A 56,492-nucleotide genomic window follows, 5' to 3' on the forward strand; every position below is an offset into this window, starting at 1 on the left:
ATCAGAGCCCATGGGTACGCGGGACATGGACTCCACGCCACCGGCCACCACCAGGTCTTCGAAGCCGGAACGCACCTTCATCGCCGCCAGGTTCACCGCCTCCAGGCCCGATGCGCAGAAGCGGTTGATCTGCTGGCCGGCAACGCTTTCGTCCCAGTCGGCCACCAGCGCGGCGGTCTTGGCGATATCGGCGCCCTGGTCGCCCACCGGCGTCACGCAGCCCAGGACGATGTCATCCACCTGGCTGGTGTCCAGGTCATTGCGCTCGGCCAGAGCGCGCAGCAGCCCGGCGATCAGGTTGACCGGCTTGACGCTGTGCAGAGCGCCGTCCTTCTTGCCCTTGCCGCGGGGCGTGCGCACCGCGTCGAAAATGAATGCTTCGGTCATGGCGTCCTCTTGAGGCAGCTGGTGGCAACGACTGTGCCTGTTGTTCTTGTAGGTCGACCGCCGGTGCCCTGGCGGGCTATGGCTACCTTATCGCTATAGGCCATTGGCTCAATGACGGAAATGCTCAGGCCCATTGACCGCTGCGCTCAGACGAACGGTCGGCTGATGGCCAGTTGCTGGCGAACATGAAAGGGATGTGTCTGGCCTCGGGGCTGGTGCATAGCGATCAGCCACTCTCAATAGCCGGGCATTACTAAAGCCAGCGCGCTAGTTACCAACCGATATAAACGCAGTGTGATGCCGGCCCTAGAGTTTGAAGTGCAAGTGGCCGCTGCCGGGTTTTGCCGGGGCGGCTTTTCTATCCAAAGCCACGGGGGAAGGTGAGGTTCCGGGCCGGCCGTAGGGAGCCCAGACCGACGCGCCTCCAACAACAACAAAGGCAGTTGGCCATGTTAAAGCAGCCGAAAATGCGGCAAGCGAGCCTGATCGTCTTTGCCACCACCGTCATTCTTATCCTTCCCAACCTGACCCGCCTGGTCAGCTGAAAGTCGCTCAACCACTGGTCGTCCTGTGCTGCGTACCGCGCCGATGCGGTCAACGCAGCGCGGGTAGCCACCACGCCAGCAGCAGCGGAATCCACACGAAGGACAGCAGCGTCGAGCACAGCACCAGGCTGGCCACCGCTTCCGGCGAACGTCCCGCGCGCACCGCGAACAGATAGTTGAACACCGCTACCGGCATCGCCGATTGCATCACTAGTACGCCCTGGGCGAGCGGCGACAAGTCCAGCATCCAGCCCACCAGCCAGCCCACGGCGGCGCCACAGAAGATCCGCAGTGCGCCTAGCAGCATGCCGTTGCCCAGGTGGTGCACGCGAATGCTGGCCAGGGATACGCCGAGGGTCAGCAGCATCAGCGGAATGGTCATGCCACCCAGCAGGCCGAGGGTGTTGGCCACCCAGCGCGGCAGCTCGATGTCCCAGATCACCAGGGGCAAGGCCAGGGCCAGGCTGATGATGATGGGGTTGGCCAACAGCCGCTTCGGCGACCGTTCACTGCCGGACAGCAGCAGGCCAAGGCTGAAATGCCCCACCGAGAGCACCAGGAAGAAGGCCACCGCCAGCGCCAGCCCCTGCTCGCCGAAGGCATACAAGGCGATGGGCAGGCCCATGTTGCCGGAGTTGGGGAACAGATAGGCCGGTACCAGGATGCGCCAGTCCTGCTTGAACGCCCGGCTGAGCAGGCTGCCGACCAGCCCCATGGCCAGCATCACCAGCAGGCAGGCGATGGCCAGTTGGCCGAAGGCGTGGCGATCGATCTCGGTGCGGCTCAGGGTCGACAGCACCAGGCTCGGGGTGCCGATGTTCAGCACCAGGCGCGCGATGAATTCGGTGGGATAAGGCTGCCCGGAACGGGCCCAGCCATATCCAATGCCGGCGACAATCAGCACCGGCGCCATGACCGCGAACAACTCGGCCAGCATGGGCTCTCCTTAAGCGCTTCCGGTGCCCGAGTGCGGGACTGAAGAAAGCTCTGGTTATGACGGAAAGCCGCGATCCTAACGGCCTGCGCCCCCTTGGAGCAATTGTGCTAGGTTGCCTGAACAGCCGTCATGGGAGCCGCCATCATGCGTACCCTGCTCGCCACAGTCGCCCTTGCACTTGCCCTTGCCCTGAGCCTGCCGGCCACCGCCGGCGATACCGACCAGGCTGCCGCTGTCCAAGCCATGCGCCAGCCGAATGCCGTGCTGATCGATGTGCGCACCCCCGAGGAAGTCGCCGGAGGCGCCATTCCCGGTGCGCGCAATATCGGCTACGAGGAAATCGGCGACCAGATTGCCGAGGTCGCCCCGGACAAGAACACCCCCATAGTGCTCTACTGCCGCAGCGGTCGCCGTTCCGGCATCGCCCAGGACAGCCTGCAGGAGCTGGGCTATACCCGGGTGATCAATGGCGGCGGCTACCTGGACCTGAAAACCGCCCTGGACAAGGATTGATCGATGCGCAAAGCGCTGCTGGCCCTGCTCTTCAGTTTCACCCCGCTCCACGCCGCCGAGCTGACCCTGGAACTGCCCGGCGGCACCCGCACCTGGGACACCGCGGCCCTGCTCGCCCATCCCCAGGCGCAGGAGGTGAGCATTGCCGATGACGTTTCCTACAAAAAAACCATGCGCTATCGCGCCGTGCCCCTGGCAGCGCTGCTGGATGGCGTGACTCCGGCGCAGCACCTGCAGGCGGTGGCCCTGGACGGCTTCGCCGCCGAACTGACTGCCGGGCCTCTGCTCGCCGCGGATGGCGCCCGCGCCTGGCTGGCCATCGAAGACCCGGCACAACCCTGGCCGCCGATCGCCGAGGGCAAGCCCAGCGCTGGGCCCTTCTACCTGGTGTGGACCGATCCCAAGGCCGCCGACATCGGCCCGGAACAATGGCCCTTCCAGGTGGCTCGCATCCGCTACCTGCCATCCGTAGCCGAGCGCTTCCCGGCCCTGCGCCCGGCAAGCAATGCCGCGCCGGAGGTGCAGGCCGGCTTCGCCCAGTTCCAGAAGAACTGCCTGGCCTGCCACCGCCTCAATGGCGCCGGTGACGCCCAGTTCGGCCCGGACCTGAACATTCCCCACAACCCCACCGAGTACCTGGCCGGCGACTTCCTGCCCCGCTACATCCGCGACCCGCAAAGCCTGCGCCGCTGGCCCCAGGGCAAGATGCCGGGATTCTCGAAGGACGCGATCAGTGATGAACAACTGGGGCAGTTGATCGGCTATCTGAAACATATGGCGGGGAGGAAGGTGCAACCCTGAAGGTTTCCTGGGCGGCTGGTCCGTCGCAGGTCTCCCCCTGGGACGCCCTGCCGCGCCCACCTGCCCTCTCCCCAACCATCTCCCTGAAGGGAGAGGGGGCAGCTAGTGCCAATGGTGGATTCCGTAGCCCTCGCACAAACCCTGTAGGGGCGAATTCATTCGCCAAGGAGACCGCAGGTCTCCCCCTGGGGACGCCCTGCCGCGGCCACCTGCCCTCACCCCAACCCTCTCCCTGAAGGGAGAGGGGGCAGTTAGTGCCACTGGTGGATTCCGTAGCCCTCGCACGAACCCTGTGGGGGCGCATTCATTCGCCAAGGAGACCGCAGGTCTCCCCCTGGGACGCCCTGCCACGGCCACCTGCCCTCACCCAACCCTCTCCCTGAAGGGAGAGGGGGCAGTTAGTGCCAATGGTGGATTCCGTAGCCCTCACACGAACCCTGTAGGGGCGAATTCATTCGCCAAGGAGACCGCAGGTCTCCCCCTGGGAACGCCCTGCCGCGGCCACCTGCCCTCACCCCAACCCTCTCCCTGAAGGGAGAGGGGGCAGTTAGTGCCACTGGTGGATTCCGTAGCCCTCACACGAACCCTGTAGGGGCGAATTCATTCGCCAGGGGGACCGCAGGTCTCCCCTTCCCCCGACTCAGACGTTGTACTCCACCGGCGGAGGCGGCAGTTCGCCGATCAGATCCTGCAGTCCGGCCGCCCATTGCTTGCGGATGTCGGCGAAATACTTGTCGTCCTCCGTCACCCGGTAGCCCGCCGGAATGATCAGGCTGTCGCGGTGGTAGACCAGCAGGTCCAGCGGCATGCCCACGGAGAGGTTGCTTCGAATGGTGGAGTCGAAGGACACCAGGGCGCAGCGCAGGGCCTCCTCCAGGTTGGTGTCGAACTCCAGGTTGCGGTCGAGGATGGGCTTGCCGTATTTGCTCTCTCCCAGTTGCAGGAAGGGCGTGTCCTCGGTGGCCTGGATGAAGTTGCCCTGGGGATAGATGCTGTAGAGGTCCTGCGGATTGCCGGCGATCTGCCCGCCCACCAGGAAGGAACAGGTGAGGTCGGTATTGCCGGCCAGCGGCGCGCCGTCGCGGGCGATGACTTCACGGATGGTCTCGGCCACCAGGGCGGTGGCGTCGTAGAGGGTGGGCACGTTGTGGAGATTGGGCGCCGAACCGTCGAGGCGTTGCTTGAGCAGGTTCACCACCGACTGCGAGGTGGCCAGGTTGCCGGCGCTCTGCAGCACGATCAGCCGCTCGCCGCTGACGCCGAAGGTATAGAGCTTGCGAAAGGTGGCGATATGGTCGATGCCCGCGTTGGTCCGCGAGTCTGAAACGAACACCAGGCCATCGGCCAGGTGCATGGCAACGCAGTAGGTCATGCCGTTTCTCCTTGTGGGGATCCCCCGCTGCGTTTCTCCGATCGCCGTGCCCATTCCCGGGCAAGGCAGTAAAAGGCGATCGGCGCTGCGGGGAACCTGGTGCTTACTGCTCCTGGACCAGCAAGAGCGGCGGCGCGTCGACCTTCGCGTGCATCTGCTCGCCACCACCCCCCCGGCGCATGCCGCGCACCGGGCAGGCGTCCAGGTAGTCCAGGCCCACCGCCAGCTTCAGATGGCGCGCAGGAAGAGACAGATTGTTGGTCACGTCGAAGCTGTACCAGGCGTCTCCCAGCCAGGCTTCGGCCCAGGCGTGGCTGGCCAGGTGCTGGTCATTGCCCTGGTACAGGTAGCCGGACACGAAGCGCGCGGGAATCCCCAGGCTGCGGGCGCAGGCGAGGAAGGCGTGGGCGTGGTCCTGGCAGACCCCGGCGCGGCCGGCGAAGGCTTCGGCGGCGGTGCTGTCGATGCGGGTCACTCCCTTCTTGAAGGGCATCTGCTCATGCAGCGCCTCCATCAGATCGATCAGGCCGCTGCGGTCCCGGCGATTGCCGCACTGCAGCGCCGCGAACTCGCGCAGGGCGTCATCGGCCGTGGTCAGGCGGGTGAAGCGCAGGAAGGGCAAGGCCGAATGCGTGTCGTGTTCGGCCTCGCGCTGCTCGTCAATCTCAACCTGGCCACGGGCACTGATGACGATGGCCTCGTGGGGCTCGTCCAGGGTCAGCACGTGGAAGATGTTGCCAAAGGGATCGATCTGCGCCCGCACCGGATGCGGCAGGGTGAGCTCCCAACTGAGTACGTGCTGGCGTTCATTTTCCTGGGGCGTCAGACGCAGGTACTGGATGCTGGCGCGGACCTGGTCGTCGTAGCGGTACGTGGTGTCGTGGCGAATGGACAGTTTCATACAGCCTCCAGATACGAACTGTGGATGGCTCGAGCAAGTTGGCGAACCAGCAGGATGAAATCGGTGAGCCAGGTATGCAGGCCATCGGCGAGGATCTCGTCGATGGCGGAGTAGCGCAGCCGCGCATCCAGTTCGGCGGCCAAGCGCTGGGCCGGGCGGCCGTTGTCGCCCGGCAGCCCGGAGAGGATGAGGTTGAGCTCCTCCATGCAGGCGCGCAGCGAGCGCGGCACGTCGGCACGCAGCAGCAGCAGCTCGGAGACCTGGCGGGCATCGGGGGAGCCCCGGTAAACCTCGGTGTAGGCCTCGAAGGAGGACAGCGCACGGAGCAAGGCGCTCCATTGGTAGTAGCCACGGGCGGAGCTGTCGCTCACTTCCTCGGACTCTTCACCGAACATTTCGTAGCGCGAGTCCAGCAGGCGCAGGGTGTTGTCCGCCCGTTCGATGAAGGTACCCAGGCGTATGAAGCAATAGGCCTCGCCACGCATGATGGTGCCGTAGGTGGCGCCACGGAACAGGTGCGAGCGCTCCTTCACCCACTCGCAGAAACGGCTGATGCCGTAGCGGCCGAGCCCCTCGTTGGAAATGTTCAGCATTTCCAGCCAGGTGGCATTGATGTTTTCCCAGATGTCGGCGGTGATCCGCCCGCGCACGGCATGGGCGTTGATCCGTGCCGCGCGCAGGCAGCTGAAGATGCTGGCCTGGTTATCGGCGTCGAGGGCGTAGAAGTGCAGCATGCGCCCCGCGTTCAGCTCACCATGGCGTTCCTGGTACAGGTCCAGGGTACCGGTGCTGAGCAGGGACATGGCCAGCTCATCCAGGCTGTCGCCGCGACCGTCCTGGGGCATCAGCGACAGGGAGTAGCTGACCTCCAGCATGCGCGCCAGGTTTTCGGCACGCTCCAGGTAACGGGACATCCAGTAGAGTTCGGAGGCTGTTCTGGAAAGCATGGTCAGTCCTCCACTATCCAGGTGTCCTTGGTGCCGCCGCCCTGGGACGAGTTCACCACCAGCGAGCCCTCGCGCAATGCCACGCGGGTCAGGCCACCGGGCACCAGGCGGGTTTCCCGGCCGGAAAGGACGAAGGGCCGCAGGTCGATATGGCGCGGCGCGATACCCTGTTCGACGAAGGTCGGGCAGGTGGACAGGCACAAGGTGGGTTGGGCGATGTAGGCCTCGGGGCGGGCCTTGAGGCGCTCGCGGAACGTCTCGATCTCCTTGGCGCTGGCCGCCGGGCCCACCAGCATGCCGTAGCCGCCGGAGCCCTGGGTTTCCTTGACCACCAGTTCCGGCAGGTGGGCCAGCACGTGGGACAGCTCTTCGGGTTTGCGGCATTGCCAGGTGGGCACGTTCTTCAGGATGGGCTCCTCGTCCAGGTAGAAGCGGATCATTTCGCCAACGTAGGGGTAGATGGACTTGTCGTCCGCCACCCCGGTACCGATGGCATTGGCCAGCACCACATTGCCGGAACGGTAGGCGGCCAGCAGGCCGGGCACGCCCAGCATGGATTCGGGGTTGAAGGCCAGCGGGTCGAGGAAGGCGTCGTCCAGCCGTCGGTAGATCACGTCCACCGGCTGCGGGCCGGACGTGGTGCGCATGAACACACGGTCGTCACGCACGAACAGATCGGCCCCTTCCACCAGTTCCACCCCCATCTCGCGGGCGAGGAAGGCGTGCTCGAAGTAGGCGCTGTTGAAGCGTCCCGGCGTCAGCACCACCACGCTGGGGTTATCCAGCGCACTGGAGCTCTTCAGGGTGTCCAGCAGCAGGTTCGGGTAGTGGTCGATCGGCGCGACGCGCTGGGCGGCGAACAGTTCGGGGAACAGCCGCATCATCATCTTGCGGTCTTCCAGCATGTAGCTGACGCCGCTGGGGGTGCGCAGGTTGTCCTCCAGCACGTAGTAGGTGCCGTCGCCGTCGCGCACCAGGTCCACACCGGCGATATGGGCGTAGATGTCACGGTGCAGGTCCAGGCCCTGCATGGCGATCTGGTAGCCCTCGTTGGCCAGCACCTGCTCGGCGGGAATGATCCCGGCCTTGATGATCCGCTGGTCGTGGTAGAGGTCGGCGAGAAACTGGTTCAGCGCCTTGACGCGCTGGATGCAGCCCTTCTCCACCACTCGCCATTCGCTCATGGGAATCGCGCGGGGGATGGTATCGAAGGGGATCAGGCGCTCGGTGCCCTGCTCGTCTCCATAGAGGGTGAAGGTGATACCGGCGCGATGGAACAGCAGGTCGGCCTCGCGGCGCCGCTGGGCCAGCAGTTCCTGGGGCGTGTCCGCCAGCCAGCGCGCGAATTCCCGGTAATGCGGACGGCATTCGCCACTCGCGTCATACATCTCGTCATAAAAGGTGCGGGACATGCCTAACTCCTTGTCGCCACGGGCATCTACGCATTCGCAAGCCCCGTGCCATCGCAACAACTGTTTTTGTTTTCAACAACTTGCAGCACACACGCAGTCGTCGCGCCCCAGGCTGGTGCAGCCCGCGATGCGGAACTGCCGGCGCCGCCCTATTTGGCGGCGGTACTGGATTGGACGAATTGCGACGGCGAGGTGATCCCCCACGCTCCACCCGGGGGCACCACCATCCCTGGAAGAGACAGTCTAGCCCGGCCGCGTGCGGCCACTAGGTCCTGATTGTTCTATGCATATGTTGCGATTTGGAATTTGCCCTATAACCCGCCGACCTAAAGCCATAGGGGCCGTCATGGGCAGGATAGCCGGGCCGTATTTCAAAGAGCCCGGGAGGCTTCCATACTTGCCCCAATCCCGTGCCTCCACTCTTGCCCCGGAGGAAGCCCGCCATGCTCACCATCGGAGACAAGCTGCCCGCGTTCGACCTTCGGGCGGTGGACCACGACTCGGAATACGCTCCCAACCCGCAAAGCGCCTTCAAGCGGATCAACCAGGACAGCTACCCCGGCAAGTGGAAGGTGCTGTTCTACTGGCCCAAGGATTTCACCTTCGTGTGCCCGACCGAGATCAAGGGCTACGGCGACCTGCTGGAGCAATTCAACGACCGCGACACCCAGCTCATCGGCGCCTCCACCGATAGCGAATTCGCCCATCTCGCCTGGCGCCGCGACCACCAGGACCTCAAGGGGTCGGGCTTCCCCTGGCTGGCCGATATCAAGCACGAACTGGCTGGCGCACTGGGCATCATCGACCGCCGCGAGGGCGTGGCCCTGCGCGCGACCTTCATCATCGATCCGGACAATCAGATCCGCCATGTCTCGGTGAACGACCTCTCCGTGGGGCGCAATCCCCAGGAAACGCTACGCCTGCTCGACGCCCTGCAGACCGATGAGCTCTGCCCCTGCAACTGGCACAAGGGTGAGGCCACCATTCATTTCTGAACTCACCGCAAGGCCCTGCCACCCGTGTCGGGTTATGCCCCCCAATAGCGGCTCGGGTGTCATCCGCCCATAAAAAAACCGCGGCCGGAGCCGCGGTTTTTTTCAGCCAGTCAGCCTCAGTGGGCCAGCAGCGAACCACCGACCTTGCCCGCCAGCTTCTCGGGCTTGATCAGGAAGCGCGCCAGCGCCGGCAGCAGCCACAGGGCGCCGAACATGTTCCAGAGGAGCATGAAGGTCAGCATCAGGCCCATGTCGGCCTGGAACTTGATGGCCGAGAAGATCCAGGTGGCGACACCGATGGCCAGGCAGAGGCCGGTGAAGAGCACCGCCTTACCGGTGGACTTCAGGGTCTGGTAGTAGGCCTCCTGCAGCGGCAGGCCGGCACGCAGGAAGCTTTCCAAACGGCTGTAGATGTAGATGCCGTAGTCGACACCGATACCCACACCGAGCGCGATCACCGGCAGGGTCGCCACCTTCACGCCAATGCCCAGCCAGGCCATCAGCGCGTTGCCCAGCACCGAAGTGAGGATCAGCGGCAGCACGATGCACAGGGTGGCGGCAATGGAGCGGAAGGTGATCAGGCACATCGCGGCAACGCAGATGTACACCAGGATCAGGATGGTCAGCTCGGCCTGGGCGATCACTTCGTTAGTGGCCGCTTCGATACCGGCGTTGCCCGCAGCCAGCAGGAACTGCAGGCCGTCCTTGTCATGCTCCTTGGCGAACGCTTCCACCGCGGTCACGGCGCGATGCAGGGTCTCGGCCTTGTGGTCGTTGAGGAACACCAGCACCGGCGCCAGCGAGCAGTCGGAGTTGTACAGGCCCTCGGCGCGGCTGATGGAGTTGTTCAGCACGTCCTGGTTGCGGGACAGGGTTTCCCACTTCAGGTTGCCCTCGTTCATCCCTTTGATCACCTGCTTGGAGACGGTGACCATGGAGATGGCCGATTGCACGCCCGGGGTGTTCTCCATCTTCCACATCAGCTCGTCCACCGGCGCCAGGGCGTCATGGGTGGAGCAGCCTTCGGGGCCGGTCTTGACCATGACCACCAGGACGTCGGAGCTGGTGGAGTAGTTGTTGATGATGAAGTTGTTGTCCTGGTTGTAGCGCGAGTCCGGACGCAGCTCCGGGGCGCCCTGGTCGAGGTCGCCGATCTTCAGGTTCTGGCTGTACCAGAGGCCGCCACCGAAGGCGATCAGGGCGATGACCACGGAGATCGGCGCCACCACCGGGTGGGCGAAGTTGGACAGCAGGCGCCAGAACGGATGGTCACGCACCGCGTCCTTCTTGCTGCGTTCGATGGCCTTCTTGCTGATGCCGACGTAGGAGATGGCAACCGGCAGCAGGATCAGGTTGGTGAACACGATCACCGCCACACCGATGGACGCGCCGATGGCCAGTTCGCGGATCACACCGATGTCGATGATCAGCAGGGTGATGAAGCCCACGGCGTCGGCGAGGATGGCGATCATGCCCGGCAGGAACAGCTGGCGGAAGGTGCGCCGCGCCGCGGTCAGGGCGTTGTCGGCGTCGCTGGATTGCAGCGCGATACCGTTGATCTTCTGCACGCCATGGGAGATGCCGATGGCGAAGATCAGGAAGGGCACCAGCATCGAGTAGGGATCGAGACCGAAGCCCACGCTGTGCATCAGGCCCAGCTGCCAGATCACCGCCACCAGGGTGGTGGAGAGCACGGCGATGGTGCTGCGGATGCACCAGGTGAACCAGTAGAGCAGCACCAGGGTGATGAGGAAGGCGATGCCGAAGAACATCACCACCATGATCAGGCCATCGATCAGGTCGCCCACCTTCTTCGCAAAACCCACCACGTGGACTTTCACGTTGGGATTCTGGGCCTGGTACTTGTCGCGGATCTTCTGTTCCAGCTCGTGGGAGAACTGGCGGTAGTCGAGCTTGAGCAGCTTGCTCTGGTCGTTCGGGTCCGGATAGGACTCCAGCAGCGGCACGTCGACGATGCTCGACTTGAAGTTGTTGGCCACCAGGCGACCGATCTGACCGGACTTGAGAACGTTGTTGCGCAGGTCCTCAAGGGTGGCCGGGGAACCGTCGTAGGTCTGCGGGATGACCTCACCGCCGGCGAAACCTTCCTCGGTCACCTCGGTCCAGCGCACGCTCGGGCTCCACAGGGACTTCAGGCCGGAACGGTCGACGCCGGAGATATAGAAGACCTCGTCGTGGATCTGCCGGAGGGTCTCCATGTACTCCTTGCTGAAGATATCGCCGTTGACCGCTTCCACCGAGATACGCACGGTGTTGCCGAGGTTGGCCAGGTCATTGCGGTGCTCGATCATCTTCTGGATGAAGGGATGATGCAGCGGGATCATCTTCTCGAAGCTGGTGGACGGCCGCACCTGCAGCGCCTGCCAGAAGAGGAAGATACTGACCAGCAGGCAGATGATGATCACGGCCGGCCGGTTGTTGAAGATCAGGCGCTCCAGGAAGGTCGCCTTGTCCTGGTGATGGGTACTCATCGTAACTCTCCGCCTTTCTTATAGTTGGCCCAGCTCGGCGCCGGTCGGCGACGCAACGCGTACACCGCCCTGTCCCACCAGGATCAGGTTGCCTTTCTCATCGGCGATGACACTGGCCAGCGACATGCGATCGCTGCGGTTCACCACTGCGAAGCTGCGGCCGTTGTCGGTGCTCTTCAGTACGCTGCCGCCATGGCCGACCACCACCAGGCTGCCGTCGGGCAGCAGCGCCCCGCCGGACAGGCCGAACTCCAGTTCGCCATGGGTGGTTTTCAGCGGCACGGTTTCCCAGCTTCCGCCGAAATCGGCAGAGCGGAACAAGTGGCCACGCAGGCCGTACGCGATCACCACGCCAGGCTCGGCAGTGCCGAGCACGCCGAACAGCGAGCCCTCGTAGGGGCCTTCGACGCGCTCCCAGGTCTCGCCCCAGTCGGCGGAGCGGAACATGCTGCCCGCCTCCCCCACCACGAACAGGCCGGAGTCCTTCACCGCGGTGATGGCGTTGAGGTGGTACTGATCTTCGTTTTCCAGGCGGTCGCTGACGTCTTGCCAGTTCTTGCCACCGTCCTGGGTGGTCAGCAGGGCGCCGTAGGCCCCCACGGCGAAGCCAGTGGTGGCGTCCTTGAACCAGACATCGAGGAGCGGCGCTTCACGCTTCAGGTCTTCGAACTGCAGGGTCCAGGTGGCGCCGCCGTCTTCGCTGGCGAGGACCTGGGCGTCATGGCCGACGGCCCAGCCCTTCTTGTCATCGACGAAGTAGACAGCGGTGAGCATCTGGCGGCTCGGCACCTTGGCCTGGCTCCAGGACTTGCCGTTGTCGTCGGAATAGAGGATATGGCCACGGTCGCCGACGGCCACCAGGCGCTTGCCGGCATGGGCGACATCGAGCAGCAGGCTGCTCACGGCCTTGGGCGAATTGATGGAGAGGACGGGGGCGTCTGCGGCCAGCGCGGACGCGGGAATGGGCGCAGCGGCGACGGCCAGGACGGAGAGCACACTGAACAGCGAGAGCGCTTTGGCCAGCGGCGAGTGGAAGCGGAACGTCGGCTTGCGCAGGCGTTCCACGCATAGGCCGGACGGGGTGCGCCGCATGACGGGCTCACTCATACACCTTTCCCCTTTTTGTTATAGGTGGACGCTGCCCAGGGCAGGCAGCGCCCTAATCCTAGCCAGCTTTGGAAAGTGGGCACAATCAGCGGGACGTTATGTTTTGTTAAGCGCAGGTGGCGCTGTGTAACCGTGGGCGGGGTGCTCTGGCATCGCACTCACTCGCCAGGCGGCCCAGCGGGAGTCATTGGAGGCATACCGGATTGGCAAGATTGTGCGAGTGGGCTTTGAGTCTCGAGTCTAGCTCGTCGCCGAGCAGGCTTGAAGTTTCTGTTTCGCCTCCCGGCGAGTCTCTTTTGGCAGTCGTCGGAATGCCGCACCACCCAAAAGAAACCAAAAAGGCTTGCCCCTGCATCCGGCCCCGGCTTCGCCGGGGTGACCAGCCTTCGGCTGTTACTGCGTTTCCCTCGCTCCATCGTTACTCCGGGGGCCCGGCGTGAGGGGCCATCCATGGCCCCGCACGCCTCTCGCGGCATCCATGCCGCTCGTCCCCCTGCGCAACGATTCCGCTCGGCCTCCTGACGGGGCGGAATCGCTGCCCCACCTCTCCTTCTCAGCTTCGGATCAATGTTGGCTTCAGGATTCTTCGTGCCTCGCCGGCGCGAGTCACCCCGCTCCTCTTCAGGGGTGAAGAGGCACGCTTTTGGAAGCACCGCTTCCGGTGCCGATGAACGCCTGAGCGCGAAGCGATCGGGCTGGGGCGCAAAGCGGGGCCGGGGGTGAGGGCGCCTTCCGTTTGCACGATACAAATCAGTGACGATCACACAATCTTCCCAATCCAGTTCCAGCCAAAAGAAAAGGCCGCTACGAGTAGCGGCCTTTCTCATCTAGCTCTGCTGAATCAGCGGGTACCGCGACGACGCAGGGCGGACGGCTTGAAGTAGCCATCGTCCGGCAGGGCCTGGGCGAACTCGATGGTGCTCGGCTCTTCGTTGTCCAGGTTCTGCACGTGGTAGCGGCGGGCCTGCAGGTCGTGGAACACGTCCAGCGCGGACCAGGTGGTGGGCAGGTCGTAGTAGTTCTTCAGGTAGGCCACCGATACGCGCCACAGCTCGCCACGGCCGTCGTACTGGTCGACCACTGCGGCTTGCCAGCTGTCCTCGTCGAGGAACAGGGTGCGCTTGGAGTAGATATGGCGGGCGCCCGGCTTCAGGGTGCCTTCCACGACCCACACACGGTGCAGCTCGTTGCGGGTCAGGGCCGGGTTCAGGTGGCCCGGCTGGAGCAGGTCCTTGTACTTAACCTCGGGGCTGGTGACCTTGTAGTTGTTGTACGGGATGTAGATTTCCTTCTTGCCCACCAGCTTCCAGTCGTAGCGGTCCGGGGCACCGTTGAACATGTCGGTGTCGTCGGCGGTACGCAGGCCGTCGGCGGCCGCGATCGGGGTGTCGTAGGCGAGGTTCGGCGCACGGCGCACGCGACGCTGGCCGGCGTTGTAACCCCAGGCCTGGCGCGGCTCCTGGACCTGGTCCAGGGTCTCGTGGACCAGGGTCGCACCACCAGCCAGGCGAGCCGGGCTCTTGGTGAAGGACAGGTAATAGAAGAGGACGTTGTTCAGGTCGGCGTACGAACCTTTCGGGTTGTAGTACTTGAACAGGGCTTCCTGCTGCGAGGTCACCAGGGAGTAGTCGCCGTTGCGCTGCACCGCCACTTCCGAGGCACGGCGGATGATGTAGGAGCCGCGGTAGCGGGTGATGTGGTTCCACAGGGCTTCCACGCCGTTCTGCGGAATCGGGAACGGGATGCCGCCATAGGCGTCGGCGAAACCGTTGCCGCCGTCCAGCAGCTTGGCGCTGGTGGCGTTCTTGATGGTGTTGTCATACACCCACTGCGGCGCGGAGCCGGAGCGGCGGGTCTGGTAGACCGGCATCTGGAAGCTGTCCGGATAATTGTTGAACAGGGCGATCTGACCCGGGGTCAGGTTGGCCTTGTACTGGTCCAGGTTGGCCTTGGTGATGGTGAACAGCGGCTTGTCTTGCGGGAACGGATCCAGGTGGTGCATGCCGGGTTTGTAGCCGGCGGGCGCCTGGGTGATGCCGCCGGTCCAGGCGGGGATGGTGCCAGCGGCGTTACCGCTTTTCTCGGCGCCGAAGGGAGTCAGGCTGGCGCCGAGCTTGGCGGCGTCCTGGGCAGGGACTTGCGCCAGTGCGCCGCTGGCGGAAAGCGCCAGGGCGACTGCGGCGCTGATCAGCGAAAGCTTTTTCAGCATGTGGGTTCTCCGTGATGAGTCCGTATCGGGCGCCTGCGGCGCCCGTCTTGTTGTTGTCGTGCTTAGAAGGAGTACTTGACGTTGACGCCGATGTTGTCGCGATCGCGTACCGAGTTGTTCTGGCCGCCGCCGTAGAACTCGGTGTATTGCAGTTCGGCTTCCAGGCTGTTCAGGTAGCTGGCCTTGAGGCCGAGGGTGTAGGCCTTGCGGCCTTCGATGAAGTTGCCGGTCTGGTAGGAGTTGCCCTCGAAGTCGTCCTTGTAGACGACGAAGGGCGAGATGTTCACGCCGGCGTAGACGTCGTTCCAGGTACCGGACAGCAGCAGGGTGTAGCCGTAGGCGTTCTTGTTGACCTGGTCGTCGCGATCGCCGCCAGACACGTAGGAATGGTTGCCGCGACCGGAGAAGTAGCGATTCTGGCCGTTGAACGCGGTGTACTGAAGGTCACTGCCGCGCAGGTGCTCGGAGGCCAGCTCGGCCACACCGATCAGGGAGTCGAAGGACAGCGACGGACCGAAGTTGTAGATGGTGCCCAGGGAGGTGTTGTAGGCCTCGACGCGCTCGGAGTTGTGGATCTCGTCGCCCAGGTGGACGCTCTGGCCACCGATGTTGACGGTGCGGCCGGACGCCAGGGCCGGCGCCTGGAGCAGCAGGTCGCCCAGCAGGTCGTTGGTGGTGGCGATACCGATCGGCAGGTTCGGGCGGTAGGCCAGTTCACCGAAGACCGAGGCATCGCCCAGGGTGGTGTTGAAGCTGAAGCCATACATGCGGATGTCTTCGGCGTATTCGCGACGGGCGTCGACCTGGTTGGCCACGTCGATGGTCGCGATGCCGCCGACCGCCTGGGAAAGCTGGGAGGTCGGATCGGCAAGGCCAGCGCTGACCTGATTCGGAATGTTTCGCAGCGCGCCGCCGATGATGGCGTCAGCACGGGGGCTGCCGGTCGTGCCACCCCCGGCCACCTGGGCGATCTGCGCCGGCGTGAAGCCGCCCTGGACCAGCGCCTGGGTCGTTTGCGCGGTAACGAGGCCCTGCGCGATCTGCTGCAGATTCAAGCCCTGGAAGCTGCCCAGGTCCGCCTCGATGGTGGGCTCCTTGGCGTGGTAATTGACGAAGTAGAAGCCGAACTCGGTGGAGTTCAGCTCTTCGGCGATATAGCGGAAGGCGACGCCGAACTGGCCATCGTTCTTGGCGTTGATGTCCGGCTGGATGGACGCCACCTTGATGTTGCCGTTGGCATCGACGGTGCGGCCGCCCTGCAGGCCACCGACACCCAGGCCGCTCAGGGCGCTGTAGGCCCCTGCCAGCGGAGTCAGGCGCGGCTGGGTGGAATAGGCCGTATTGCCACCTTCGGCGAACAGGTCGGTCTCGGAGTAGTAAGTACCCACCGGGTCGATGGCCGATTCCTTCCAGTTCCACTGGTAGAAGGTTTCCATCGACAGGTTTTCGGTCAGGCCGACGTTGAAGCTCAGGGCTTCCACCGGCACCAGCACTTCCTTCAGCTCGGAGCCCGGCAGGCGGAACTTGGCAGCGTCCACCGGGTTGGTGGTGTTCACGCCACCGCGATAGAAGATCCCCTCGCCCCAGTTGAACACCTGGCGGCCGACGCGGCCGGTGACCGGCATATCGGCCACGTCCCAGTTGCCATAGAGGTAGGCGTCGAGGATCTGCGCGTCACGGCCGGCCTTGTGGCGGGTGTCGTGGGTGAAGCTGTCATCCTTCGGGAAGTTCTGGCTCGGCTGGATCGGGTTGTTGTTGTCCAGGTAGTCGTTGCGCTTGTCCATGATCTGGGTGTCATAGAAAGCGGTGCCACGGACGAACATGCCGTAGTTCTTGTAGGTCGCTTCCAGGTCGGAAGTGATCTTGTAGACCTCGGAGACCAGGCCGGTATCGAAGTTGCGGTTGCCGTCGTTGGTGTTGATGTCGTCGTTGGTCTTGTCCCGCCCCTGCACGCGCCACAGCTGGCCGTAGGAAACGGTGGTGTCGAGGGAACCGGAAATTTCGTCGTTGGCGAAGCTGAATTCCACCGCCTGGGCCTGGGCGGCCACCAGCAACGGCAGGATGCCGGCAAAGGCGAAACCTGCCTTGGCCGGTGCGAAACGCAACGTGGGCTTATGGGACTTGAGCTCCATCGAGTCTTACTCCGTGGACTGATCACTTTGTTATTGGCGGCCCGTCGGGCAGGCCTGTTTGTCCAGTCGCTCTTGGCGACCTTTTTGGCTTCGGCAGGAAATCCCCAGCGCAGAGCGCACCCCGTTGCGGACGCACCGAAACGGGGCCAAATCGGCAGGCGGAGTTGCAACCATGGTGCCAAGTCGGATTTGCGCGTCAGAAAAAATCCGCGGACTGTGCGACAGAAAATTGTCAAACAAGTGACTGATCATCCACTGATCAAAATCAAAAAATCTGTCCGATCTTGTCTGACGATGTGGCTCGATTTGTCACTCAAGATCACACTTGCAGGGCATGTACGCTCATACCAAAAGCTGCCTAGTCAAGCCTTTTCTGGGCTTTTAAGGCGCTCAGCGCATAACGGCGGCTGCAATTATTTCTTTAAGTAACGAAAAAGTGTTACCAGAACAAACCGGTAACACTCGATGAAAGGATGAATTTCGGCGGGATTACAGCCCGCTTTCGCGGGCTGTCGGAGGGGACTCAGGCGAGGCTCTTGCTGACGACTTCGAAGACATCGCTGGACAGCTCGCCAGAGGCGAGGATGCGCTCCAGCTCGGCCTTCATCAGCGCCTGGCGCGCCGCGTCGTACTTGCGCCAGCGGGTGAGCGGCGCCAGCTGGCGCGAGGCGATCTGCGGGTTGAGGGCGTTCAGGGTGATCACGTGGTCGGCCAGAAAGCGATAGCCCGCGCCGTCCGCCCGGTGGAAGTTGATCAGGTTCTGGTTGGCGAAGGCGCCGATCAGCGCGCGCACCTTGTTCGGGTTCTTAAGGGTGAATGCCGAATGCTGCATCAGCGCCTGGACCCGTTCCAGCCCGCCCGGCAGGCCGCAGCCGGCCTGTACGCTGAACCACTGGTCCATCACCAGCGGGTCATCCTGGAAGTACTCGGCGAAACGCACGAGGGCGTCGGCCTTCTCCTTCTCGAAGCCGGAATTCACCAGCACCGCCAGGGCCGAGAGGCGTTCGGTCATGTTGTCGCAGTCGTTGAACTGCTCCAGGCAGGCTTCCAGCACTTCGGCCTTGCCGCTCTGCATCAGGTAGGACAGCGCGATGTTCTGCAGGGTGCGGCGGGCGATGTGCGCGGCCTCGGCCACATAGGCGGTCTCGCGGGAGGCCGTGCGGTTGGCCTGGTAGCGCGCCAGCAGTGGCTGGAACAGGGATTCGCCGATGGTCTGGCGGGCGAATTCGCGAGCGGCGTGGATGGCGTCCACGTCGGCCACTTCGCTGATTTCGGTGAGGTAGGCCTCGCTCGGCAGCGACAGCATCTCGGCGACCATCGCCTGGTCCAGCGACTCGTCCTCCAGCAGGGTGCGGAAGGCCGCGATGAGGCGCGAGTCCAGTACCAGCGGCTCACCGCGCTGGTGCTGGCCGATCAGCTCCTGCAGGACCTGCACCGACAGCTGCTGGCCGGCTTCCCAGCGGTTGAAACCGTCGGAGTCGTGCTGCATGAGGAACATCAACTGGTCGCGGCTGTAGGGGAAGCTCAGCTTCACCGGCGCCGAGAAACCGCGCAGCAGCGAGGGCAGCGGGCGCTCGGGGATGTCGACGAAGGTGAAGGTCTGCTCCGCTTCGGTCAGGGCCAGCACGCGGCTGCCGCCCTGGGCCGCCGCCTCGCCCGAGAGGCGCAGCGGCAGCTCGCGGCCCTGGGCATCCAGCAAGCCCAGTTCCACCGGAATGACGAAGGGCTGCTTGTCCTTCTGGCCCGGGGTGGGTGGGCAGCTCTGGAGGAAGGTCAGGCTGTAGGTCTTGGCCGCGGCGTCATAGCTTTCTTCCACGGCAAGGCGGGGCGTGCCGCCCTGGCTGTACCAGCGCTTGAACTGGCTCAGGTCGACGCCGTTGGCGTCCTCCATGGCCTTGACGAAATCGTCGCAGGTCACGGCCTGGCCGTCATGGCGCTCGAAGTAGAGGTCGGTGCCCTTGCGGAAGCCCTCGGCGCCCAGCAGGGTGTGGATCATGCGCACCACTTCCGAACCCTTCTCGTAGACGGTCAGGGTGTAGAAGTTGGAAATCTCGATGAAGGAGTCCGGGCGCACCGGGTGGGCCATGGGGCCGGCGTCCTCGGCGAACTGGTTGGTGCGCAGGAAGGCCACGTCCTCGACGCGCTTGACGGTGCGCGAGTTCATGTCGGCGGAGAACTCGGAGTCGCGGAATACGGTGAAGCCTTCCTTGAGGGACAGCTGGAACCAGTCGCGGCAGGTCACCCGATTGCCCGACCAGTTGTGGAAGTACTCGTGGGCCACCACCGCCTCGACCCGCTGGTGGGCGGCGTCGGTGGCGGTCTCGGCCTTGGCCAGCACGCAGCTGGAGTTGAAGATGTTGAGCCCCTTGTTCTCCATGGCGCCCATATTGAAGTCGTTCACCGCGACAATCATGAAGATGTCCAGGTCGTACTCGCGGCCGTAGACTTCCTCGTCCCAGCGCATGGACTTCTTCAGGCTGTCCATGGCGTGCTGGACCTTGTCGATGTTCTCCGGCTCCACGTAGATGCGCAGCGCCACATCACGCTGGGTCATGGTGGTGAAACTGTCTTCCACGCACCAGAGGTCACCGGCCACAAGGGCGAACAGGTAGGCGGGTTTCTTGAACGGGTCTTCCCAGGTGGCCCAGTGCCGACCACCCTCCTCCGCTCCGCTGGCCACCGGGTTGCCGTTGGACAGCAGCACCGGGTAGCGATGCTGCTCGGCGCTGACGGTGGTGGTGAACCTGCTCATCACGTCCGGACGGTCGAGGTAATAGGTGATCTTGCGGAAGCCCTCGGCCTCGCACTGGGTGCAGAACATCTTGCCGGACTTGTACAGGCCTTCCAGGGCGGTGTTGGTTTCCGGGTGGATGCGCACGGTGCTGTCGAGGGTGAAGGATTTCGCCAGCGGCTGCAGGGTCAGGTGGCTGTCGTCCAGCTGGTAGTCGGCGGCCGTCAGCGCGCGGTCGTCCATGGACAGCGCCAGCAGCTCCAGCTGTTGGCCGTCCAGCACCAGGGGCGGCAGCCCCTCGCCGTGCTGCGGATTGCGGCGCATGACCAGTTGGGCATGGACCAGGGTGTGATCCTCGTACAGCTCGAAGGTCAGGTTGGTCTCGTCGATCAGGTAGTCGGGGGCCTGATAGTCCTTGAGGTAGATGACTTTCGGTTGCTCGGTGCGCATGGTCGTCTCTTCGATAGCGGGGCGGCCCCGAAACCCTGGGCCGTTCCAGATGAGTGGGTCAAGGTCGGAAGTATGGACTATTCCCCGGCCGACCTGACGGATTGGGCTACGCGGCGCTGATGGCCAACTGGTAGGCAGTGTACTTGCGCAGGTTGATCACGCCGGTGTCGAGGATCAGGTACTGGCCCTTGATGCCCCGCAGCGTACCCTCGACCACCGGCGTCTTGTCCAGATCGAAGCTGACGACCTTGGTCGGATAGGCATCCACCGGGTAGCTGATCTCGATGGGCGCAAGGTCGGTGACCATCTGGATCGCCTGCAGGCCGAAACGGTCCTGCAGGGCGCGCATGCCCTCGGCGCAGGTGTCGAACAGCTCGTCGCGGATGGCTGCCAGGTCCAGGGGCGGCGCCTCGCCTTTCAACATGGCGCGCCAGTTGGTGCGGTCGGCCACCTGGCTGCGCAGCAGGTCTTCGACGAAGCCGGATTGCTGGCGGGTGGCGACCCGCACGATCGGCAGCGCCTGGCTGGCGCCCTGGTCGATCCAGCGGGTCGGTACCTGACTGGCACGGGTGATGCCCACCTTGATGCCGGAGGAATTGGCCAGGTAGACGACGTGGTCGGTCATGCAGAAGCGCTCGCCCCACTCCGGCTCGCGGCAGGTGCCCTGGTCGTAGTGGCATTTTTCCGGGCTGACGATGCAGCTGTCGCACTGCGCCAGCTTGGTGAAGCAGGGATAGCAGTAGCCCTGGCTGAAGCTCTTCTTCGTCTTGCGCCCGCAGTGGATGCAGTGGATGGCGCCGAGGTACTCCAGGCGCAGTTGCCTGCCGATCAGCGGGTTCGCCGCGATGTCCGCCTCGCCGAGGCGCAAGCCATACTGCACGGGAGCTTCAAGGCGCACCGACATCTTCGACAGCGCGCCGCGTCCTAATTCCAGCATCAGTGAACCGAATTCGACTTGAACAGGAGGTTGGGGATGGGCTCGGACTTGGAGCTGCACTCCTGCGGCCCCATGTAGCCGGTGCGCTCTTCCTCGGGCAGGTTCTTCAGCTCCCAGGCGATCACCGCCTGCAACGACAGCTCCTTCTGCTCCTGGGTCAGCTTGCGGCCATCCGGCCACTTGCCGATCTCCACGGCGAGCTTGAGGCTCTCGTAGACATCCTGGGTGATATTGCTGATCAGATGGGCAAAAGACGACATGGGCCACTCACCGGGAATTGAGACAAGCTGCGCATTCTAACGGCGTAGACGAGCAAGGGCACCCCCGATCAGTCCGGTGGCGCAGCCGGCGACCAGCCCGCCGACGTGCGCGCCATTGGCGATGGCGCCGAAGCCCAGGGCGGTGATCAATCCGGACAGGCACACCAGCAGCCAGATCAGCATCATCGCCATCACCCCAGGCGGCAGCCGATAGGCCGGGCACGGCGCCAGGCGCTGGAACACCCAGCAGTGGCCGAGCAGGCCGTAGAGCACGCCGGAAAGCCCGCCGAACAGCGAGGCCCCGCTGCTGAAATACTGGGCGAAATCCGACACCAGGCTGAATCCCAGGGTCAGCACCAGCAGCATGAATCCGCCCTGGCGCGACTCGATGCGCCGCCCCAGCTCCCAGAACCACATGCCATTCATCGCCAGGTGGAGGATGCCGAAGTGGATCAGCATGGGCGTTACCAGCCGCCACCACTGCCCCGCCTCCAGGCCCTCGGCCAATGGCGAGAAATAGATGTAGTCGCCTTCGATCTGGAATTCCTGGAAGCTCAGCCAGCTGATGACCGAAAAGTTGTCCCCGAGATTGGTGAGCGCGGCCACCACCAGGGTCACCAACAGCACCAGGCTGGTGATGCGGCTGGCCTTGAGCTGGGCCAGCAAGCCGGGACGCGGCGCCTCCCTGGGCGCCTCCTGCTGCAGCTGGAAATGTGGATCGCCGTCGGGAAAGCGTTCGTAGAGGCCGCGCACCTGGTCGGCCAATTGCGCACCGGGCACCCAGAGCACCTGCTCACCGGACTCTTCGCTGACCCGATACGGCACTTCGAGCCGCTGCAGCAGGGCGATGAAGCCGGAGAGGTCCACGGTCAGCGGCAGGCGCAGTACTTCAACGGGACTCATCGAGGCTCCTCGGGGCGTTCCACATCGACCCAGACGAACTTGTCCGGATCCAGCCGGCTTTCCTGGTCGAGCCGGTAGGCCACCAGCTTGCCGTACATCACCGCGCTGTAGTCCAGGCAGGCCAGGTTGCCGCGGATCGGCGCCGGGCGACCGCGTCGCCAGTAGTGACCAACGAAAAGAATGGGTTCCTGCGGACCATAGCTGAGCAACCGCGACTTGTGCGCCTTGGACAGGGGCGCGCTGGCCACCTGCTCGGGCAAGGCATCGGGCTGGAACACCACGTCGCCGTAGGTCTTGGGATCTTCGGCCCAGAACTTGGTGCGGAACACCGAACGGGTGAAGCCGTCACTGCCGGTCAGGGTCATGCCCCCCGGCAGCGGCAGGTCGGTGCCGCGCAGCAGGCGGTCGAAAACCCGGCAGGCGAAGCTGGACGGGTCGGCCGCGGCCTTGAGGAACGCCTCGTTGATTCGCCCGTCGGGATGCATGTCGCGCAGGGCTTCGATCAGCTCGCCATCCCAGCAGGCGTGAACCATGCGGAAGCGCCCGCCGTCGAGGAACAGCGGCAACTCGTAGAACCAGCCGAGGAAATCCCGCCAGTCCGCCGGATGGCTCTCGAACTGCTCCAGGGTTTCCTTGATCAGCCGCGTGTGGCGTGGGGTGTGCTCACGGACGAAGTGGCGCCCGCTGCCAGGCGGCGCGGGGGTGCTCCAGCCCAGGGCATTGAACTCGTGGTTACCCATGATGCACAGCGCCTGACCGGCCTCCACCATGGCGTGGACCACATGCAGCGCCTCGCGGATGCGCGGGCCGCGGTCGATGATGTCGCCGAGGAACAGCGCCATGCGCTGGGGGTGCTGCCAGACATCGCCACGCTTGCGGTAGCCCAGGCGATCGAGCAGGCGTTCAAGGGTATGGGCGCAGCCGTGGACGTCGCCGATCAGGTCGTAGCCACGGGCGGGATCGAGGCTCATCAGTCGCCTCCGCCGAGTCGGCTGCCCCAGCCCAGCTTGGTCCGGCAGACCTCGTAGTAATTGTGGTCCAGGGGATGGATCAGGCGCAGCTTCTGCGGCTTCTTGGACACCGTGATGGTGTCGCCGGGGGCGCAGGTGAAGTGGTTCTGTCCGTCGCAGGACACCAGCGGGTAGATCTGCAGGTTGGGCGAGACCACTATCTTCAGCTCGCTGGTGCTGTCGACGACTATGGGCCGGCTGGACAGCGTATGCGGGTACATGGGCACGACGACGATGGCATCGAGCTTGGGGTGCATGATCGGTCCGCCCGCGGACAGGGCGTAGGCGGTGGAACCGGTGGGCGTGGCGATGATCAGGCCGTCGGCCTTCTGGCTGCAGACGAACTGGCCGTCGATATGCAGTTCGAATTCGATCATCCGCGTCGACTTGCCGGGATGCAGGACCACATCGTTGAGCGCATCGCCCTGGCCGATGGCCTCGCCATGGCGACGCACCTCGGCCTCCAGCAGGAAGCGGCTCTCGACGCTGTACTGGCCGTCCAGCACCTCGGCCACTTTCACTTCCAGCTCGTCTGGGCGGATATCGGTGAGAAAGCCCAGGCTGCCACGGTTGATTCCCAGCACAGGCACGTTGTGCCGTGCCAGGGCGCGCGCGGCTCCCAGCATGCTGCCGTCGCCACCTACCACTATCACCAGGTCGCAGACCTCGCCGAGGATCTTCCGCGAGGAGGTCTGCAGGCCGTGGCCGGGCAACACTTCGGCGATGGTGTCCTCGAGGATCACATGCAGATGGCGGTCCAGCAGGAATTTCTTCAGGCGGCGGATGGTATCGAGCACGTGGGAACTGCCCAGGCGACCGATGATGCCGATATTGCGGAATTGCTCCATGGTGCTCCAGGACGGCATGGCAGGGAGAGGAATGGCGGAATTATGGAGGATAGCGACAGAGAGCGGCAAACCGCCGTCGGCTATGCTCGCAAGATGCAAGCCTTCGAATCGCTGACCGACCTGCCTCGCCAGTTGCGCCACCCCGGTGTGCGGGACCTGGCGTGGGCCCTCCTGTCACCGCCGCTGCTCAGCCAGCCGCCGTGGCGCCAGCGCCACCCCCTGAGCGCCAGCGGCTGGGCCAGCCATCCCGAACGCCTGGCGGACTGGATGCGCCATCTCGACCGGCAGCCCGCCCCTCTCGAACAGTGGCTCGCACAGGGTTCCAACCGCCGCCTTGGCCTCTACTACGAGCGCCTCTGGCAATTCGCCCTGGACCAGGCGCCGGATGTGGAACTGCTGGCGGCCAACCTGCCGATCCGCATCGCCGGCCAGACCTTGGGCGAGCTCGACCTGCTGCTGCGCGATGCCGAAGGCGTCCACCACCTGGAACTGGCGATCAAGCTGTACCTGGGACCGCGCCATGGCGATGGCAGCAACCCTTCGGAGTGGCTCGGACCCGGCAGCCACGACCGCCTCGACCGCAAGCTGGAACACCTCAGCCAGCACCAGCTGCCGCTGTCCGCCAGCCCGGAGAGCCGCCAGGTGCTGGACCAGTTGGACGCCCAGCCGGCCAGCGCCGAACTCTGGCTGGGCGGCTATCTGTTCTACCCCTGGCCCGGCAACTGCACGGCACCCCAGGGCGCCAACCCGTCGCACCTGCGGGGCCTCTGGTTGCGGCACAACGAACTGGAGGATTTCCTCGGCCAGACCGCCAACGGCAGCTGGCAACCGCTACCCCGGCAGTCATGGCTCGCCCCGGCGGCCTGCGAGGCCGACGAGCACTGGACCGCTGAACGCTTCGGCCAATGGCGCGAACAGCTGGCGCCGGACAGCCCCGCGCGCCTGCTGGTGCGCCTGGCGCCGGATGGGGATGGGCGTTGGACGGAGGCCGAACGGGCGTTCCTGGTCAGTGATCGTTGGCCTCTGGCGCCCTTATAGGGTGAGTCGTGCGCCACGCCCGTGGCGCCGAGAAGCCCTTACAGGCTGCGCAGGTGCCGGCGCTCAGGGGCGCTCATGGCGTCTTCCCCGGCCTGGCCCGCTCAGCCGGCCAGTTGCGCCAGGCTGGCCTGCAACGCCCGGCGCCCCTGCAAGCCGCCGGTATGCAGCAGCACCAGCCGGCTGCCCGCCGGGATGCGGCCGGCCTGAGCTTCATCGTGGATCGCCAGCAGGGCCTTGGCGGTATAGAGGGGTTCGAGGGCCAGGCCGCCCTGCCGCTCACTGTCCAGGAGAAAGCGCGCAAGTTCGGCGTCCAGCCGGGCGAAGCCGCCACGGCTGGCATCGATCAGCTGGTATCCCTGGTCGGCGCGCCCGGCGCTCGCGAGCATGGCCCTCACCTGTTCGGCAACGCCGTGGTCCGGCGGCACCGCCAGGGCGCCCATCACCGGGTGCCGACCGTCCTCCCCGAGCACCAGGCCCACCAAGGTGGTGCCCGTGCCGACGGCGGTCCAGAGGCTGTGATAGTCGTCCCAGCCGAGACGAGCCAGCTGCCCGCGGACCATCCCCACCAGTTCCGCGCAGCCCTGCGCGCCCGGAAGGCCGCCCGCGCCCTCGGGCACGGGTTGCAAGCGCGGATAGCGTTGCAACCAGGGTTCCCAGAAACCCGGCTGGTGACGGGCGCGATAGCCGCCGTAGCCCAGCCAGTGCAGGGTCATGCCGAAGCGCTGGAGGTCGCGCACCGTAGGGGTATCCAGGGGCTCGCCACGCAGCAGGCCGACAGTGGGGAAGCCGAAGCGCATGCCTGCCGCAGCCAGGGCGTGCAGGTGATTGGAGTGGGCGCCGCCAAGGCTCATGATCCCCTCCGCGCCCTCATCGGCGGCCCGCGCCAGATAGGGGGCCAGCTTGAACCACTTGTTGCCCGATACCAGGGGGTCGAGTGCGTCCAGGCGCAGCACGGCGAGCTCCAGGCCGGCGGCGGTCAGCCAGGGCAGGTGCAAGGGTTCGAGGGTGGCGCAGGGGTTCCAGTCAGGCGGGATCAGCGGCAAGGTCGGGTCCGTTGGCGAGCGGTCGAAGAGGCGCAAGGATAAATCAGGCCCGCGCCAGCATGCCGGTCAACCGGCAGTGCGCAAACGTCCTCCTGCACGATGCCGGGGGCAGCAGTTGGACTCGCCGGCCACGAAGCGGCTGGGCGCCTCGACCCGGTCGATGGGCATGCTGCAGCGCTCACCGTTGGCCAGGCTGGCCTCGCAGGTGGGCTGCTGGTAGTGGGCGAGCCACTGACGGTACTGGACTTCGGACACGAAGCACTTGGCGGCGGCGTAGGCCAGGGGGTTTTCCTGGTAGCGGGCCAGGTCGGCAAGCGGAATGGTCAGGTGGCCGGCACCGGGATGGTAGACCACGAATACCACGCCCAACTGGGCCAGGCGTTCCATCACCAGTTGTCCGGACTGTCCCTCCAGGGCCTCGCACGCCTGGCGCAGCCGGCTGACCTCGTCCTGCAACTGGGCATCCACCTGATCGCGGCAGGCCAGTTCGACGTCTCGAATGGCGAGCTGTTCGCGATATTCGGCCACGGCGGCGGCAACCCGCGTCTGCAATTCGCCTTCGAACTGCGCGCGGAGGATGTCCGCCTCGGTGCGACTGTGGCGCTCAAGCGCACGCAGCTTCTGATTCATTTCCTCGCGGTCGGCCTGGAAGCGTTCCGACACACCGGCCAGCTCATCCTGCAGCGCGGCATTGGCCTCTTCCTGCTGGCGCAGAGCTTGCTGCAGGACACGGATCTGCTCCTGCAATGCCGAATTGCTCTGGTCGGCGGCCTGGCGCACACGCGCCATGGCCTCTTCGTTCTGCTGGCTGAGCGAGCTGAGCCGCAGGCGCTGCTGGCGAACCAGCTGGGCGGTCTTCAGGCGATGCTCCTTCTCCATCTTTTCCGCCAGTTGCTCGGCCATCTCCTTGGTGATTTCCGGCGGCGCGTACCAGCTGTCCTCCGGGGCCACCTGCAGCCGCTCGGCGTCCAGCACCTGGGGCACCTCCTCCTCCACCAGGATGCCGAGGTTGTTGCCCTTGATGGCGTCCCGCAGCTGCGTCAGATCGTTGCAATCGGTGTTGAGGCTCGGGTCCCAGAGGTGCATCTGCTGCCAGGACACCGGGCACTGACTGCGGCAAGCCAGACGAATCGGGCCGGCGCCCAGATCAGGGCCACGCCCCGCACGTTCGGCCAACTGCCGCAGGGGCAGGTTCCAGCCGGTGTCGGCGCGGCCGTCTTCGTCGAAATCGAGGTAAAAGAACACCACCGCACGCACCTGCAGGCGCGGGTTGATCATCACGTAGGCCAGGCGCATCTGACAGTCGGAGAACTCCGGCAGACCCACTACGCCATCGAGAATGGCTTCGAACTCGGAATAGAGCATCTGCTTGCAAATGCCGCGGTCGTTGAAGAACACGACGGCTTCCACCTGTTGCGGCTTCTTCAGCATGCTCATCGCTCTACCTCTGGCTCTGCGCGGCGAATCGCGGCGGCTGTTGTCGGGGGGCTGGCGGTGGGCGGATTTCGACCGCACACACTGATCCGGACTTTAGAAAAGTCTAGGGGATAATAGCCGGCGAGCAATGTGACTGGGTTGGCAGTCGCTCGCCACCGGGGCAAGTCGGACCAGCGGCAAGGCGAAAATGTGACGTGGTTGGAGTCGCAGCGCCGCCGCCCGACAGCTGGCCGGGCGGCGGATTAGATCAGAGTTCCGCAGCCAGGCGCGAGCCCTGGTTGATGGCGCGCTTGGCGTCCAGCTCGGCCGCCACATCGGCGCCGCCGATCAGGTGCACGCTCTGGCCGGCGTCCACCAGGCCCTGCTGCAGCTCACGCAGCGGGTCCTGGCCGGCACAGACGATCACGGTGTCCACCGGCAGCACCTGAGGCTCGCCCTCGGCAATGCGGATATGCAGGCCGGCGTCGTCCACCTTGAGGTATTCCACCGAATTGAGCATCTGCACCTGCTTGTTCTTCAGGCCGGTGCGATGGATCCAGCCGGTGGTCTTGCCCAGGCCGTCGCCCACCTTGGACTTCTTGCGTTGCAGCAGGAACACCTGGCGCGCCGGCGCATGGGGCTGGGCCTGGATGCCGGCGACACCACCACGGGCCTCCAGGGCGCCATCGATGCCCCATTCCTTCCAGAAGGCGTCGCGGCTGAGGCTGGTGGATTCACCTTGGTGGGTGATGAACTCGGACACGTCGAAGCCGATACCGCCGGCGCCGATCACCGCCACGGCCTGCCCGACCGGCTTGCGCTCGAGGATGGCGTCCAGGTAACCGATCACTTTCGGGTGGTCGATGCCGGGGATTTCCGGGGTGCGCGGGGCGATGCCAGTGGCGAGGATGATCTCGTCGAAGCCGCCCTTGGCCAGATCATCGGCGGACACCCGGGTGTTCAGGCGCAGGTCGACGCCGGTGGTCTCCAGTTTGCGCTTGAAGTAGCGCAGGGTTTCATAGAACTCCTCCTTGCCCGGTACGCGCTTGGCCACGTTGAACTGGCCGCCGATTTCGCTGGCGGCGTCGAACAGGGTCACGCTATGGCCACGCTCGGCGGCCACGGTGGCAGCGGCGAGACCCGCCGGGCCGGCGCCGACCACGGCGATTTTCTTGGCCTGGGCAACGGGGATGTAGTTCAGCTCGGTCTCATGACAGGCGCGCGGGTTGACCAGGCAACTGGTCAGCTTGCCGCCGAAGGTGTGGTCCAGGCAGGCCTGGTTGCAGCCGATGCAGGTGTTGATCTCGTCGGCACGGCCTTCGGCGGCCTTGTTGACGAAGTCCGGGTCGGCCAGGAACGGGCGGGCCATGGACACCATGTCGGCGTCGCCCTCGGCGAGCACCTGCTCGGCCACTTCCGGAGTGTTGATGCGGTTGGTGGTGATCAGCGGGATCTTCACTTCGCCCTTGAGCTTGGCGGTGACCTTGGTGAAGGCCGCACGCGGCACCTTGGTGGCGATGGTCGGGATGCGCGCCTCGTGCCAACCGATGCCGGTGTTGATGATGGTGGCGCCGGCGGCCTCGATGGCCTTGGCCAAGGTGACGATTTCGTCCCAGGTGCTGCCGCCCTCCACCAGGTCGAGCATGGAGAGGCGGAAGATGATGATGAAGTTCGGGCCCACCGCCTCACGTACGCGGCGGACGATCTCCACCGCCAGGCGCATGCGGTTATAAAAGCTGCCACCCCAGCGGTCGGTGCGCTGGTTGGTATGGGCAGCAAGGAACTGGTTGATGAAGTAACCCTCGGACCCCATGATCTCGACGCCGTCGTACTCGGCCTGCTGGGCCAGCGACGAGCAGGTGACGAAGTCCTGGATCTGCTTCTCGATACCCGCTTCGTCCAGCTCGTTGGGCTTGAAGGGGTTGATCGGCGCCTGGATGGCCGAGGGCGCCACCTGCTTGGGGTTGTAGGCATAGCGGCCGGCATGAAGGATCTGCATGCAGATCTTGCCGCCCGCCTCGTGCACCGCGCGGGTGACGATGCGGTGCTTCTCGGCTTCTTCCACGGTGGTCAGCTTGGCCGCCCCGGCATAGACACCGCCTTCTGCGTTCGGGCCGATGCCACCGGTGACCATCAGGCCGACACCACCGCGGGCGCGCTCGGCGAAATAGGCGGCCATGCGTTCGAAACCGTTGGGCTTCTCTTCCAGGCCGGTGTGCATGGAGCCCATCAGGGTACGGTTCTTCAGCGTGGTGAAGCCCAGGTCAAGCGGGGCCAGCAGATGCGGGTAACGGGTGGCGGTCATGGTTCCTCCACAACAGGCGGTGCTATTCACGAAATGCCCCGCCCTGAAGGGCGGAGTCGGTTATGGGGCAGACGATAAAGAGCGCACCCAGCCGGCTCAATGATCGGAAATGACAAGTTACTGATCCAAACTGACAGCCACCCTTGGCAATCGACGGTGCGTCCCCTACCCTGATCGACATTCCCCCGGCCCGGACCTTCCATGCGCAAACTGCTGACGCCCCTGATCATCGCCATCCTGGTGAGCTGCCTGACCGCCTACGCGGTCTGGACCGGCGAGCGGCCACGCACGCATTACCTGTCCGACCTGCGCGCCAGCGTGGCCAGCGATGCCGGCACAGCGGGACCCCATGGCAACCTGCTGGCAATCCGCCCGGCGCTCTACCCCAGCGACTACCGCGACCCCGACCTGTTGCGCATGAAGCTCACCGCAGCCCTGGACCAGGCTCGTGCCAAGGGGTTGCTGAACGAGCGAACAGTGGTGGCCCTACCCGACCATATCGGTACCTGGCTGCTGCTCAAGGACGAAAAGTACGGCCTCTACCAGGCGCGCTCCTTCGCCGAGGCCGGCCGCCTGCTGACCCTCAGCCATCCGACATTGCTCGGGCGCCTGTTCCTCCAGGGCCAGGACCTCGAAGAAGCCCTGCTGCGCGCCAAGGCCCGGCGCATGGCCAAGGATTACCAGAAACTCTTCAGCCGCCTGGCCAGCGAATACCGCGTGACCCTGCTCGCGGGCTCCATCCTGCTGCCCTCGCCCTACTTCAAGGACGGCAAGCTGCGCAGTGGCCACGGCAAGCTCTACAACCTGGCCCTGGCCTTCTCTGCGGACGGCCAGCTACTGGGCGAGCCCTTCAGCCAACCCTGGCCGCAGAGCGCGCGCGGTGAATCGCGGCAGAGCCTGCAGACTGCCGGCGGCCTGGTGACCATTACCCGCAGCTGGAACCCGGGCTATCCGCAGAGCCAGGTCACCCTGAGCGACGGACAATCCAGTGCGAGCGAATCGCTCTTCCTGCGTGGCCGCCTCTGGCCGCTGCACAATTCCCCGGCCGGCAGCGAACTCACACCAGTCGATGCACCGCAGGCCAGCCAGGCGCCGGGCAGCCACTTGCTGAACGCCTGGCTGGGCGCACGATGAAGCCGCAACGGGTCAAGCTGGGCGACCTTTCCGTTGGCTTCGTCCACAGCATGGCGGCGGCCCTGGAACAGGCCGGGCAATCTCCCTCCGAACTGCTGGAACGCTTCGGCCTGGATGCCGCGCGCTTCGCCGAACCCCAGGCGCGCCTGTCGATCCCGCGCTACATGCGCCTCGGCCATGCGGCGATCCAGCAGAGCGGCGATCCGGCCCTCGGCCTGACCATGGGACGCCTCAGCCGGCTGAGCCAGCTCGGCCTGGCAGGTGTCTGCGCAGCCCAGGCGCCGAACCTGCGGGAGGCGGCTCGCGCCCTGACCCGCTTCGAGCGGCTCTACGCCAGCAACTACCGCGGCCAGTCGAGCTTTCACGAAGACAGCAAAGGCGCTTGGCTGCGCTTCTATTCCATCAGCCCGTACAACGCCTACAACCGCTTCGTGGTGGATTCGGTGCTGGCGGGCTGGCAGAGCCAGCTGAGCCAGTTGACCGGCACCGGCATTCGTGTGGAGAAGGTGGAAATCGAATTTCCGGCACCGGACTACGCTGAGCGCTATGCCGACCATTTCGGCTGTCCGGTGGAGTTCGAGGCCGGCGCCAACCAGTTTCGCCTAGCGCTGGACACCCTGGCGCTGCGCGGCCTCGAGCACTGCCCGAGCACCTGGAGGCAATTGCAGGATATCTGCGAAAGGGAACTGCAGCAGCTGACCCGCACCCGCAGCCTGCGCGAACGCATCACCCAGTTGCTGGGGCCGCTGCTGCACGGGCGGGAACCCGATCTGGAAGAAGTGGCGGCGCGCCTGCAGATGCCCAGCTGGACCCTGCGCCGCAAGCTGGCCGAGGAGGGCACGCAATTTCGCGCCATCCTCAACGAAACCCGCCGCGACCTGGCCATGGCCTACATCCGCGATACGGAACTGGCTTTTGGCGAAATCGCCTATCTGCTCGGCTTCGCGTCGGCCGAAGCCTTCCAGCGCGCCTTCAAGCGCTGGAGCGGCAGCACTCCGGGCGAGTTCCGCCGCGCCCAGCGCCAAGCCGGCTGATCACATTTCGGTGGCGTCGTCAGCGGGCTCCAACGGGTCCTGCTCGGTTGCGTGGAAATCGAGAATTTCTTCCTGGTAATCGTCCATCGGTGTTCCTCCTGGTTTCGGCAGAGGTCATATAAACAAAGACCATGCCAACAGGCTAAGGATTCCAGGTGACGGGAAAATGACCCCTGGCCAGGAAGAGCACTGAGCGTTCCCGCAGGGTGCGCTGCGCGCACCGGAACTCTCGCACGGACTGCCTGGTGCGCACGGCGCACCCTACGATCGGCCCTGGAGATCAGGCAAAAGAAAAAGCCCCCAGGTATCGCTACCTGAGGGCTTCTCTATATGGCGCAGCGGACGGGACTCGAACCCGCGACCCCCGGCGTGACAGGCCGGTATTCTAACCGACTGAACTACCGCTGCGTGTCGGTTTGGACTTGCGTCCGGTACAGCAAACTTGCTTCTGGCGCAGCAGCATTGATGCTTCTGCCGCCTCATGCCCGAGCAACTCGAACATGGTCGATATGGCGCAGCGGACGGGACTCGAACCCGCGACCCCCGGCGTGACAGGCCGGTATTCTAACCGACTGAACTACCGCTGCGCGTCGGCCGGACTTTCGTCCGAATCTCACAAGGAATGGTGGGTGATGACGGGATCGAACCGCCGACCCTCTGCTTGTAAGGCAGATGCTCTCCCGGCTGAGCTAATCACCCTTCGCCTTGCGAGGCGCGCAATTTACGCAGAGGCCCCAGCTAAGTCAACACCCTGTATAGAATTTTTCTTCAGCAATGGCTTGGACAGCTCCGCAACCGCCCGGGCCGGCGCACCAGGTTGGGACGCCCGCACCCGATTGAGGCGAACTCAGCCCCCCACCTTGAGGGAGACCCGGGCCGTCACCCGGCCATCCTCGTTGCGGTCCAGCCCGGCTTCGTCGATATGCACCCCCTGCCCTTCCAGCACGCCGAACCAGCGCAGCAGGCTGGGAAAAGGCGCCGGCTGCAGGTTGACCTGCACCGCACCCGGCGCGTCGCTGTCGATGCGTTCGACGGCCAGCCCCTGCGCGGTGGCAGTGGCAGTGACCAGCCCCTGCAGCCGCTCCGGGTCCACCTGGCCCTGCGGCCGACTCTGCAGCAACCGCGCCCTGGGTGCATGGGTCTGCAGGTAGGCGTGCAGGCCGCGCTGGTGTTCGAAATGCTCGCGGGCACTGGCCAGTCCGCGCTCGGCGGGCAGCCAGAGCAGCACGTAGAGCAGCACCAGGCCGAGGAACAGGCCCAGCCCCACCAGGGCGACGCGGTCCCGTTGTGGCAGCGTTCGCCAGCGCGCGCCGAGGGTAGAGGCTTGCCACTGCGTTTGCAGCGGCGCCCTGATTGCGTCAAGCATCTTCATCCTCCTATCACCAGTCGTGCGCTGACACCGCTGTCATCGCGGCTGGCCGAGCCCATCTGTACCGCCAGTCCGCTTCCGATCAGTCGCTCGCGCAGCCGCTCCAGGGCTTCGAAGCCCGGGGCCTGCACCTGCAATGCGAGATCGCCACGGGCTTCGCTGAAGTCCAGCTGCTGCACGCGAACCTGGGCACCTTCGGCAATCAGCGCCTGCGCGGCCTGGCCAAGCAGCGCGAGCAGGCGGCCCTGGCCGGCGCCCGAGCCCTCGACCAGGTGCTGATCGAACTGCGCGCGCAGGTTCACCAACTTATTGTCCTCAGGGAAAAGTTCGCGATAGAGGGCTTCATTGGCCTCGGCGTAGCTATCGCCCTGGCGCTGCAACTGCCAGGCCTGGACCAGGTTGAAGCCCCACTGCAGCACCAGCCAGAGGCCCACCAGGCCAATCAGCGGTTTCCAGCGCGACCAGCGCTGGCGCTCATCCTTGAGGGTGAATTCGCCCTGGGCCAGGTCGCTGCCCTTCTGCGCGGCCAGCCAGCCATAGGCGTCGCTTTCCTCGCGCCAGTCGTCCACGCCCTCCAGGGTCTGTCGCTCGCTCGGCGCATGACCGCTACGGGGCGATGGGCAGGCTTCGCGCAGGTGCGGCCAGTCCTGTTCCTCGAAGGCGAGCCGGGTGCTGCCCTCCCCCCCCAGGAGCCAGCGCTGCTCCAGCCAGAGCAACTGGCTGCCCTGCTCGGGCAACAAATCCGCGTCGATCTGTATGGCGGTGGGCGCCGGACCGAGCTTGCCGGCCAGCTCCAGCCAGCCCGCCAGCCAGCTGCGCCGCACGGCGAACACCCGATGGCGGCCGTCAGCCAGCCCTGCCCCCAGGCCCAGGTGGAACGCCTCCACGTCCTCAGCCAGCAGCTCCTCCACTGCAAAGGGCAGTGCCTGGCGCAGCCAGCGGCCCTTCTGCGTCGGCAGGCGGGCGGCGCAACAGGTCACCGCCTCCACCGGCAGGATCAGGCGCCAGGGCGGCGCCACCTCTTCCAGCGCCCTGGCGAAAGGCAGCCGGCGTCCACTGCCCCCCTGCCAGAGCAGCACCTCCAGCTCGGCATCCAGCTGGTTGCAGGCGGCCACCGGGAGGAAGATGCAAGCCTGTGTCATGACTGCGGCTCCTTGACGGGCGCCGGCGGTAAGCCGCCTTGCCCGAGATCGCGAAATAGAACCCGCACCTTGCCGTCGCTGCCGCGCTGCAGGGTACTGAGCAGAACCTGGCGGCGACCGGCGAGACGGACTTCGCTGATCACCTGGAAATATTGGCTGCCGACCGCCAATCCCTGGGCCTCAAGCCCCATCCCGGCCAGCGCCGGCTGGCCGAGGAAGGCGTCCAGGCTGGGAAAACCGGTGGCACCACGCGCCGCCACCAGCAGCCCGCCGCTGTCGGCATCGAGATTGTCGGCCAGGGTCGACAGCACCAGGGCATTGGCGGTGTTGACGTTGAGCATGGCATCCGTCGGCAGCGCAGTGACGAAAGGCAGCAACTTGCGATAGTCCAGTTCCGTCATGCCTAACACTAGGCGCAACTCGGAGACATCGCTCATCGCATGATTGGCCGCGCGGTATGGCGGCTGCAGCAGCAGATACTGGTTATCCTCGGCGCCATTGGGGCCGAAGGGCTCCTGGTCGGGGTCGAGCCAGTCCACCAGGCGCTCGCTATAGGGCGCCTCTATCCCGAGACGCAGCAGGAGGCGGCGGAACTGGCGGACACCCTGCTCGTTCAGCTTGCCATCCCGCACCAGGCTGTTGAGGTTGAAGCGCCCGCTGGGATCCTCGATGCGCACGCTGAGGGAGCCGCCATCGTCGAGCGTGAAGGTGCTCAGTGGACGCGCCCAGGCTTCCCCCAGGTGATCCAATGGCGTGCGCGGGTCGCCCCGACGCAGGTCGCGGGCGAGTATCGCCTCGGCGAGGGCTTCGCCGCCGAAGGCGTACTGGGCCACCTGCCGGGAGTGCAGTTCATTGCCGCTGGAACGGATCGACACCTGGGTTCGGGCGATCAGGCCGGCGCAAACCACCGTCACCACGGCCACCACCAGCAGCACGGTGAGCAGCGCAACGCCCTTCTGCCGCCTCATTGCGCCTTCTCCTGGCCATCGGCCGGCGGGGTCTGCGGCTTGCCTTCCGGCTGGTTCGCGCCCGCCTGCGGAGCTTGTCGGGGCGGCGTATCCACCAGGCGCAGCACTCGACGGAGCTCGCCATAACGACGGTGTTCCAGGGTCAGCTCCAGCGCGCGCGGCAGGCGATCCAGGCGCGCTTCCTCAGGCAGTCCGGCCGGAGGCCAGCTGTCCTGCCAATCGCCGCTGTCGTCCATGTAGCGCAGCCGCAGGGCGGTGACGCCCTCCAGCGCATTCTGCACTTGCGGCAGGCTGTCCTGGGACTGGTCCAGCACCGTCCAGTAGCGCCGCTCCAGGCGTTCGCCGGAGAGTTGCCAGCGCACCCGCTGCAGGCGCGAGCGCTGGGCGCCGGTGGGATTGCGCCAGCCGCCGCGGGTGAGTTCGAGGCTGCTTTCGTCGCCCTGGCTCTCGCCCAGCAGTGCCGCGCGCGATTCGCCATAGGCATCTCGGATTGGCCGCGCAATCACCTGGCGGACATCCCGCTCGAAAGCGGAGATGGCGCGCACCAGTTCGCGCAGTTGTTGTTCCTGCTCGCGGGTCGCTTCGTCGCTGTCGAGCACGGTGCCGAGCATGCGCCAGGTGCCCAGCGCCAGCAACGCGAAGATGGCGATGGCGATCAGCAGTTCCAGCAAGGTGAAGCCGGCGGCGCGCTTCATGGGGTACCCCCGAGAAACCCCACCAGGCGCACCGTGGCGCGCTCCTCCAGCTTGCCGCCGATACCGCGCAGGGGTTTTGGCGCCACCCAGAGGGTGACCCGCCGCAACGCCGGGTCACTGGTGCCTTCGATCTGGCTCTGCCACTCCCAGCGCCGCCCGCCGTAGTCCAGCTCACCCTTGTCACGGCCGTTGCCGGGCGGCGTTTCGCGAAGCTGAAGCTCGGTCAGGCGGTTGTCGGCGATCCACATCGCCAGCGTCTTGTCTTCCAGCCGCGAGGCGATCTGCAGGCTGCGCGCGCTGGCGGTGAGTACGCTGGCGGCGACCACGGCGAAGATCGCCAGGGCCACCAGCACTTCGATCAGGGTGAAGCCGCGGCAAGCTCTCATCCGGCGCGCCCCTTGCCGCCCAGGGTTTCCACCCTGGGCAGGCGGAAGCCATCGCTGGAGAGCTCAAGGCGCAGCCCGTCCTTGCGCCGTTCGCCCAGTTCCAGGCGGAACGGGCTGAGTTCGCCACTGGAAAGGATGACCAGCTGCGGCACCGGCGGCCGGGCATCCTTGGACTTTTTCTCGTCCCTGGCGGGCGCCGGCAACACCAGCGGCTCGCCTTCCAGTTCGAAGCTGAGTTCGGCCCAGTCCGGCAACTGGCGGGCGCCGTCGGACAACGCCTGCCAACGGCCGCTGGTTTCGTCGTAGAAGAACACCTGATAGCTGTCGCGCTCCAGGCGCAGGCCATATTCACGGTTGTCCAGCACGGCCTCGTCGGCCAGCACGCCGATCAAGCCGGCCAGGCGGTCGGCTTCACTGCGTAGTTCGCGGGCGGGGCCGGCGACGCCGGAACTGATCACCGCCAGCCCGGCGAGGCAGCCGATGATCACCATCACCACCAGCACTTCGATCAGGGTGAAGCCCGCGCACGCAAAAGCGCCAGGTGCCCGGTCGACGCCGCCCTGCCGCCTGCGCGCCATCAGTTGTCCCAGTTGGCGATGTCGGCGTCGTTGTCGCTGCCGCCTTCCTTGCCGTCGGCCCCCAGGGAATAGAGGTCGTAGGTGCCTTTGCTGCCGGGCGAGAGGAACTGGTAGGGGTTGCCCCAGGGGTCCACCGGCAGCTTCTTCAGGTAGCCGTCCTTGTTCCAGTTCTTCGCCGGCGGGTTGCCCGAGGGCCGGCTCACCAGGGCTTCGAGACCCTGCTGGGTACTGGGATAGGCGAAGTTGTCGAGCTTGTACATGTCCAGGGCGGCGCCGATGGCCTTGATGTCGCCCTTGGCCACCGTGACCTTGGCCTGGTCGGGCCGGTTCATCACTTGCGGCACCACCAGGGCGGCGAGGATGCCCAGGATGACGACCACCACCATGATTTCGATGAGCGTAAAGCCCAACTGTGTACGGCGCAGTTTCACGCGATTACCCCACGAGTTGATTGAGAGAAAGGATCGGCAGCAGGATGGCGAGGACGATCACCAGCACCACCGCGCCCATGACCACCAGCATGAATGGTTCGAAAAGACCAACCAGCAGGGCGATCTGGGCCGCCAGGTCGTTTTCCTGGTTGCGCGCGGTGCGGGCGAGCATCTGATCCAGCTCCCCTGAACGTTCGCCACTGGCGATCATGTGCAGCATCATCGGCGGAAATTGCCCGCTGCCCTCCAGGGCACGGGTCAGGCTGCCACCTTCACGAACCTTCTGCGCGGCCACCACCACGTGCCCCCGGATCACCCGGTTGGCGATGACTTCGGCGCCGATGCCGAGGGCCTCCACCAGCGGCACGCCGCTGCGGGTGAGGATCGCCAGGGTCGAAGCGAAGCGCGCGGTATCGGTGGCACGCACCAGCCGGCCCAGCAGCGGGATGCGCAGCATCAGGCCGTGCCAGCGCTGGCGGATGTTCGGGTCACGCAAGGCCCAGCGCGCACCGACGATGGCGCCGACCAGCACCAGCAGGATCAGCCAGCCCCAATGCTTGACCAGGTCGCTCAGGGCGATCAGGCCACGGGTGAGCAGCGGCAGGGTCTGCCCGGAATCGATGAACACCTTGACCACATCCGGCACCACGAAGCCGAGCAGGAAGGCGACTATGGACAGCGACGCGCACATCAGGATCACCGGGTAGAGCAGCGCCAGCTGGATCTTTTGCCGCGACTGCTGGCGCTGTTCGGTGTAGTCGGCCAGTTGCTCCAGCACCGGCCCCAGGTGGCCGGCATGCTCGCCGGCTGCCACGGTGGCCCGGTAGAGCTCGGGAAAGGCCGAGGGGAACTCACGCAGGCTGTTGGCCAGGCTGTGGCCTTCCAGTACCCGCGCACGCACCGCCAGGAGCATCGACTGGATACGCGAACTGCTCGATTGCGCGGCCGCCGCACGCAGCGCTTCCTCGATGGGCAAGGCGGCCTGGACCAAGGTAGCGAGCTGGCGCGTCACCAGTGCCAAGTCCCGCGCAGAGAGGCCGCGCGCCAAGCTGAAGCGCCCCCGTTCGGCCTGCTCACGGACGCGGGTCGCCCGCACTTCCAGCGGCGCCAGCTGACGCTCGCGCAGCAGCTGGCGCACCTGGCGTGCACTATCCGCCTCGAGCACACCCTTCTGTTGGCGGCCCTTGGCGTCGAGGGCGAGGTATTCGAATGCAGCCATTTATTCTTCCTGGGTGACCCGCAGCACTTCTTCTACCGTAGTGACGCCTTGCAGCACCTTGCGCCGGCCGTCGTCGCGGATGCTCGGGCTGGACAGCCGCGCATGGCGGATCATCTCCTGTTCCGAGGCGACGCTGTGGATCAGGCTGCGCATGTGGTCGTCGAACACCACCAGTTCGTAGATACCGGTACGCCCGCGGTAGCCCTGCTGATGGCAGTCGCCGCAGCCGCGAGCGCGATAGAGGGTGGGCGCGTCGTCCGCCGGCACACCCAGCAGCTGGCATTCGGCGGCATCGGCCTGGTAGGCCTCCTTGCACTGCGGGCAGAGCACCCGCACCAGGCGCTGGGCCAGCACGCCGAGCAAGGACGAGGAAAGCAGGAAGGGTTCGACACCCATGTCCACCAGGCGGGTGATGGCACCGATGGCGCTGTTGGTGTGCAGGGTGGACAGCACCAGGTGGCCGGTCAGTGAAGCCTGGACAGCGATTTCGGCGGTTTCATGGTCGCGGATCTCACCCACCATCACCACGTCGGGGTCCTGGCGCAGGATGGCGCGCAGGCCGCGGGCGAAGGTCATGTCCACCTTGGGATTGACCTGGGTCTGGCCAATACCCTCGATGTGATACTCGATCGGGTCTTCGACGGTGAGGATGTTGCGCGTGCGGTCGTTGAGGGTGACCAGGCTGGCGTAGAGCGTGGTGGTCTTGCCCGAGCCGGTGGGGCCGGTCACCAGGAGGATGCCGTGGGGACGGCGCACGGTGTCCTCCAGTTGATGACGGTCGCGCTCGCTCATGCCCAGGTGCTGAAGCGTCAGGCGGCCGGCCTGCTTGTCCAGCAGGCGCAATACCACGCGTTCGCCGTTGGCCGACGGCAGGGTGGAAACACGGATGTCCACCTCGCGCCCGGCCACCCGCAATGAGATGCGGCCGTCCTGGGGGATGCGCTTTTCGGCGATGTCCAGCCGCGCCATGACCTTGATCCGCGACACCAGCAGCGCCGCCAGCTCGCGCTTGGGTTCCAGCACTTCGCGGAGGATGCCGTCGACGCGAAAACGCACCACCAGGCGCTTCTCGAAGGTCTCCAGGTGGATATCCGAGGCGTTCTCCTTGATCGCCTCGCCGAGGATGGCGTTGATCAGGCGGATGATCGGCGCGTCATCCTCCTGCTCCAGCAGGTCCTCGGTTTCCGGAATCTGCTCGGCCAGGGCGGCGAGGTCCAGGCTGCCACCCAGGTCCTCGGCCAACTGCATGGCGGCGGAGGAGTCGTGCTGGTAGGCCTGGGCCAGGGCCTGTTCGAAGGCATCCAGGCTCAGCGGCCGCAAGGCTAGACGGCGCCCAGCGAAACGCCTCGCCTCGGCCAGGGCCACCAGTTCCACGCCGGGCCGATGGGCCAGGCAGGGTTCCGCGCCATCGAGCAGCAGTACGCCATGCCGCTTGGCGAAACCGAAAGGCAGCCGGCGCAAGGGGGCTTCAACGAGTGGAGGGTTCATCTGGGGCGTGCCTGTTCGAGGGGGTCCATGGTGAAGTATTGCAGCGCAATCTGACGATTGTGCAGAGCGCGCTTCCGGAATCTTATGGTTCGTGTGAACAAAACCACCTAAGGCCGTAAAAATTCAAAGATATCTTTAGCACAGCGACTGCGTCCCAACATCATCCGGGCGGCCGAGCATGGCACTCTTCAGCGCTGCTATGATCAAAGCAGTTCTGCCAATACATAAGACCAGAAGAACGACATAGCATTAGGAGTTGGACCCACTTGCGAGCCCCGGATTCCGTGCACTGGCTGCAACGCCACGCGCCGGCCCTTGTCGGTGCGCTGCTGGTACTGGCCATGGCCTCCAGCTTCGCCTGGCAGACCCGGGCGTGGTTGCGCCTGGTCGACGCCCAGGCCGAGCCCCCTCAGCAAGGGGAAGCCCCGCTCGCCACCGCCCAGCCCCTGCAGAACCTCGAACCACTATTCGGCATCGCCCCGGCCACCCAGCCCAGCGGGCCACCGCCCAGCACCAACCTGCGCCTGACCCTGCTCGGGAGTTTCCTGCATGCGGGGCCGGACAAATCCATCGCCATCATCCAGTACGAAGGCGGAAAACCGCGCCGCTTCGGCGCAGGTGACGAGATCACCAGTGGTGTGAAGGTGCACGCGGTGTACCGCAATCGAGTCGAGATCGAACGCAATGGCCGCCTCGAAAGCCTCAGCTTCCCGGCGCCGCGCTCACGCTTCACCCCCGTCGGCAGCGGCGCCGAAGAGCCGGCAGCGGGGGCGGTCGACGACCTCAGCGGCCTGCAGGAAGACAACGCCGCGGAATTGCGCGAGCGCATGGAAAAACTGCGCCAACAAATGGAAGAGCCCGACAGCGCGCCTGCCGAAGCTTCCCCCGAACAGCCCCAGGAAAGCGAATGACACGATGACCCCGACTTTCTCGCGCCTCACGCTCGCCCTGTTCGCCGCCGGGCTCCTGGCCGCGCCCCTGCCGCTGCTGGCCGCCCAGCCGGCCGCCGCGCCGAGCAATGCGCAGCAGCAGCAGGATGGCTGGACGATCAATCTCAAGGATGCCGACATCCGCGAATTCATCGACCAGATCGCCGACATCACCGGTGAGACCTTCATTGTCGATCCCCGGGTGAAAGGCCAGGTCAGCGTGGTCTCGAAAGCGCCGCTGGATCTCAACGAGGTTTACCAGCTGTTCCTCTCGGTGATGGCGACCCATGGTTACACCGTAGTGGCCCAGGACGACCAGGCGCGCATCATTCCCAATGCCGAAGCCAAGGCCGAGGCCACCACCAGCCGGCCCAGTGCCGAAAGCCTGGAAACCCGTGTGATCCAGGTGCAGCACACGCCGGTGACCGAGCTCATTCCACTGATTCGCCCCCTGGTCCCCCAGTACGGCCATCTCGCCGCGGTGACCTCGGCCAACGCCCTGATCATCAGCGACCGCGCCGCCAATATCGCGCGTATCGAAGACCTGATGCGCCAGCTCGACCAGAAAGGCGACCGTGACTACACCGTGCTGAACCTGCGCCACGCCTGGGTCATGGACGCCGCCGAAGTGCTCAATGCCTCCCTGAACCGAGGCCAGTCCAAGGGCACCTCCGGCACCCAGGTGATCGCCGACGCCCGTACCAACCGCCTGATCCTCCTCGGCCCGCCGTCCGCCCGGGAGAAATTGGCCGCCCTGGCACAATCCCTCGACACCCCCACTTCTCGCTCGGCCAATACACGGGTGATCCGCTTGCGTCATAACGACGCCAAGAGCCTCGCCGAAACCCTCGGCGAAATCTCCGAGGGCCTGAAAACCGAGGAAGGCGGTGGCGAGCAAGGCGCCGCCGGCGGTGGCGGCGGCGGTGGTGGTGGTGGCAAGCCACAGAACATCCTGATCCGCGCCGATGAGAGCCTGAATGCGCTGGTGGTGCTGGCCGAGCCGGACGTGGTCGCGGCCATGGAAGACATCGTCCGCCAGCTCGACGTACCCCGCGCCCAGGTGATGGTGGAAGCGGCAATCGTGGAAATTTCCGGTGACATCACCGACGCGCTCGGCGTGCAATGGGCGGTGGATGCCCGCGGCAATACCGGCGGCCTGGGCGGGGTCAACTTCGGCAACACCGGACTCTCGGTGGGTACCGTGCTCAACGCCATCCGCGACGACGAAATCCCCGATACCCTGCCCGACGGCGCCATCATCGGTATCGGCACCGAGAACTTCGCCGCCCTCATCACTGCGCTATCGGCAACCAGCAAGAGCAACCTGCTGTCCACGCCCAGCCTGCTGACCCTGGACAACCAGAAAGCGGAAATCCTGGTGGGCCAGAACGTGCCGTTCCAGACCGGCACCTTCACCACCGACGCCTCGGGGGCCAACAACCCCTTCACCACCATCGAGCGCCAGGATATCGGCGTGACCCTGAAGGTGACCCCGCACATCAACGAAGGCGCCACCCTGCGCCTGGAGATCGAGCAGGAAATTTCCTCCATCGCCCCCACGGCCACCCTGACCGCCCAGGCGGTGGACCTGATCACCAACAAGCGCTCGATCAAGAGCACCATCCTCGCCGAGGACGGCCAGATCATCGTGCTCGGCGGCCTGATCCAGGACGACATCACCCAGACCGATTCCAAGGTTCCGCTGCTGGGCGATATCCCGATCCTCGGGCGGCTGTTCCGCTCCACCAAGGACACCCATGTGAAGCGCAACCTGATGGTGTTCCTGCGGCCGACGGTGGTGCGTGACCGCGCCGGCCTCGCCGCCCTTTCCGGGAAGAAGTACAACGACATCCGCATCGTCGGCGAGCACAACAAGGAAGGCCGCCCGGCCATCCTGCCGCGCCAGCCGGTGGAGTTGTTCGACGGCACGCACGCCCCCGCCATCGACCTGCGCAAGCCTTGAGGCGACGTCGGTGGATAAGGCCGAGCCTTATCCACCTACGCATCCCCCTCGCCGCAGGGTGGAGATCCGCAAGACGGATTTCCACCCCGCAAAAGAAAGAAAGGGCGGCGCACCTCGCGATGACGCCGCCCCGCCCTTCCCGACCGGAACTCAGTCGAGATAGATCATCTTGCGGGTCATGCCGCCGTCGACCATGAACTCCTGGCCGGTGACGAAACCGGCGTTATCCGACAGCAGCCAGGCTACCTGGGCGGCCACGTCTTCCACCAGGCCGACGCGGCCCAGCGGGTGCTGGTCGTGGTCCAGTTCGGAAAGCGGCGCTTCTACGCGGGCAGAGGGGTCGCGGGCATCGATCCAGCCGGGCATGACAGCGTTTACCCGGACATCCGGCGCCAGGCTCATCGCCAGGGCATGGGTCAGCGCCAGCAGGCCGCCCTTGCTGGCCGCATAGGCCTCGCTGTCAGGTTCTGACTGGTGGGCACGGGTGGAAGCGATGGTGACTATGGCGCCGCGATGGGCTCGCAGGTAAGGCGCGCAATGTTTGGCCAGAAGCATGGTGCCAGTGAGGTTCACCGCCAGGACGCGGTTCCAGCGCGCCAGCTCCAGGCTTTCCAGCGGCGGGTTGCGCGGCTCGGAGATCGCGGCGTTGCTGACCAGGGCGTCGAGGCGGCCGAATTGCCCGAGCACTTCGGCCACGCCCACCGCGACCTGGCTTTCGTGGGCCACATCCATAGCGACGAACCAGGCATTCTCACCGAGTGCCTTGGCCACCCTGGAACCCCGGGCGCGGTCGATATCGGCAAGCACTACCTGCCAGCCCTCGGCAATCAGCCAGGCGGCAACGCCAAGGCCGATGCCGCGGGACGCGCCGGTGACCAGCGCGACCTTGCCGTTACTTGCGCCGGCCTCCGGCAGGGTCCAGTCGATCACAGCGCCGCGAGCCCGTGCTCCAGGTCGGCCTTGAGATCGGCAACGTCCTCCAGGCCGATGGCCAGGCGGACCAGGCTGTCGCTGATGCCGGCATTGGCGCGCTCCTGGGGCGACAGGCGCCCGTGGGAGGTAGTGGCCGGGTGGGCAATGGTGGTCTTGGTATCACCCAGGTTGGTGGTGATGGAGATCATCCTGGTGGCGTCGATGAAGCGCCAGGCCGCCTCCTTGCCACCCTTGACCTCGAAGCTGACCACCGCGCCGAAGCCTTTTTGCTGACGCTTGGCCAGCTCATGCTGCGGATGGCTTTCCAGGCCGGCGTAATAGACGCGCTCGACACCCTGCTGGGTCTCCAGCCACCGGGCGATTTCCAGGGCGCTGGCGCAGTGGGCCTGCATGCGCACGCGCAGGGTTTCCAGGCCCTTGATCATGACCCAGGCGTTGAAGGGGCTGAGGGTCGGGCCTGCGGTGCGCAGGAAGCCCACCACTTCCTTCATGTGTTCAGCGCGACCGGCGACTACGCCGCCCATGGTGCGGCCCTGGCCGTCGATGTACTTGGTGGCCGAGTGCATGACGATGTCCGCCCCCAGCTTCAGCGGCTGTTGCAGCGCCGGCGTGCAGAAGCAGTTGTCCACCACCAGCAGCGCCCCCTTGGCGTGGGCGATCTCGGCCAGGGCGGGAATGTCCACCAGCTCGGCCAGGGGGTTGGACGGCGATTCGACGAACAGCAGCTTGGTGTTCGGCTTGATCGCCGCTTCCCAGCCGGCCAGGTCGGACAGCGCCGGATAGTCGACCTCGATGCCGAAACGCTTGAGGTACTTCTCGAACAGGCTGATGGTGGAGCCGAACACGCTGCGCGAGACCAGCACATGGTCGCCGCCGCTGCACAGGCTCATGGCAATGGCGAGGATGGCGGACATGCCGGAAGCGGTGGCCACGGCCTGCTCGGCGCCTTCAAGGGCGGCGATGCGTTCCTCGAAGGTCCGCACCGTGGGGTTGGTGTAGCGCGAATAGACGTTGCCCGGCACTTCGCCGGCGAAACGCGCGGCGGCGTCGGCGGCGGTGCGGAATACGTAGCTGGAGGTCAGGAACATGGCCTCGCCGTGCTCGCCTTCCGGCGTGCGGCGCTGGCCAGCCCGCACGGCCAGGGTTTCGAAGGCTGCGCCTTCCAGGTCACTGTCCAGCCTTCCGGCTTCCCATTCCTGCGTCATATCCCCACCTCCTCAGAAACGTAGCCCGGACGACATCCGGGCTACAGGCTTGCAACTCGCGACTCGAGGCTTGCGCCTCAGTTGTTGTACAGATCGATGATCGCGCTCACCGCATGGGCCTTGGCCTTGGATGCGTCATTGCGCGCCTGCTCGATCTTGTGCAGGTAATGTTCGTCGACATCGCCGGTGATGTACTGGCCATCGAATACCGCGCAGTCGAAGTGGTCGATCTTGACCTTGCCGCCACCCACTGCGTCGATCAGGTCCGGCAGGTCCTGGTAGACCAGCCAGTCGGCGCCGATCAGCTCGGCGACTTCCTCGGTGGAGCGATTGTGGGCGATCAGCTCGTGGGCGCTGGGCATGTCGATGCCGTAGACGTTCGGATAGCGCACCGCCGGGGCGGCCGAGCAGAAGTAGACGTTCTTGGCGCCGGCTTCGCGGGCCATCTGGATGATCTGCTTGCAGGTGGTGCCGCGCACGATGGAGTCGTCCACCAGCATCACGTTCTTGCCGCGGAATTCCAGTTCGATGGCATTGAGCTTCTGGCGCACGGATTTCTTGCGCGCGGCCTGGCCGGGCATGATGAAGGTCCGGCCGATGTAGCGGTTCTTCACGAAGCCTTCGCGGAACTTCACGCCCAGGTGGTTGGCCAACTCCAGGGCTGCGGTACGGCTGGTATCCGGAATCGGGATGACCACGTCGATGTCGTGGTCGGGACGCTCGCGCTGGATTTTCTCGGCCAGCTTCTCGCCCATGCGCAGGCGCGCCTTGTAGACCGAGATGCCGTCCATGATCGAATCCGGGCGCGCCAGATAGACGTGCTCGAAGATGCAGGGGGCGTACTGTGGCTTGTCGGCGCACTGGCGGGTGAACAGCTTGCCTTCCTCGGTGATGTACACGGCCTCGCCCGGGGCCAGGTCGCGGATCAGGGTGAAGCCGAGCACATCGAGGGCGACGCTCTCGGAGGCGATCATGTACTCCACGCCTTCGTCGGTGTGACGCTGGCCGAAGACGATCGGGCGGATGGCATGGGGGTCGCGGAAACCGACGATGCCATAACCGGTGATCATCGCCACCACGGCGTAACCGCCACGGCAGCGCTGGTGCACACCGGAAACCGCGGCGAACACATCTTCCTCGGTGGGTTGCAGCTTGCCGCGGTGGGCCAGTTCGTGGGCGAACACGTTGAGCAGCACTTCCGAGTCGGAGTTGGTGTTCACGTGACGCAGGTCGGACTCGTAGATTTCCTTGGCCAACTGCTCGACGTTGGTCAGATTGCCGTTGTGCGCCAGGGTGATGCCATAGGGCGAGTTGACGTAGAACGGCTGGGCCTCGGCGGAGCTCGAGGAGCCGGCGGTGGGATAGCGCACATGGCCGATGCCCATGTTGCCCACCAGGCGCTGCATATGGCGCTGCTGGAAGACGTCACGGACCAGGCCGTTGTCCTTGCGCAGGAAGAGCCGGCCGTCATGGCTGGTCACAATACCGGCAGCGTCCTGGCCGCGATGCTGAAGGACGGTAAGCGCGTCATACAGCGCCTGATTGACATTCGACTTACCGACAATACCGACGATGCCACACATGTGACGCAACCCCTGCTAGTAGTTCAGGCTAAACAAGTACCCGTCCAGGCCGTTTGGGCATGGTTGGGCATTCTTCCGGGTGCGGCGCATCAACTGGGTGAGCTGATGCCGCTCGCGAGCCACTGACTGGTGAAGCCCAGAATGAGGTTCTTCGACCAATCGGCGACCATGAGAAAATGCGGTAGCAGCGCCGATTGCTGCCACCAGGGATCCTGTTGCACCGGGGCCAGGCTGAGCAGGCCGACCAGCAGCACCACCAGCAGCGCGCCACGGGCGGCGCCGAAGGCCATGCCCAGTACGCGGTCGGTGCCGTCCATGCCGGTGACCCTGACCAGCTCGCCGATCAGGAAATTGATCAGTGCCCCCACCAGCAAGGTGGCGACGAAGAGGATGGCGCACGCCGCGATGATGCGCGCCGAAGGCATTTCGATGAATTCGGTGAGGTGCAGTGACAGGGCGCCGCCAAAGGTCCAGGCCACTATGCCTGCGACTATCCAGGTGAGCAGCGAGAGAGCCTCCTTGACGAAGCCCCGACTCAAACTGACCAGACTGGAAACGGCGATGATGGCGATGATCGTCCAATCGACCCAGGTGAATGCCACAGTGCAGCCCACAAACTGAAAAGGCGCTGCATTTTAGCAGAGCCCTTCAACTCCGGTAACCCGCGGAGCTGAAAGGGCTCGATTATCCTGGTCTATCAACCTTTCTCCGGCTGGAAACGGACGACGAAGCCGTTCAGCTTCTGCTGACGGCTGAGCTGGTCGCGCAGGCGGTTGGCTTCGGCACGCTCGATGACCGGACCGACGAACACCCGATTCATGCCTTCGACACTGCGGATATAGGCGTTGTAACCCTGGGTGCGCAGGTTCTTCTGCAGGTTTTCGGCACTGGAACGACTGGACAGGCTGGCAAGCTGGATCGACCAACTAACCGGCAAGCCATTGACATCCAGGCGCTTTTCCTCGGCCTTGACTTCCGCCACCGGCGCAGCTGGAACCGCAGCGGGTGCGGGCGCCCTGGCCTGTGCCGGCGCCGGAACGGCCGGCGCAACGGGCTGAGCGGGTTGGGCGGGTTGCACCTGCTGGGCAGGAGCTGCCGGAGCGGTTCCCTGGGCCGGCGGCGTACTGGAGGCGAGCACCTCGTCGGCGGGCTCCAGCGGCGGAACCGGTTCCTGAGGCAGCGCCTGGGGCTCCGGCACCTGGACCTGCTCCAGCTCGGCTACCGGGATCTCCGGCGCCTTCGGCATCGGCGGCGCTTCGACCACGACCTGGCGCAGTTCATCCTCGCGGCTGAACAGCATGGGCAGGAAGATCACCGCCAGCGCCACCAGCACCAGCGCGCCAACGATCCGTTGCTTGAGTCCCTTGTCCAACACTGCCATTTCCCTTACCCCCCAGCGGCTTGGCCTTCCAGCCAGCTCAGTGCCTCGGCCACGCTATAGAACGATCCGAACACCAGGATCTCGTCGTTCGCAGTCGCCTGCTCACACTGCGTTTCAAGTGCGGCGGCGATATTTTGGTGGACACTGACGCTTGCGCGAAGGTTCGTCAATGCCGCCTGCAGTTCGGCGGCGGGACGACTGCGCGGCGTCGGCAAGGGCGCGACGGCCCAATGGGCGAATTGGGTCTGCAGGGCGTGCAGTACGCCGTCGAGATCCTTGTCGGAGAGCAGGCCGAACACGGCCAGCCGGCGGCCAGCCAGGGGTTGTGCGGCCAGTCGGGCCGCAAGGAACTCGGCCGCATGGGGGTTGTGGCCGACATCCAGCAACAGGGAAACGGTCTTGCCGCGCCAATGGATGCGGCGGCGGTCCAGACGGCCGGTGACCCGCGTACCCTGCAGGGCAGCCTGCAGGATATCGGGCTGCCAGGGCATGCCGAGCAGCGCGTAGGCCTGCAACGCCAGGGCGGCATTCTCCATGGGCAGGTCAAGCAGCGGCAGGTCGTGCAGCTCCAGCACCTGCCCGGAAGCGTTGACGCCGCGCCAGTGCCAGCCGCCCTCGCCTACTGCCAGGTCGAAATCCCGACCACGCAGGAACAGGGGCGCCGCCAGCGCACTGGCCTGCTCCAGCAGCGGCCGAGGCGGATCGAGATCGCCGCAGAGGGCAGGCTTGCCGGCGCGGAAGATCCCGGCCTTCTCGAAGGCCACGCTTTCGCGGGTGTCACCCAGCCAGTCGGCATGATCGAGACCGATGCTGGTGACCAGCGCCAGGTCCGCATCCACCAGATTGACGGCATCCAGGCGCCCGCCGAGACCGACTTCCAGCACCACGGCGTCAAGACCGGCACGCTGGAACAGCCAGAACGCCGCCAGGGTACCCATTTCGAAATAGGTCAGGGAGATTTCGCCGCGCGCCGCTTCTACCGCGGCAAAGGCGTCGCAGAGCGCCTGGTCGGTGGCTTCCAGACCGTTCACCTGCACGCGCTCGTTGTAGCGCAGCAGGTGCGGCGAGCTGTAGACGCCGACCTTCAGCCCCTGGGCGCGCAGCAGCGCGGCCAGGAAGGCGCAGGTGGAACCCTTGCCGTTGGTGCCGGTGACGGTGATCACCTTCGGCGCCGGTCGGCCCAGGCCGAGCCGGCTGGCGACTTCGCGGCTGCGCTCCAGCCCCATGTCAATCGCCGTGGGGTGGAGCTGTTCAAGGTAGGAAAGCCAGTCGGCAAGGGTTCTCTGGGTCATGCGATAGCCGGGGAAGGTAGGCGCATCATCTGCGCCAGCAGCCGTCCAAGGCGCTCACGCAGTTCCGCGCGGGGAATGATCATGTCGATGGCGCCGTGCTCCAGCAGGAACTCGCTGCGCTGGAAGCCTTCCGGCAGCTTCTCGCGCACGGTCTGCTCGATCACACGCGGGCCGGCGAAGCCGACCAGGGCGCGCGGCTCGCCGACGATCACGTCACCGAGCATGGCCAGGCTGGCGGAAACACCGCCGTAGACCGGGTCGGTCAGCACGGAAATGAAGGGGATGCCCTCTTCGCGCAGGCGCGCCAGGGCCGCCGAGGTCTTGGCCATCTGCATCAGGGAGATCAGGGCTTCCTGCATGCGCGCGCCGCCGGAAGCGGAGAAGCAGACCAGCGGGCAACGCTGTTCCAGGGCCATGTTGGCGGCGCGGACGAAGCGCTCACCGACGATGGCACCCATGGACCCCCCCATGAAGGAGAACTCGAAGGCACAGGCCACGATCGGCATCTTGTGCAGGGTACCGCGCATGGCGATCAGGGCATCCTTCTCGCCGGTTTCCTTCTGGGCGCCGGCAAGGCGGTCCTTGTACTTCTTGCTGTCACGGAATTTCAGGCGATCCACCGGCTCCAGGTCGGCGCCGAGTTCCTCGCGCCCTTCAGCATCCAGGAAGATGTCGAGGCGCGCGCGCGCGCCAATGCGCATGTGGTGGTTGCATTTCGGGCAGACGTCCAGCGTCTTTTCCAGTTCCGGTTTGTAAAGCACCGCGTCACAGGACGGGCACTTGTGCCAGAGGCCTTCCGGTACCGAGCTCTTCTTCACCTCGGAACGCATGATCGAAGGGATCAGCTTGTCTACCAGCCAGTTGCTCATGCTCTAGTTCTCCACAGCTTTCAGGCCCGAACACGCGCTAGCGGTTCATTGCCCCGCGCATGTCCTTGAGCGAATTCATCGTTGCGACCCCAGCAGTCATGGAATTCCCGGGGGTCACCCCGGCGATGGCTTCACCATCGCCCTTGTAAGAAACAGGCCCGCTCGTCGCAGCCTTGCTACGCGACCCGACAGGCTTCGCCTGCCCGGGCAACTCGCTTATGGACGGCAGCGAAACGCCGTCCGTCACATATGCAGGAGACGCGCCAGGGGCCCGCCCCGCGAAAGTTACCGCGAAACACATTTCAGGCACGTGCCTGCTGGATGAAGGCCTGGATCTTCGCCGCATCCTTGATGCCCTTGCTGGCTTCGACGCCACCGCTCACATCCACCGCATAGGGACGTACGCGGCGCACCGCGTCAGCCACATTCTCCGGGGTGAGACCTCCGGCCAGCACCAGCGGTTTTGCCGCATCCTGGGGCACCAGGCCCCAGTCGAAGGCCTCTCCGGTGCCGCCCGGGGTGCCCGCGACGTAGGTGTCCAGCAGGATCCCCGCCGCCTCGGGATAGGCGGCGATGGCGGCGGCGATGTCGTCGCCCGGCTTGACCCGCAGCGCCTTGATGTAGGGGCGGCCATAGCCGCCGCAGTCTTCCGGGGTTTCGTCGCCGTGGAACTGCAGCAGATCAAGCGGTACCTCGGCCAGGACCTGTTGCAGTTCAGCCCTGGGCATGTCGACGAAGAGCCCGACACTGGTCACGAAGGGGGGCAGCGCCGCGACTATGGCCCTGGCCTGGGCCGGGGTCACTGCCCGCGGGCTCTTGGGGTAGAACACCAGACCTACGGCATCCGCCCCGGCGGCGACCGCAGCCAGGGCGTCTTCGATTCGGGTGATGCCACAGATTTTGATGCGAACAGCTGACAAGATGCGGACACCTGCAGGGGAAAGATCAGGAATGTTAGCAAAGGCCCGGAGCAGCGTCAGCCCACCGTTTCCGGCAAGCCGGAAAGAAAGTGCGGGCCAAGGTAACGCTGCGGGAGCTCGAATTCTTCCGGATATTCCACCCGCACCAGATAGAGCCCGTACGGATGCGCGGTAACCCCACCCTCCCGCCGGATACGCCCCTCCAGCACCTGTCTCGCCCACTCGACCGGCTGCTCGCCCGCGCCGATCGTCATCAATACCCCGGCGATGTTGCGCACCATGTGGTGGAGGAAGGCGTTGGCGCGGATATCCAGAACGATCATGCGGCCGAGCTCGATCAATTCCAGGTGATGCACCGTCTTGATCGGCGATTTCGCCTGGCACTGTCTGGCGCGGAAGGCACTGAAGTCGTGCATCCCGACCAGGCACCGGGCCGCCTCTCGCATGCGCTGGATATCCAGCGGGCGATGGTTCCAGGTCACCTCTTCAGCCATGTGCGCCGGGCGAATCTCGTCGTTGTAGATTACGTAGCGATAACGCCGGGCCATGGCGCTGAAACGAGCGTCGAAGGTCTTCGGCATTTCCTTGGCCCAAGTGACGCTGATATCGCCCGGCAGGTTCATGTTCGCGCCCATGGTCCAGGCGTGCATCGAGCGCACCACCGGAGTATCGAAGTGCACCACCTGGCCGCTGGCATGCACCATGGCATCGGTGCGACCGGCGCAGGAGAGGGTCACGGGCGCGCCGCCCGCCACGCGGCTCAAGGCGGTTTCAAGGGACTCCTGGATCGAGGGCACACCGGCGCGCTGGCGCTGGAAGCCGCGGTAGCGGGAACCCTTGTATTCGACGCCGAGGGCGATTCTGTAAATGCCAGCGGCAGCCTCAGAGGCTGCCGCTGCGGGTACTGCTTCTGTCATCTATCAGCTGAGTCGTGCGATCAGTTCGCGCGCTTCCTGTTGCTGGGTGTCGTTCCCCTCGGACATCACTTCGTCGAGGATGTCGCGAGCACCTTCGGTGTCACCCATGTCGATATAGGCGCGAGCCAGGTCCAGTTTGGTCGCGGTTTCGTCGGTACCGGAGAGGAAATCGAAGTCGTCCTCCTCACCCAGTTCCTTTTCTGCCCTCTCGGCTTCCAGCACGGCAACCGGCTCCGCCTGCTGCTGGAGACTGTCGGAAAGCTGGTCCAGCTCAGCGCTGACCTCATCCAGTTGGGCCGCGAAGCTGTCATTGTCGGCCACCGGCTCGGCGACCGGCTCATCGAGCAGGGACAGGTCGAAGTCCGCTGGCAGGTCCAGCAGGCCGGCGGTGGTGACCTCCGCTTCTGGCGCGGCAGGCTCCGCAGCCGCCAGGGGCGCATCGAAGTCGCTGTCCAGGCTGAGCAGGAACTCGTCCTCTTCGGCGCTTGCCGGCTGGGCGGCAGGTTCCAGGTCAAGGCTGAAATCGGCGAGGTCATCGCTGAGTTCCAGAGTCTCGCTAGCGCTCGACAGTTCGGCGGCGGAACCGATGTCCAGGTCGAAATCCAGGGCATCCTCGGCCTTGGCCGGCTCGACCAGGTCGTCGAATTCCAGATCGTCCAGGCTCAGCTCATTCACCGGAGCCGCTGCAGGCTGGATCGCCGCAGGCTTCTCTTCGCCCAGGTCGAGATCCAGGCCGGAACCGAGGTCGTCAAGGCTCAGATCGAAGTCGTCGTCCAGGTTCGTGCCGGCGGCGGCTGGCGCGGCAGCGGCCTGCGGAGCATCGTCCAGCCCCAGGTCGTCGAGACTGAAGCTTTCAAGGTCGTCGGCCGCTGCCAGACCCGCGGCGGCGGTGGCGACGACCGCTGCTGCCATGGCCGGGTACTTGCCTTTGAGCTGCTCGACGTCGCCAGCGGCGCCGCCGATCTCGCGAAGCTCGTGCTCCTGGCGGGCGAAACCTTCACGATCGCCCAGCTCGGCATGGACCTCCATGAGCTTCAGACGCAGGTCGCTGCGCTGGGGCTCTTCGTTGATGGCGCCTTGCAGCAGCTCGGCAGCCTGGTTGAAGCGACCGTAGGCGATATAGATGTCGGCCTCGCTGATCACATCGCTGGTCTGCGCGGTGACTCGCTCCTCCGCCTTGGCCGGAACGGCCTCCGGGGCATCGGCTGCGGCAACATCGAAGGAGGAACTGTCGAGGGCGTCGAAGCTGTCGTCCTTGGTGTCGAAGTCACTGTCGAAGCTGTTTTCGTCATCCTGCGCGGCCAGGCTGTTCTGCAGCTCGGCTTCCTTGAGCGCATTACGGCGGGACAGCACCATCAACAGGACCAGCAGGGCTACCAGCGCGCTGCCGCCAGCGAGCAGGAGCAGCATCGGATTGGCCAGCACATCATCGATGATGCTGGATTGCGGCGGTTCGGCCACGGGCGCGGCCGGAGCGGCCTGCACCGGCTCGGCGGGCGCTGCGGGCTGCGCGGCGGCCGGTGCCTCGGGTTGTGCGGTCGCCTCCGGTTGCGCCGGGGCTGCAGCGTCGGCCGGAGCTGCCGGTTGAACGGGCTCCGCAGGCTGGGCAGGCGCCTGGGCTTCCGGAGCGGAGGCCTGGGCCGGCTCGGCCGCTACAGGCGCACTGGAGGCAGCAACTGCCGGCTCGGCGGGAGCCTCGGCAACCTGGGTGGATTGGGCAGGTTCGGCTGCAGCGGGTGCGGCCGGCGCCTGTTCGCCCGGGGCAGCCATATTGGACTGGAGCCGGGCGAGCTGGTCGTCCTTGAGCTGGATCAGGCGTTGCAGCTTGTCCATCTGGCTCTGCAGGTCACCCAAGCGGCCCTTCAGTTCGTCATTTTCGCGACGGGTCGAATCCAGGCTTTCCTGGGTCACCGCCAGCTTGTCGTTAAGGGCCTTGCTCCCAGTGTCAGCGCCCTTGTCGCTGCCACTGGAAGCCTTGCCGCTGGCTGCGGAAACCAAACGCAGGCTGTCCTGTGTTTCGACTTTCTCGGGAGCGGCGTCGGCACTGCTGCGCTTGGTGGCATCGAGCTGACGCTTGCCCTCACCGGCCAGACTGCGACCTTCGCGCCAGGCCGTGTTCTGCGCCTGGACCTGGGAGATGGCTTCGGCCTGGCTCCGGCTGGCGATCTGGCTCTCATCCGGAAGGCGAAGCACCTGGCCGCTCTTCAGGCGATTGATATTGCCGTCGACGAAGGCATCGGGGTTAAGGTCCTGGATCGCCAGCATGGCCTGGTGCACCGAGCCACCGGCGCGGGTACGCTCGGCAATGTCCCAGAGGGTGTCGCGGGAACTGGTGCGGTACTGGTCATCCGGTGCCTTGGGTGCCGAAGCAGGAGCGGGAGCGCTCGGGCGCGGCGCGGCGGCGGGAGCAGCCGGCACCGCAGGAGCGCTGCGAACCGGTGCGGCCGACTGGGCAACCGCCGGGCGCGGCGACGGAGCGGGCGCGGCGACGGGAGCCCGCGGCGCGGCGGCTGCCGCGGCCTGGGGCGAGTAGAGCGGCGGATCGAGCAGCAGCGTGTATTCACGCAGCAGGCGGCCGCTGGGCCAGAGCACCTCGACCAGGAAGTTCAGATAGGGTTCGCGCACCGGCTTGCTCGACGTCACCCGGATGACGCTACGGCCGTTGGCCTTGACCACGGGGGTGAACTTGAGGTCCTGCAGAAAATACTGGCGATCGACCCCGGCCTTGGAGAATTCTTCCGGCGGCGCCAGGCTCGGCTTGACTTCAGCCGAAGCCAGGTCGCGCACCTCGAGCAACTCGATTTCCGCATCCAGGGGCTGGTTCAAGGAAGAACGCAGCGTGACTTCCCCGAGCCCGAGGGCGTTGGCCATGCCAGAAGTCAGCGCGGATGCGGCCGCGATTGCCAGCACAAGTTTGCGAACCCGAACCATAGAGTGATTCCCTTGTTTTATCTTTTTTCTCGCTGCGCGAGAGGAGGGTCTTTAGTCGCTGCCTGCGCGCGCCGGAACGGCGGCTCCCCATCAACGATAAGGCCAAGCCAGTATTGTCAAGCTAGAATATTTCTACAAATTTTCAGGTAAGTATCTTTGACAGATAGTGTTTTATCAACAACTCGGCGGACTGCACAGCATTGAGCGCAGCGCCTTTTCTTGCATTATCTGAAGCAATCCACAAATTGAGTTCGCAAGGGTCGTCCACCCCACCCCGGACTCGGCCTACATATACCGAATCCTGCCCCACGGCGTCGCCGACAGCGGTCGGATAGTCGCCCTCCTCCTCCACCAGCTCGACACCCGGCGCCCGCGCCAGGCACGCACGCACGGCAGCGAGATCCACCTCATCCGCGGCCACCAGGGAAACAGCCAGGCTGTCGCCGAAAAACACCGGCGCCAGGGCGCAGGTGGCAGCGACGCGCAACGCGGGTGTGCCGAGCAGCTGCTTGATCTCCCCCGCCAGGCGACGTTCCAGGGCGATGTGCCCGTCGGCGTCTGGCGTGCCGGCCTGGGCCAGGATGTTGAAAGCGATCTGGCGATCGAAGAAGCGCGGTTCCAGCGGCCGGGCATTGAGCAGCTCGGCAGTCTGGCGGGCCAGTTCAGTGACGCCTTCGCGACCGCGGCTGGAGACCGCGAGACTGGCCATCACGCTGAGACGCTGGGGCTTGAGCAGATCCTTGAGCGGCGCCAGCACACAGGCCAGCGCCACGGCGGAAGCACTAGGGCTGGTCAGTCGATAGGGCGCAGTGAGGCCTTGCAGCAATTGCGGATTGGCCTCGGGCACCAGGCTCGGCGCCTCGCTCGCCTCGAGGGCGCCGGACAGGTCGATGAGCGAACAGCCCGCGGCTGTCGCGCGGGGGGCAAAACTGCGGGTCACCGCCTCGCCAGCGGCGAAGAAAGCCAGTTTCACCTGGGAAAAATCGAAGTCGGCCATGTCCCGCACCCGCAGGTTGCGCCCCTTGAAGGGCACGGAGGCGCCGGCGGATTCGCCACTGGCGAGCAGATGCAGGTTACCGACCGGGAATTCCCGTTCTTCGAGAAGCTGGACGAGGGTTTCGCCAACGGTGCCGGTGGCGCCGATGACGGCGATGTCGAGGGACTGGCTCATGAGGGAGTTACTTCTGGCAGTGCGGGGAGCGGCACTTTAACCGCCACTCCCGCGCCCAGGCAATCGAGGTTCAGGGAGCGCCGACGAGCCTCATCGACGCCCCACGAACTCAACGCTCCAGCAGGATGCGCAGCATGCGGCGCAGCGGCTCGGCGGCGCCCCAGAGGAGCTGGTCGCCGACGGTGAAGGCGCCCAGGTACTGCGAGCCCATGTTGAGCTTGCGCAGACGGCCGACCGGAACACTGAGCGTGCCAGTCACGGCA

48 protein-coding genes and 3 tRNA genes (2 of these 51 cut by a window edge) are annotated in these 56,492 nt (G+C 65.5%); 8 read left to right on the top strand and 43 right to left on the bottom strand.

Going from position 1 to position 56,492, the window contains the following annotated elements; translation table 11 throughout:
- Together ACFW0H_RS13325 and ACFW0H_RS13330 are read right to left on the bottom strand one after the other, a co-directional pair.
- A protein-coding gene (locus ACFW0H_RS13325) for an acetyl-CoA C-acetyltransferase (RefSeq protein WP_422914379.1) crosses the window boundary here: on the bottom strand, positions 1–387 show its 5' end (the start). 819 nt of this gene lie to the left of the window's left edge; 387 of the gene's 1,206 nt are visible here — the first part of the coding sequence; its start codon is at positions 385–387; its stop codon lies off the left edge, out of view.
- 594 nt (positions 388–981) lie between these two features.
- Entirely contained in the window at positions 982–1,869 is an 888-nt protein-coding gene (locus ACFW0H_RS13330; RefSeq protein ID WP_422914380.1) for an AEC family transporter, read from the bottom strand.
- Positions 1,870–2,013: 144 nt separating this feature from the next.
- Here ACFW0H_RS13330 and ACFW0H_RS13335 point away from each other — a divergent pair, with 144 nt between their 5' ends.
- Together ACFW0H_RS13335 and ACFW0H_RS13340 are read left to right on the top strand one after the other, a co-directional pair.
- Entirely contained in the window at positions 2,014–2,382 is a 369-nt protein-coding gene (locus ACFW0H_RS13335) for a rhodanese-like domain-containing protein (RefSeq protein ID WP_422914381.1), read from the top strand.
- 3 nt (positions 2,383–2,385) lie between these two features.
- On the top strand, positions 2,386–3,183 hold the full coding sequence (locus ACFW0H_RS13340) for a cytochrome c (protein ID WP_422914382.1): 798 nt from the start codon (positions 2,386–2,388) through the stop codon (positions 3,181–3,183).
- A gap of 640 nt (positions 3,184–3,823) precedes the next feature.
- Here ACFW0H_RS13340 and ACFW0H_RS13345 read toward each other — a convergent pair.
- The 4 genes from ACFW0H_RS13345 to ACFW0H_RS13360 form a co-directional block, all read right to left on the bottom strand.
- Positions 3,824–4,555 carry a peptidase gene (locus ACFW0H_RS13345; protein ID WP_422914383.1) on the bottom strand — a complete coding sequence of 244 codons (732 nt, stop codon included), beginning with the start codon at positions 4,553–4,555 and terminating at the stop codon, positions 3,824–3,826.
- A gap of 103 nt (positions 4,556–4,658) precedes the next feature.
- Complete coding sequence (locus ACFW0H_RS13350; protein WP_422914384.1) at positions 4,659–5,456, bottom strand: transglutaminase family protein; 798 nt, start codon at positions 5,454–5,456, stop codon at positions 4,659–4,661.
- Entirely contained in the window at positions 5,453–6,403 is a 951-nt protein-coding gene (locus ACFW0H_RS13355) for an alpha-E domain-containing protein (RefSeq protein WP_422914385.1), read from the bottom strand. Before ACFW0H_RS13355 ends, ACFW0H_RS13350 begins: the two co-directional genes overlap by 4 nt.
- Positions 6,404–6,405: 2 nt before the next feature.
- Positions 6,406–7,815, bottom strand: a complete 1,410-nt coding sequence (locus ACFW0H_RS13360) for a circularly permuted type 2 ATP-grasp protein (RefSeq protein WP_422914386.1) — start codon at positions 7,813–7,815, stop codon at positions 6,406–6,408.
- A gap of 443 nt (positions 7,816–8,258) precedes the next feature.
- On the opposite strand from ACFW0H_RS13360, the gene ACFW0H_RS13365 reads away from it, so the two are divergent.
- Positions 8,259–8,810, top strand: a complete 552-nt coding sequence (locus ACFW0H_RS13365; RefSeq protein WP_422914387.1) for a peroxiredoxin — start codon at positions 8,259–8,261, stop codon at positions 8,808–8,810.
- A 116-nt stretch (positions 8,811–8,926) separates the two neighbouring features.
- Here the strand turns inward: ACFW0H_RS13365 and ACFW0H_RS13370 are convergent, their stop codons facing one another.
- The 10 genes from ACFW0H_RS13370 to ACFW0H_RS13415 form a co-directional block, all read right to left on the bottom strand.
- Positions 8,927–11,302, bottom strand: coding sequence for an efflux RND transporter permease subunit (locus tag ACFW0H_RS13370; protein ID WP_422914388.1), 2,376 nt, complete (start codon positions 11,300–11,302; stop codon positions 8,927–8,929).
- An 18-nt stretch (positions 11,303–11,320) separates the two neighbouring features.
- A complete protein-coding gene (locus tag ACFW0H_RS13375; protein WP_422914389.1) occupies positions 11,321–12,409 on the bottom strand; it encodes a WD40/YVTN/BNR-like repeat-containing protein in 1,089 nt (362 codons plus the stop codon).
- Between the two features lie 841 nt (positions 12,410–13,250).
- Positions 13,251–14,618, bottom strand: coding sequence for a DUF1329 domain-containing protein (locus tag ACFW0H_RS13380; RefSeq protein WP_422914390.1), 1,368 nt, complete (start codon positions 14,616–14,618; stop codon positions 13,251–13,253).
- Between the two features lie 62 nt (positions 14,619–14,680).
- A complete protein-coding gene (locus tag ACFW0H_RS13385) occupies positions 14,681–16,750 on the bottom strand; it encodes a DUF1302 domain-containing protein (RefSeq protein WP_422914391.1) in 2,070 nt (689 codons plus the stop codon).
- 523 nt (positions 16,751–17,273) lie between these two features.
- Positions 17,274–19,931 (bottom strand): aminopeptidase N, encoded by a 2,658-nt coding sequence (gene pepN, locus ACFW0H_RS13390; RefSeq protein ID WP_422914392.1) that lies wholly within the window; start codon positions 19,929–19,931, stop codon positions 17,274–17,276.
- A 106-nt stretch (positions 19,932–20,037) separates the two neighbouring features.
- The gene (locus ACFW0H_RS13395) at positions 20,038–20,868 is read right to left on the bottom strand and encodes a DUF2797 domain-containing protein (protein WP_422914393.1); all 831 of its coding nucleotides are present in this window, start codon (positions 20,866–20,868) and stop codon (positions 20,038–20,040) included.
- Positions 20,868–21,128 carry a YeaC family protein gene (locus ACFW0H_RS13400; RefSeq protein WP_377691909.1) on the bottom strand — a complete coding sequence of 87 codons (261 nt, stop codon included), beginning with the start codon at positions 21,126–21,128 and terminating at the stop codon, positions 20,868–20,870. The genes ACFW0H_RS13395 and ACFW0H_RS13400 overlap by 1 nt, the downstream gene beginning before the upstream one ends.
- 36 nt (positions 21,129–21,164) lie before the next feature.
- Positions 21,165–22,031 carry a rhomboid family intramembrane serine protease gene (locus ACFW0H_RS13405; RefSeq protein WP_422914394.1) on the bottom strand — a complete coding sequence of 289 codons (867 nt, stop codon included), beginning with the start codon at positions 22,029–22,031 and terminating at the stop codon, positions 21,165–21,167.
- Positions 22,028–23,002, bottom strand: coding sequence for a metallophosphoesterase (locus ACFW0H_RS13410; RefSeq protein ID WP_422914395.1), 975 nt, complete (start codon positions 23,000–23,002; stop codon positions 22,028–22,030). Before ACFW0H_RS13410 ends, ACFW0H_RS13405 begins: the two co-directional genes overlap by 4 nt.
- Positions 23,002–23,889 carry an NAD(+) kinase gene (locus ACFW0H_RS13415; protein WP_422914396.1) on the bottom strand — a complete coding sequence of 296 codons (888 nt, stop codon included), beginning with the start codon at positions 23,887–23,889 and terminating at the stop codon, positions 23,002–23,004. The genes ACFW0H_RS13410 and ACFW0H_RS13415 overlap by 1 nt, the downstream gene beginning before the upstream one ends.
- A gap of 93 nt (positions 23,890–23,982) precedes the next feature.
- On the opposite strand from ACFW0H_RS13415, the gene ACFW0H_RS13420 reads away from it, so the two are divergent.
- Positions 23,983–24,927 (top strand): DUF1853 family protein, encoded by a 945-nt coding sequence (locus tag ACFW0H_RS13420; RefSeq protein WP_422914397.1) that lies wholly within the window; start codon positions 23,983–23,985, stop codon positions 24,925–24,927.
- 101 nt (positions 24,928–25,028) lie between these two features.
- Here the strand turns inward: ACFW0H_RS13420 and ACFW0H_RS13425 are convergent, their stop codons facing one another.
- The 3 genes from ACFW0H_RS13425 to ACFW0H_RS13435 form a co-directional block, all read right to left on the bottom strand.
- Positions 25,029–25,970, bottom strand: a complete 942-nt coding sequence (locus ACFW0H_RS13425) for a 1-aminocyclopropane-1-carboxylate deaminase/D-cysteine desulfhydrase (protein ID WP_422914510.1) — start codon at positions 25,968–25,970, stop codon at positions 25,029–25,031.
- A 66-nt stretch (positions 25,971–26,036) separates the two neighbouring features.
- Positions 26,037–27,407 carry a chromosome partitioning protein ParA gene (locus ACFW0H_RS13430; protein WP_422914398.1) on the bottom strand — a complete coding sequence of 457 codons (1,371 nt, stop codon included), beginning with the start codon at positions 27,405–27,407 and terminating at the stop codon, positions 26,037–26,039.
- A 247-nt stretch (positions 27,408–27,654) separates the two neighbouring features.
- Complete coding sequence (locus tag ACFW0H_RS13435; protein ID WP_422914399.1) at positions 27,655–29,691, bottom strand: oxidoreductase; 2,037 nt, start codon at positions 29,689–29,691, stop codon at positions 27,655–27,657.
- 201 nt (positions 29,692–29,892) lie between these two features.
- Here ACFW0H_RS13435 and ACFW0H_RS13440 point away from each other — a divergent pair, with 201 nt between their 5' ends.
- The gene (locus ACFW0H_RS13440) at positions 29,893–30,825 is read left to right on the top strand and encodes a carbon-nitrogen hydrolase family protein (protein WP_422914400.1); all 933 of its coding nucleotides are present in this window, start codon (positions 29,893–29,895) and stop codon (positions 30,823–30,825) included.
- Positions 30,822–31,859, top strand: a complete 1,038-nt coding sequence (locus ACFW0H_RS13445) for an AraC family transcriptional regulator (RefSeq protein ID WP_422914401.1) — start codon at positions 30,822–30,824, stop codon at positions 31,857–31,859. The genes ACFW0H_RS13440 and ACFW0H_RS13445 overlap by 4 nt, the downstream gene beginning before the upstream one ends.
- Positions 31,860–32,190: 331 nt before the next feature.
- Here ACFW0H_RS13445 and ACFW0H_RS13450 read toward each other — a convergent pair.
- The 12 genes from ACFW0H_RS13450 to gspE all read right to left on the bottom strand — a co-directional run bounded on the left by ACFW0H_RS13450 (position 32,191) and on the right by gspE (position 40,135).
- Positions 32,191–32,267 (bottom strand) — tRNA-Asp (locus tag ACFW0H_RS13450).
- Between the two features lie 102 nt (positions 32,268–32,369).
- Positions 32,370–32,446: transfer RNA gene (locus ACFW0H_RS13455), tRNA-Asp, on the bottom strand.
- Between the two features lie 36 nt (positions 32,447–32,482).
- Positions 32,483–32,558: transfer RNA gene (locus ACFW0H_RS13460), tRNA-Val, on the bottom strand.
- 148 nt (positions 32,559–32,706) lie between these two features.
- Positions 32,707–33,225 carry a type II secretion system protein M gene (locus ACFW0H_RS13465; protein WP_422914402.1) on the bottom strand — a complete coding sequence of 173 codons (519 nt, stop codon included), beginning with the start codon at positions 33,223–33,225 and terminating at the stop codon, positions 32,707–32,709.
- Positions 33,226–33,227: 2 nt separating this feature from the next.
- Entirely contained in the window at positions 33,228–34,370 is a 1,143-nt protein-coding gene (gspL, locus tag ACFW0H_RS13470) for a type II secretion system protein GspL (protein ID WP_422914403.1), read from the bottom strand.
- On the bottom strand, positions 34,367–35,338 hold the full coding sequence (gene gspK / locus ACFW0H_RS13475; RefSeq protein ID WP_422914404.1) for a type II secretion system minor pseudopilin GspK: 972 nt from the start codon (positions 35,336–35,338) through the stop codon (positions 34,367–34,369). The genes gspL and gspK overlap by 4 nt, the downstream gene beginning before the upstream one ends.
- Entirely contained in the window at positions 35,335–36,033 is a 699-nt protein-coding gene (gene gspJ / locus ACFW0H_RS13480; RefSeq protein WP_422914405.1) for a type II secretion system minor pseudopilin GspJ, read from the bottom strand. Before gspJ ends, gspK begins: the two co-directional genes overlap by 4 nt.
- A complete protein-coding gene (gspI, locus tag ACFW0H_RS13485) occupies positions 36,030–36,419 on the bottom strand; it encodes a type II secretion system minor pseudopilin GspI (protein WP_422914406.1) in 390 nt (129 codons plus the stop codon). The genes gspJ and gspI overlap by 4 nt, the downstream gene beginning before the upstream one ends.
- A complete protein-coding gene (gene gspH / locus ACFW0H_RS13490; RefSeq protein ID WP_422914407.1) occupies positions 36,416–36,997 on the bottom strand; it encodes a type II secretion system minor pseudopilin GspH in 582 nt (193 codons plus the stop codon). The genes gspI and gspH overlap by 4 nt, the downstream gene beginning before the upstream one ends.
- Positions 36,997–37,383, bottom strand: coding sequence for a type II secretion system major pseudopilin GspG (gspG, locus tag ACFW0H_RS13495; protein WP_422914511.1), 387 nt, complete (start codon positions 37,381–37,383; stop codon positions 36,997–36,999). Before gspG ends, gspH begins: the two co-directional genes overlap by 1 nt.
- Before the next feature lie 49 nt (positions 37,384–37,432).
- Positions 37,433–38,647 (bottom strand): GspF family T2SS innner membrane protein variant XcpS, encoded by a 1,215-nt coding sequence (xcpS, locus tag ACFW0H_RS13500; protein ID WP_422914408.1) that lies wholly within the window; start codon positions 38,645–38,647, stop codon positions 37,433–37,435.
- Positions 38,648–40,135 (bottom strand): type II secretion system ATPase GspE, encoded by a 1,488-nt coding sequence (gene gspE / locus ACFW0H_RS13505; RefSeq protein ID WP_422914409.1) that lies wholly within the window; start codon positions 40,133–40,135, stop codon positions 38,648–38,650. It lies immediately after the preceding gene.
- Positions 40,136–40,401: 266 nt separating this feature from the next.
- On the opposite strand from gspE, the gene ACFW0H_RS13510 reads away from it, so the two are divergent.
- Positions 40,402–41,046 (top strand): type II secretion system protein N, encoded by a 645-nt coding sequence (locus ACFW0H_RS13510; protein ID WP_422914410.1) that lies wholly within the window; start codon positions 40,402–40,404, stop codon positions 41,044–41,046.
- Positions 41,047–41,050: 4 nt separating this feature from the next.
- Positions 41,051–43,027 carry a type II secretion system secretin GspD gene (gene gspD / locus ACFW0H_RS13515; RefSeq protein WP_422914411.1) on the top strand — a complete coding sequence of 659 codons (1,977 nt, stop codon included), beginning with the start codon at positions 41,051–41,053 and terminating at the stop codon, positions 43,025–43,027.
- A gap of 150 nt (positions 43,028–43,177) precedes the next feature.
- Here gspD and ACFW0H_RS13520 read toward each other — a convergent pair whose 3' ends face one another.
- From ACFW0H_RS13520 to asd, 12 genes are all read right to left on the bottom strand, one after another.
- The gene (locus tag ACFW0H_RS13520) at positions 43,178–43,954 is read right to left on the bottom strand and encodes an SDR family oxidoreductase (RefSeq protein WP_459077300.1); all 777 of its coding nucleotides are present in this window, start codon (positions 43,952–43,954) and stop codon (positions 43,178–43,180) included.
- A complete protein-coding gene (locus tag ACFW0H_RS13525) occupies positions 43,954–45,165 on the bottom strand; it encodes an O-succinylhomoserine sulfhydrylase (protein WP_422914412.1) in 1,212 nt (403 codons plus the stop codon). Before ACFW0H_RS13525 ends, ACFW0H_RS13520 begins: the two co-directional genes overlap by 1 nt.
- Positions 45,166–45,242: 77 nt before the next feature.
- A complete protein-coding gene (gene purF / locus ACFW0H_RS13530; RefSeq protein WP_422914413.1) occupies positions 45,243–46,748 on the bottom strand; it encodes an amidophosphoribosyltransferase in 1,506 nt (501 codons plus the stop codon).
- Positions 46,749–46,837: 89 nt separating this feature from the next.
- Entirely contained in the window at positions 46,838–47,350 is a 513-nt protein-coding gene (locus ACFW0H_RS13535) for a CvpA family protein (protein WP_422914414.1), read from the bottom strand.
- Between the two features lie 95 nt (positions 47,351–47,445).
- Complete coding sequence (locus ACFW0H_RS13540) at positions 47,446–48,129, bottom strand: SPOR domain-containing protein (protein ID WP_422914415.1); 684 nt, start codon at positions 48,127–48,129, stop codon at positions 47,446–47,448.
- Between the two features lie 5 nt (positions 48,130–48,134).
- Positions 48,135–49,421, bottom strand: a complete 1,287-nt coding sequence (folC, locus tag ACFW0H_RS13545; protein ID WP_422914416.1) for a bifunctional tetrahydrofolate synthase/dihydrofolate synthase — start codon at positions 49,419–49,421, stop codon at positions 48,135–48,137.
- Positions 49,418–50,290 (bottom strand): acetyl-CoA carboxylase, carboxyltransferase subunit beta, encoded by an 873-nt coding sequence (gene accD, locus ACFW0H_RS13550; protein ID WP_422914417.1) that lies wholly within the window; start codon positions 50,288–50,290, stop codon positions 49,418–49,420. Before accD ends, folC begins: the two co-directional genes overlap by 4 nt.
- 302 nt (positions 50,291–50,592) lie before the next feature.
- On the bottom strand, positions 50,593–51,210 hold the full coding sequence (locus ACFW0H_RS13555; RefSeq protein ID WP_422914418.1) for a phosphoribosylanthranilate isomerase: 618 nt from the start codon (positions 51,208–51,210) through the stop codon (positions 50,593–50,595).
- 56 nt (positions 51,211–51,266) lie between these two features.
- Positions 51,267–52,127: a tRNA pseudouridine(38-40) synthase TruA gene (gene truA / locus ACFW0H_RS13560; protein WP_422914419.1), complete on the bottom strand. Its 861-nt coding sequence runs from the start codon at positions 52,125–52,127 to the stop codon at positions 51,267–51,269.
- 3 nt (positions 52,128–52,130) lie between these two features.
- Positions 52,131–55,058 carry a FimV/HubP family polar landmark protein gene (locus ACFW0H_RS13565; protein ID WP_422914420.1) on the bottom strand — a complete coding sequence of 976 codons (2,928 nt, stop codon included), beginning with the start codon at positions 55,056–55,058 and terminating at the stop codon, positions 52,131–52,133.
- Between the two features lie 142 nt (positions 55,059–55,200).
- Positions 55,201–56,229 carry an aspartate-semialdehyde dehydrogenase gene (locus ACFW0H_RS13570; RefSeq protein ID WP_422914421.1) on the bottom strand — a complete coding sequence of 343 codons (1,029 nt, stop codon included), beginning with the start codon at positions 56,227–56,229 and terminating at the stop codon, positions 55,201–55,203.
- Between the two features lie 109 nt (positions 56,230–56,338).
- Positions 56,339–56,492: the 3' end of an aspartate-semialdehyde dehydrogenase gene (asd, locus tag ACFW0H_RS13575; RefSeq protein ID WP_422914422.1), read on the bottom strand. The gene runs 959 nt beyond the window's last position; the window shows 154 of its 1,113 coding nt (coding positions 960–1,113); the start codon falls outside the window, past its right edge; its stop codon occupies positions 56,339–56,341.

This window comes from Metapseudomonas cellulosilytica, from assembly GCF_049334135.1.
In the GTDB taxonomy this organism is placed as follows: domain Bacteria; phylum Pseudomonadota; class Gammaproteobacteria; order Pseudomonadales; family Pseudomonadaceae; genus Metapseudomonas.

What these genes read in the sequence shown, in the direction of transcription:
- ACFW0H_RS13335 (WP_422914381.1), top strand. Translation starts at nt 2,014, where the DNA reads ATGCGTACCCTGCTCGCCACAGTCGCCCTTGCACTTGCCCTTGCCCTG.
- ACFW0H_RS13350 (WP_422914384.1), bottom strand. Translation starts at nt 5,456, where the DNA reads ATGAAACTGTCCATTCGCCACGACACCACGTACCGCTACGACGACCAG.
- ACFW0H_RS13415 (WP_422914396.1), bottom strand. Translation starts at nt 23,889, where the DNA reads ATGGAGCAATTCCGCAATATCGGCATCATCGGTCGCCTGGGCAGTTCC.
- ACFW0H_RS13435 (WP_422914399.1), bottom strand. Translation starts at nt 29,691, where the DNA reads ATGACCGCCACCCGTTACCCGCATCTGCTGGCCCCGCTTGACCTGGGC.
- gspK (WP_422914404.1), bottom strand. Translation starts at nt 35,338, where the DNA reads ATGAGGCGGCAGAAGGGCGTTGCGCTGCTCACCGTGCTGCTGGTGGTG.
- ACFW0H_RS13360 (WP_422914386.1), bottom strand. Translation starts at nt 7,815, where the DNA reads ATGTCCCGCACCTTTTATGACGAGATGTATGACGCGAGTGGCGAATGC.
- ACFW0H_RS13570 (WP_422914421.1), bottom strand. Translation starts at nt 56,229, where the DNA reads ATGAGCCAGTCCCTCGACATCGCCGTCATCGGCGCCACCGGCACCGTT.
- truA (WP_422914419.1), bottom strand. Translation starts at nt 52,127, where the DNA reads ATGACAGAAGCAGTACCCGCAGCGGCAGCCTCTGAGGCTGCCGCTGGC.
- folC (WP_422914416.1), bottom strand. Translation starts at nt 49,421, where the DNA reads ATGACCCAGAGAACCCTTGCCGACTGGCTTTCCTACCTTGAACAGCTC.
- purF (WP_422914413.1), bottom strand. Translation starts at nt 46,748, where the DNA reads ATGTGTGGCATCGTCGGTATTGTCGGTAAGTCGAATGTCAATCAGGCG.
- ACFW0H_RS13375 (WP_422914389.1), bottom strand. Translation starts at nt 12,409, where the DNA reads ATGAGTGAGCCCGTCATGCGGCGCACCCCGTCCGGCCTATGCGTGGAA.
- ACFW0H_RS13365 (WP_422914387.1), top strand. Translation starts at nt 8,259, where the DNA reads ATGCTCACCATCGGAGACAAGCTGCCCGCGTTCGACCTTCGGGCGGTG.
- ACFW0H_RS13430 (WP_422914398.1), bottom strand. Translation starts at nt 27,407, where the DNA reads ATGAGCATGCTGAAGAAGCCGCAACAGGTGGAAGCCGTCGTGTTCTTC.
- ACFW0H_RS13330 (WP_422914380.1), bottom strand. Translation starts at nt 1,869, where the DNA reads ATGCTGGCCGAGTTGTTCGCGGTCATGGCGCCGGTGCTGATTGTCGCC.
- accD (WP_422914417.1), bottom strand. Translation starts at nt 50,290, where the DNA reads ATGAGCAACTGGCTGGTAGACAAGCTGATCCCTTCGATCATGCGTTCC.
- ACFW0H_RS13385 (WP_422914391.1), bottom strand. Translation starts at nt 16,750, where the DNA reads ATGGAGCTCAAGTCCCATAAGCCCACGTTGCGTTTCGCACCGGCCAAG.
- ACFW0H_RS13525 (WP_422914412.1), bottom strand. Translation starts at nt 45,165, where the DNA reads ATGACGCAGGAATGGGAAGCCGGAAGGCTGGACAGTGACCTGGAAGGC.
- ACFW0H_RS13340 (WP_422914382.1), top strand. Translation starts at nt 2,386, where the DNA reads ATGCGCAAAGCGCTGCTGGCCCTGCTCTTCAGTTTCACCCCGCTCCAC.
- gspE (WP_422914409.1), bottom strand. Translation starts at nt 40,135, where the DNA reads ATGAACCCTCCACTCGTTGAAGCCCCCTTGCGCCGGCTGCCTTTCGGT.
- ACFW0H_RS13445 (WP_422914401.1), top strand. Translation starts at nt 30,822, where the DNA reads ATGAAGCCGCAACGGGTCAAGCTGGGCGACCTTTCCGTTGGCTTCGTC.
- pepN (WP_422914392.1), bottom strand. Translation starts at nt 19,931, where the DNA reads ATGCGCACCGAGCAACCGAAAGTCATCTACCTCAAGGACTATCAGGCC.
- gspG (WP_422914511.1), bottom strand. Translation starts at nt 37,383, where the DNA reads ATGGTGGTGGTCGTCATCCTGGGCATCCTCGCCGCCCTGGTGGTGCCG.
- gspI (WP_422914406.1), bottom strand. Translation starts at nt 36,419, where the DNA reads ATGAGAGCTTGCCGCGGCTTCACCCTGATCGAAGTGCTGGTGGCCCTG.
- ACFW0H_RS13395 (WP_422914393.1), bottom strand. Translation starts at nt 20,868, where the DNA reads ATGCTGGAATTAGGACGCGGCGCGCTGTCGAAGATGTCGGTGCGCCTT.
- ACFW0H_RS13440 (WP_422914400.1), top strand. Translation starts at nt 29,893, where the DNA reads ATGCGCAAACTGCTGACGCCCCTGATCATCGCCATCCTGGTGAGCTGC.
- gspJ (WP_422914405.1), bottom strand. Translation starts at nt 36,033, where the DNA reads ATGAAGCGCGCCGCCGGCTTCACCTTGCTGGAACTGCTGATCGCCATC.
- xcpS (WP_422914408.1), bottom strand. Translation starts at nt 38,647, where the DNA reads ATGGCTGCATTCGAATACCTCGCCCTCGACGCCAAGGGCCGCCAACAG.
- ACFW0H_RS13370 (WP_422914388.1), bottom strand. Translation starts at nt 11,302, where the DNA reads ATGAGTACCCATCACCAGGACAAGGCGACCTTCCTGGAGCGCCTGATC.
- ACFW0H_RS13565 (WP_422914420.1), bottom strand. Translation starts at nt 55,058, where the DNA reads ATGGTTCGGGTTCGCAAACTTGTGCTGGCAATCGCGGCCGCATCCGCG.
- ACFW0H_RS13405 (WP_422914394.1), bottom strand. Translation starts at nt 22,031, where the DNA reads ATGAGTCCCGTTGAAGTACTGCGCCTGCCGCTGACCGTGGACCTCTCC.
- gspD (WP_422914411.1), top strand. Translation starts at nt 41,051, where the DNA reads ATGACCCCGACTTTCTCGCGCCTCACGCTCGCCCTGTTCGCCGCCGGG.
- ACFW0H_RS13400 (WP_377691909.1), bottom strand. Translation starts at nt 21,128, where the DNA reads ATGTCGTCTTTTGCCCATCTGATCAGCAATATCACCCAGGATGTCTAC.
- ACFW0H_RS13465 (WP_422914402.1), bottom strand. Translation starts at nt 33,225, where the DNA reads ATGCTTGACGCAATCAGGGCGCCGCTGCAAACGCAGTGGCAAGCCTCT.
- ACFW0H_RS13355 (WP_422914385.1), bottom strand. Translation starts at nt 6,403, where the DNA reads ATGCTTTCCAGAACAGCCTCCGAACTCTACTGGATGTCCCGTTACCTG.
- gspH (WP_422914407.1), bottom strand. Translation starts at nt 36,997, where the DNA reads ATGGCGCGCAGGCGGCAGGGCGGCGTCGACCGGGCACCTGGCGCTTTT.
- ACFW0H_RS13345 (WP_422914383.1), bottom strand. Translation starts at nt 4,555, where the DNA reads ATGACCTACTGCGTTGCCATGCACCTGGCCGATGGCCTGGTGTTCGTT.
- gspL (WP_422914403.1), bottom strand. Translation starts at nt 34,370, where the DNA reads ATGACACAGGCTTGCATCTTCCTCCCGGTGGCCGCCTGCAACCAGCTG.
- ACFW0H_RS13380 (WP_422914390.1), bottom strand. Translation starts at nt 14,618, where the DNA reads ATGCTGAAAAAGCTTTCGCTGATCAGCGCCGCAGTCGCCCTGGCGCTT.
- ACFW0H_RS13540 (WP_422914415.1), bottom strand. Translation starts at nt 48,129, where the DNA reads ATGGCAGTGTTGGACAAGGGACTCAAGCAACGGATCGTTGGCGCGCTG.
- ACFW0H_RS13420 (WP_422914397.1), top strand. Translation starts at nt 23,983, where the DNA reads ATGCAAGCCTTCGAATCGCTGACCGACCTGCCTCGCCAGTTGCGCCAC.
- ACFW0H_RS13410 (WP_422914395.1), bottom strand. Translation starts at nt 23,002, where the DNA reads ATGAGCCTCGATCCCGCCCGTGGCTACGACCTGATCGGCGACGTCCAC.